The 50,002-nt window shown below is 60.9% G+C and carries 50 protein-coding genes; 31 read left to right on the top strand and 19 right to left on the bottom strand.

Annotated features, from left to right (window positions below):
* Nucleotides 1-654: 654 nt before the first annotated feature.
* Nucleotides 655-1,854 (bottom strand): tyrosine--tRNA ligase, encoded by a 1,200-nt coding sequence (gene tyrS, locus Q8O69_RS03375; protein ID WP_305589553.1) that lies wholly within the window; start codon nt 1,852-1,854, stop codon nt 655-657.
* Between the two features lie 213 nt (nt 1,855-2,067).
* Between tyrS and Q8O69_RS03370 the strand changes: the two genes are divergently transcribed.
* Together Q8O69_RS03370 and Q8O69_RS03365 are read left to right on the top strand one after the other, a co-directional pair.
* Nucleotides 2,068-3,474: a peptidoglycan DD-metalloendopeptidase family protein gene (locus tag Q8O69_RS03370; protein ID WP_305589551.1), complete on the top strand. Its 1,407-nt coding sequence runs from the start codon at nt 2,068-2,070 to the stop codon at nt 3,472-3,474.
* A gap of 3 nt (nt 3,475-3,477) precedes the next feature.
* Nucleotides 3,478-4,569, top strand: a complete 1,092-nt coding sequence (locus Q8O69_RS03365; protein WP_305589549.1) for an anhydro-N-acetylmuramic acid kinase — start codon at nt 3,478-3,480, stop codon at nt 4,567-4,569.
* Nucleotides 4,570-4,647: 78 nt separating this feature from the next.
* On the opposite strand, the gene erpA is transcribed toward Q8O69_RS03365, so the two are convergent.
* The 4 genes from erpA to argC all read right to left on the bottom strand — a co-directional run bounded on the left by erpA (nt 4,648) and on the right by argC (nt 7,260).
* On the bottom strand, nt 4,648-4,998 hold the full coding sequence (erpA, locus tag Q8O69_RS03360; protein ID WP_090256106.1) for an iron-sulfur cluster insertion protein ErpA: 351 nt from the start codon (nt 4,996-4,998) through the stop codon (nt 4,648-4,650).
* A 76-nt stretch (nt 4,999-5,074) separates the two neighbouring features.
* Nucleotides 5,075-5,485: a polymer-forming cytoskeletal protein gene (locus Q8O69_RS03355; protein WP_275962424.1), complete on the bottom strand. Its 411-nt coding sequence runs from the start codon at nt 5,483-5,485 to the stop codon at nt 5,075-5,077.
* Between the two features lie 9 nt (nt 5,486-5,494).
* Entirely contained in the window at nt 5,495-6,172 is a 678-nt protein-coding gene (locus Q8O69_RS03350) for a DUF6776 family protein (protein WP_305589546.1), read from the bottom strand.
* Between the two features lie 53 nt (nt 6,173-6,225).
* Nucleotides 6,226-7,260 (bottom strand): N-acetyl-gamma-glutamyl-phosphate reductase, encoded by a 1,035-nt coding sequence (gene argC, locus Q8O69_RS03345; RefSeq protein WP_305589544.1) that lies wholly within the window; start codon nt 7,258-7,260, stop codon nt 6,226-6,228.
* 147 nt (nt 7,261-7,407) lie between these two features.
* Between argC and hemJ the strand changes: the two genes are divergently transcribed.
* From hemJ to Q8O69_RS03320, 5 genes are all read left to right on the top strand, one after another.
* A complete protein-coding gene (gene hemJ, locus Q8O69_RS03340) occupies nt 7,408-7,836 on the top strand; it encodes a protoporphyrinogen oxidase HemJ (protein WP_305589542.1) in 429 nt (142 codons plus the stop codon).
* Nucleotides 7,837-7,857: 21 nt separating this feature from the next.
* Nucleotides 7,858-8,820, top strand: coding sequence for a nitronate monooxygenase family protein (locus Q8O69_RS03335; RefSeq protein ID WP_305589540.1), 963 nt, complete (start codon nt 7,858-7,860; stop codon nt 8,818-8,820).
* Nucleotides 8,817-10,079 carry an alanine racemase gene (locus Q8O69_RS03330; RefSeq protein ID WP_305589538.1) on the top strand — a complete coding sequence of 421 codons (1,263 nt, stop codon included), beginning with the start codon at nt 8,817-8,819 and terminating at the stop codon, nt 10,077-10,079. The genes Q8O69_RS03335 and Q8O69_RS03330 overlap by 4 nt, the downstream gene beginning before the upstream one ends.
* A 107-nt stretch (nt 10,080-10,186) precedes the next feature.
* The gene (locus Q8O69_RS03325; RefSeq protein WP_305589536.1) at nt 10,187-11,137 is read left to right on the top strand and encodes a DUF805 domain-containing protein; all 951 of its coding nucleotides are present in this window, start codon (nt 10,187-10,189) and stop codon (nt 11,135-11,137) included.
* A gap of 57 nt (nt 11,138-11,194) precedes the next feature.
* The gene (locus tag Q8O69_RS03320; RefSeq protein ID WP_305589534.1) at nt 11,195-11,989 is read left to right on the top strand and encodes an SDR family oxidoreductase; all 795 of its coding nucleotides are present in this window, start codon (nt 11,195-11,197) and stop codon (nt 11,987-11,989) included.
* Here Q8O69_RS03320 and Q8O69_RS03315 read toward each other — a convergent pair whose 3' ends face one another.
* On the bottom strand, nt 11,990-13,471 hold the full coding sequence (locus tag Q8O69_RS03315; protein ID WP_305589533.1) for an AAA family ATPase: 1,482 nt from the start codon (nt 13,469-13,471) through the stop codon (nt 11,990-11,992).
* Nucleotides 13,472-13,528: 57 nt separating this feature from the next.
* On the opposite strand from Q8O69_RS03315, the gene Q8O69_RS03310 reads away from it, so the two are divergent.
* From Q8O69_RS03310 to coq7, 3 genes are all read left to right on the top strand, one after another.
* The gene (locus Q8O69_RS03310; protein WP_275962413.1) at nt 13,529-13,867 is read left to right on the top strand and encodes a histidine triad nucleotide-binding protein; all 339 of its coding nucleotides are present in this window, start codon (nt 13,529-13,531) and stop codon (nt 13,865-13,867) included.
* Complete coding sequence (locus Q8O69_RS03305; protein WP_305589531.1) at nt 13,852-14,685, top strand: formylglycine-generating enzyme family protein; 834 nt, start codon at nt 13,852-13,854, stop codon at nt 14,683-14,685. The genes Q8O69_RS03310 and Q8O69_RS03305 overlap by 16 nt, the downstream gene beginning before the upstream one ends.
* 66 nt (nt 14,686-14,751) lie before the next feature.
* Nucleotides 14,752-15,399 (top strand): 2-polyprenyl-3-methyl-6-methoxy-1,4-benzoquinone monooxygenase, encoded by a 648-nt coding sequence (coq7, locus tag Q8O69_RS03300; RefSeq protein ID WP_305589529.1) that lies wholly within the window; start codon nt 14,752-14,754, stop codon nt 15,397-15,399.
* Between the two features lie 69 nt (nt 15,400-15,468).
* Here coq7 and Q8O69_RS03295 read toward each other — a convergent pair whose 3' ends face one another.
* The gene (locus tag Q8O69_RS03295) at nt 15,469-15,894 is read right to left on the bottom strand and encodes an OsmC family protein (protein WP_275962410.1); all 426 of its coding nucleotides are present in this window, start codon (nt 15,892-15,894) and stop codon (nt 15,469-15,471) included.
* A gap of 233 nt (nt 15,895-16,127) precedes the next feature.
* Between Q8O69_RS03295 and crp the strand changes: the two genes are divergently transcribed.
* A complete protein-coding gene (gene crp, locus Q8O69_RS03290) occupies nt 16,128-16,772 on the top strand; it encodes a cAMP-activated global transcriptional regulator CRP (RefSeq protein WP_136664372.1) in 645 nt (214 codons plus the stop codon).
* A 62-nt stretch (nt 16,773-16,834) separates the two neighbouring features.
* Here crp and trpC read toward each other — a convergent pair whose 3' ends face one another.
* From trpC to rpe, 6 genes are all read right to left on the bottom strand, one after another.
* Nucleotides 16,835-17,671, bottom strand: coding sequence for an indole-3-glycerol phosphate synthase TrpC (gene trpC, locus Q8O69_RS03285; RefSeq protein ID WP_305589526.1), 837 nt, complete (start codon nt 17,669-17,671; stop codon nt 16,835-16,837).
* Nucleotides 17,668-18,717 carry an anthranilate phosphoribosyltransferase gene (trpD, locus tag Q8O69_RS03280; RefSeq protein ID WP_275962408.1) on the bottom strand — a complete coding sequence of 350 codons (1,050 nt, stop codon included), beginning with the start codon at nt 18,715-18,717 and terminating at the stop codon, nt 17,668-17,670. The genes trpC and trpD overlap by 4 nt, the downstream gene beginning before the upstream one ends.
* Nucleotides 18,717-19,310, bottom strand: coding sequence for an aminodeoxychorismate/anthranilate synthase component II (locus tag Q8O69_RS03275; RefSeq protein ID WP_305589524.1), 594 nt, complete (start codon nt 19,308-19,310; stop codon nt 18,717-18,719). Before Q8O69_RS03275 ends, trpD begins: the two co-directional genes overlap by 1 nt.
* An 11-nt stretch (nt 19,311-19,321) precedes the next feature.
* A complete protein-coding gene (gene trpE / locus Q8O69_RS03270; protein WP_275962406.1) occupies nt 19,322-20,800 on the bottom strand; it encodes an anthranilate synthase component I in 1,479 nt (492 codons plus the stop codon).
* Nucleotides 20,801-21,031: 231 nt separating this feature from the next.
* Nucleotides 21,032-21,724, bottom strand: coding sequence for a phosphoglycolate phosphatase (locus Q8O69_RS03265; protein ID WP_305589521.1), 693 nt, complete (start codon nt 21,722-21,724; stop codon nt 21,032-21,034).
* Complete coding sequence (gene rpe, locus Q8O69_RS03260) at nt 21,721-22,395, bottom strand: ribulose-phosphate 3-epimerase (protein ID WP_305589519.1); 675 nt, start codon at nt 22,393-22,395, stop codon at nt 21,721-21,723. The genes Q8O69_RS03265 and rpe overlap by 4 nt, the downstream gene beginning before the upstream one ends.
* Nucleotides 22,396-22,531: 136 nt before the next feature.
* Between rpe and Q8O69_RS03255 the strand changes: the two genes are divergently transcribed.
* Nucleotides 22,532-23,554 carry an alpha/beta hydrolase family protein gene (locus Q8O69_RS03255; protein WP_305589518.1) on the top strand — a complete coding sequence of 341 codons (1,023 nt, stop codon included), beginning with the start codon at nt 22,532-22,534 and terminating at the stop codon, nt 23,552-23,554.
* Nucleotides 23,555-23,715: 161 nt separating this feature from the next.
* Here the strand turns inward: Q8O69_RS03255 and Q8O69_RS03250 are convergent, their stop codons facing one another.
* The 3 genes from Q8O69_RS03250 to Q8O69_RS03240 are packed head-to-tail and all read right to left on the bottom strand — an operon-like array spanning nt 23,716 to nt 26,163.
* A complete protein-coding gene (locus tag Q8O69_RS03250; RefSeq protein ID WP_305589516.1) occupies nt 23,716-24,477 on the bottom strand; it encodes a DnaJ domain-containing protein in 762 nt (253 codons plus the stop codon).
* 1 nt (nt 24,478) lies between these two features.
* A complete protein-coding gene (gene murU / locus Q8O69_RS03245) occupies nt 24,479-25,150 on the bottom strand; it encodes an N-acetylmuramate alpha-1-phosphate uridylyltransferase MurU (protein WP_305589514.1) in 672 nt (223 codons plus the stop codon).
* Nucleotides 25,147-26,163, bottom strand: coding sequence for an aminoglycoside phosphotransferase family protein (locus Q8O69_RS03240; RefSeq protein ID WP_305589512.1), 1,017 nt, complete (start codon nt 26,161-26,163; stop codon nt 25,147-25,149). The genes murU and Q8O69_RS03240 overlap by 4 nt, the downstream gene beginning before the upstream one ends.
* 125 nt (nt 26,164-26,288) lie before the next feature.
* On the opposite strand from Q8O69_RS03240, the gene Q8O69_RS03235 reads away from it, so the two are divergent.
* From Q8O69_RS03235 to Q8O69_RS03165, 15 genes are all read left to right on the top strand, one after another.
* Nucleotides 26,289-29,081, top strand: coding sequence for an LPS-assembly protein LptD (locus tag Q8O69_RS03235; protein WP_305589510.1), 2,793 nt, complete (start codon nt 26,289-26,291; stop codon nt 29,079-29,081).
* On the top strand, nt 29,062-30,354 hold the full coding sequence (locus tag Q8O69_RS03230; RefSeq protein WP_305589508.1) for a peptidylprolyl isomerase: 1,293 nt from the start codon (nt 29,062-29,064) through the stop codon (nt 30,352-30,354). Before Q8O69_RS03235 ends, Q8O69_RS03230 begins: the two co-directional genes overlap by 20 nt.
* A gap of 157 nt (nt 30,355-30,511) precedes the next feature.
* Nucleotides 30,512-31,513, top strand: coding sequence for a 4-hydroxythreonine-4-phosphate dehydrogenase PdxA (gene pdxA, locus Q8O69_RS03225; protein WP_305589506.1), 1,002 nt, complete (start codon nt 30,512-30,514; stop codon nt 31,511-31,513).
* A 108-nt stretch (nt 31,514-31,621) separates the two neighbouring features.
* Nucleotides 31,622-32,425: a 16S rRNA (adenine(1518)-N(6)/adenine(1519)-N(6))-dimethyltransferase RsmA gene (gene rsmA / locus Q8O69_RS03220; protein ID WP_305589504.1), complete on the top strand. Its 804-nt coding sequence runs from the start codon at nt 31,622-31,624 to the stop codon at nt 32,423-32,425.
* Between the two features lie 41 nt (nt 32,426-32,466).
* The gene (apaG, locus tag Q8O69_RS03215) at nt 32,467-32,847 is read left to right on the top strand and encodes a Co2+/Mg2+ efflux protein ApaG (RefSeq protein WP_305589502.1); all 381 of its coding nucleotides are present in this window, start codon (nt 32,467-32,469) and stop codon (nt 32,845-32,847) included.
* Nucleotides 32,847-33,668 carry a symmetrical bis(5'-nucleosyl)-tetraphosphatase gene (locus Q8O69_RS03210; protein WP_305589500.1) on the top strand — a complete coding sequence of 274 codons (822 nt, stop codon included), beginning with the start codon at nt 32,847-32,849 and terminating at the stop codon, nt 33,666-33,668. The genes apaG and Q8O69_RS03210 overlap by 1 nt, the downstream gene beginning before the upstream one ends.
* A complete protein-coding gene (gene glpE, locus Q8O69_RS03205) occupies nt 33,665-33,994 on the top strand; it encodes a thiosulfate sulfurtransferase GlpE (protein ID WP_305589499.1) in 330 nt (109 codons plus the stop codon). The genes Q8O69_RS03210 and glpE overlap by 4 nt, the downstream gene beginning before the upstream one ends.
* A gap of 274 nt (nt 33,995-34,268) precedes the next feature.
* Complete coding sequence (locus tag Q8O69_RS03200) at nt 34,269-36,191, top strand: PrkA family serine protein kinase (RefSeq protein WP_305589497.1); 1,923 nt, start codon at nt 34,269-34,271, stop codon at nt 36,189-36,191.
* Nucleotides 36,192-36,290: 99 nt separating this feature from the next.
* Complete coding sequence (locus Q8O69_RS03195; protein ID WP_305589495.1) at nt 36,291-37,562, top strand: YeaH/YhbH family protein; 1,272 nt, start codon at nt 36,291-36,293, stop codon at nt 37,560-37,562.
* Nucleotides 37,559-39,127: a SpoVR family protein gene (locus Q8O69_RS03190; protein WP_305589493.1), complete on the top strand. Its 1,569-nt coding sequence runs from the start codon at nt 37,559-37,561 to the stop codon at nt 39,125-39,127. The genes Q8O69_RS03195 and Q8O69_RS03190 overlap by 4 nt, the downstream gene beginning before the upstream one ends.
* 62 nt (nt 39,128-39,189) lie before the next feature.
* Nucleotides 39,190-39,702 (top strand): hypothetical protein, encoded by a 513-nt coding sequence (locus Q8O69_RS03185; RefSeq protein WP_305589491.1) that lies wholly within the window; start codon nt 39,190-39,192, stop codon nt 39,700-39,702.
* A 51-nt stretch (nt 39,703-39,753) separates the two neighbouring features.
* Nucleotides 39,754-40,986: a multifunctional CCA addition/repair protein gene (locus Q8O69_RS03180; RefSeq protein WP_305589489.1), complete on the top strand. Its 1,233-nt coding sequence runs from the start codon at nt 39,754-39,756 to the stop codon at nt 40,984-40,986.
* Nucleotides 40,987-41,188: 202 nt separating this feature from the next.
* Nucleotides 41,189-41,731 carry a YfiR family protein gene (locus tag Q8O69_RS03175; RefSeq protein ID WP_371136038.1) on the top strand — a complete coding sequence of 181 codons (543 nt, stop codon included), beginning with the start codon at nt 41,189-41,191 and terminating at the stop codon, nt 41,729-41,731.
* Nucleotides 41,728-42,987: a diguanylate cyclase domain-containing protein gene (locus Q8O69_RS03170; RefSeq protein WP_305589487.1), complete on the top strand. Its 1,260-nt coding sequence runs from the start codon at nt 41,728-41,730 to the stop codon at nt 42,985-42,987. The genes Q8O69_RS03175 and Q8O69_RS03170 overlap by 4 nt, the downstream gene beginning before the upstream one ends.
* A gap of 26 nt (nt 42,988-43,013) precedes the next feature.
* The gene (locus Q8O69_RS03165; RefSeq protein ID WP_371136037.1) at nt 43,014-43,490 is read left to right on the top strand and encodes an OmpA family protein; all 477 of its coding nucleotides are present in this window, start codon (nt 43,014-43,016) and stop codon (nt 43,488-43,490) included.
* On the opposite strand, the gene folK is transcribed toward Q8O69_RS03165, so the two are convergent.
* Together folK and folB are read right to left on the bottom strand one after the other, a co-directional pair.
* Nucleotides 43,491-44,030, bottom strand: a complete 540-nt coding sequence (gene folK / locus Q8O69_RS03160) for a 2-amino-4-hydroxy-6-hydroxymethyldihydropteridine diphosphokinase (RefSeq protein WP_275962384.1) — start codon at nt 44,028-44,030, stop codon at nt 43,491-43,493.
* A complete protein-coding gene (gene folB / locus Q8O69_RS03155) occupies nt 44,021-44,377 on the bottom strand; it encodes a dihydroneopterin aldolase (RefSeq protein WP_090256062.1) in 357 nt (118 codons plus the stop codon). Before folB ends, folK begins: the two co-directional genes overlap by 10 nt.
* A 74-nt stretch (nt 44,378-44,451) precedes the next feature.
* Between folB and plsY the strand changes: the two genes are divergently transcribed.
* Complete coding sequence (gene plsY, locus Q8O69_RS03150) at nt 44,452-45,021, top strand: glycerol-3-phosphate 1-O-acyltransferase PlsY (RefSeq protein ID WP_304867584.1); 570 nt, start codon at nt 44,452-44,454, stop codon at nt 45,019-45,021.
* A 35-nt stretch (nt 45,022-45,056) separates the two neighbouring features.
* Here the strand turns inward: plsY and tsaD are convergent, their stop codons facing one another.
* On the bottom strand, nt 45,057-46,082 hold the full coding sequence (tsaD, locus tag Q8O69_RS03145; protein WP_305589484.1) for a tRNA (adenosine(37)-N6)-threonylcarbamoyltransferase complex transferase subunit TsaD: 1,026 nt from the start codon (nt 46,080-46,082) through the stop codon (nt 45,057-45,059).
* A 204-nt stretch (nt 46,083-46,286) separates the two neighbouring features.
* Between tsaD and rpsU the strand changes: the two genes are divergently transcribed.
* From rpsU to Q8O69_RS03130, 3 genes are all read left to right on the top strand, one after another.
* Entirely contained in the window at nt 46,287-46,502 is a 216-nt protein-coding gene (gene rpsU, locus Q8O69_RS03140; RefSeq protein ID WP_003296736.1) for a 30S ribosomal protein S21, read from the top strand.
* Nucleotides 46,503-46,666: 164 nt separating this feature from the next.
* Complete coding sequence (gene dnaG, locus Q8O69_RS03135; protein WP_305589482.1) at nt 46,667-48,643, top strand: DNA primase; 1,977 nt, start codon at nt 46,667-46,669, stop codon at nt 48,641-48,643.
* Nucleotides 48,644-48,710: 67 nt separating this feature from the next.
* A partial coding sequence (locus Q8O69_RS03130) for a sigma-70 family RNA polymerase sigma factor (protein WP_305589480.1) occupies nt 48,711-50,002 on the top strand: 1,292 nt, incomplete at its 3' end.

Here is a 50,002-nt window from a genome sequence, read left to right as displayed (position 1 = left end):
AAACCCTAAACTTAGCTCAGCAATCGTTGGTTACATCTTTGATTTCTCGCGGAGTAACTTGTGATGCTGATAATCTTGCGACTAGCAGTCTTACCTCACAAGCACCCACACGAATTGCTTGATTCAGTTGTTAAAGAGCGGATGGTTAAGCCTTTCGTCTCAACCGAGGCGCGCATTCTACAGCAGCCTCATTCTCCGTCAAGTGATTTCGAAAATTTCTTTTCAATCTCAACCACTTGCGCCTCCGATCAACATCTAGCCTCTCGTCAGCGGGAGGCGAATTCTACAGCGTTTCAAACCGCTGTCAACCGCCTCTTTTACCGCCTCCGATCAACCTGACCGAACCCCTCCAGACTCAAACACCACCTCCTGAAGAGGAGGCGCATTCTACGCCACTTTCGCTGCTTTGCAACTCCTTTTTCAAATCTAACTTCTTGTTTTATAAGAAGTATAAGGAGCCGCACACGCCTGAAGAGCTGCGCATTATAGGGACTGCCGAACGAAGGTCAATCGATTGTTATGCTTTTGTTTCAATAGCCACGAAATCAAGGGCTGCAGCCCCCACTACCTGCGCGCCGCCTGCAGAAACGACAAAGCCGTTGAAGCTGACGCCTCAACGGCTTTGTCGCAACCATCACGCAAGCGTGCAACCGATTACTCGGCCTTAAGCGTGATACGCGCGAACGCTTTCTTGCCCGCCTGGCAGACGTGCACAGCACCTACCTTATATATATAGGAGCGATCTACCACCTCACCATCCACGCGCACACTGCCGGAGCCCAACAGATCACGCGCCATTGCAGCGTTCTTCACCAAGCCTGCCTTATTAAGCAGCGCGGCAATCGGCATATCCTCAGCCGACAGAACCTCGATCTCTGGCAGACCCTCAGGCAGCTCGCCTTCCTTCATACGATTGCCCGCCGAGCGATGAGCGCTAAGCGCCGCCTCTTCACCATGGAAGCGCGCGACGATCTCTTCGGCCAGCTTGATTTTAATATCGCGAGGATTGGCACCCTGCTCGACATCACGCTTGAACTGCTCGATCTCTTCCATAGAGCGGAAGCTGAGCAGCTCGAAATAGCGCCACATCAAAGCGTCCGGCATGGAGACCAGCTTGTTGTACATGACGCCAGGGGCTTCCTGGATACCTATATAGTTGCCCAGTGATTTGGACATCTTCTTCACGCCATCCAATCCTTCAAGCAACGGCATGGTGACGATGCACTGCGACGCCTGGCCATAGGAGCGCTGCAGCTCGCGCCCCATCAGCAGGTTGAACTTCTGATCAGTACCGCCCAGCTCAACATCCGCCTGCAAGGCGACCGAGTCATACCCCTGCACCAGTGGATAGAGGAACTCGTGGATAGCAATCGGTTGATTGGTCGAGTAGCGCTTGCTGAAGTCGTCACGCTCAAGCATGCGCGCCACGGTGTACTGCGAGGTCAGACGGATGAAGTCTGCCGGCCCCATCTTGTCCATCCAGGTGGAGTTGAAGGCGACTTCGGTTTTCGCCGGGTCGAGAATCTTGAACACCTGGGTCTTGTAGGTCTCCGCGTTGTCCAACACCTGCTCGCGGGTCAGCGGCGGACGCGTGGCGCTTTTACCGCTTGGATCACCAATCATTCCCGTGAAGTCGCCGATCAGGAAAATCACCTGATGGCCCAACTCCTGGAACTGACGCAGCTTATTAATAAGCACGGTGTGCCCGAGGTGCAGATCCGGCGCCGTAGGATCAAAACCGGCCTTGATACGCAGTGGCTGACCACGCTTGAGCTTCTCAACCAGTTCGGCCTCAACCAGAACCTCTTCCGCGCCACGCTTGATCAGCGCCAACTGCTCTTCAACCGACTTCATGACAGGACTCACGACCACTCAAAACAAAAGGGAACCAACCATACAAGATCGCAGACAAATCACAAGTTCTGCCGGCCACCCCGCCTACGCTAAGACCACCTTGCGACAACCGGGGTTGCCTAGCTAGCGATTTGGTTATATTTTATACAGTTACTGCATATTCATCATTTCGTTTATCTATTTCTTTTCATTTTTAAAGTCAAAAAGCAGCCTATGACCTCTACAACTAAAGCGCCGCCCCTGTATCCGAAAAGCCATATTCTGGCGGCCAGTGGCGTCGCCGCCCTACTGAGCCTAGCCCTACTGGTATTCCCCTCCCGCGAAGTTGAAGCAAAGAAAACCTACATAAACCTTGAGCTGGATAACGGCGCAGAATACGCCGAGCTGCAGGACGAGCCTGACTCTGCCGCCTCGCAGACGCTCCAATCGCCGTTCGCCAACACAGCCGCCGCCGATACACCGACAGATAATGAGCCGCAAGCCGCGCAGGTTGAAGAGCCGCCAGAAACCGACCCACTACAACGTATTGTTCGCGTAGAGAACGGTGACACGCTGTCTACGGTATTTGCCAAGGTCGGCTTGAGTGCGACCACTCTGCATGCCGTGCTTAACAGCAGCAAAGAAGCCAAGCAGCTGACACGCCTGAAAGTAGGCCAGGCACTTGAGTTCAAACTGAGCACTGACGGTGAGCTTGAAAGCCTGCACAGCAAGCTCAGCGACCTGGAAAGTATTGCTCTGGCCAAAAGCGAGAAAGGCTTCAGCTTCAAGCGTGAGCTGGTCAAGCCAGAAGTTCAAACCACCTACAGCCACGGCGTGATCAAGAGCTCGTTGTTTCTCTCGGCCAAACGCGCCGGCCTGTCGCACAGCCTGACCATGGATCTGGCCAACGTATTCGGCTACGACATCGACTTCGCCATGGATATTCGTGAAGGTGATGAGTTCGAGCTGATCTACGAAAAGAAAGTGGTCAACGGCAAGCAGGTTGGCACCGGCAATATTCTCTCCGCCCGTTTCACCAACCGCGGCAAGACCTACACCGCTGTGCGCTACACCAACAAGCAGGGCAACAGCAGCTATTACAACGCCAATGGCGAGAGCATGCGCAAAGCCTTTATCCGCACCCCGGTGGATTTCGCCCGCATCAGCTCGCGCTTTTCCACAGGACGCCGCCACCCAGTACTGAACAAGATTCGCGCGCACAAGGGCGTGGATTACGCCGCTCCACGCGGCACCCCCATCAAGGCAGCCGGCGATGGTCGAGTTACCCTGGCCGGTCGTCACGGCGGCTACGGCAATGCGGTGATCATTCAGCACGGTCAACGCTACCGCACCCTGTATGCCCATATGAACGGCTTTGCCAAGGGCATCCGCAGCGGCAGCAACGTCAAGCAGGGCCAGATCATCGGATACATCGGCACCACCGGCCTGTCCACCGGACCGCACCTGCACTATGAATTCCAGGTCAACGGCGTGCACGTCGACCCGCTGAGCCAGAAGCTGCCAATGGCCGACCCGATCGCCAGCAGCGAAAAAGCCCGCTTTATGCAGCTGAGCAAGCCGCTGATGGCGCAAATGGACAAAGAGAAGTCCACCATGCTTGCCCTTAACAATCAGCGCTAAGCCATGCCCCTCTACCTCGGCGTGATGTCCGGCACCAGCCTGGATGGCCTGGACATTGCGCTGATCGAGCAAGAACACAGCACCCGCCTGCTTGGCACCCGCTACCTACCCATGCCAGACGAACTGCGCAGCAGCTTACTCAGCCTGTGCGCTTCCGGCCCAGATGAGCTGGCCCGCGCGGCTATCGCCGAACAGCAGTGGGTTGCACTCGCAGCGCAAGGCATCAATGACTTACTGGCGCAGCACGGCATACCCGCACACAGTGTTCGCGCCATCGGCAGCCATGGCCAGACCGTGCGCCATGAGCCTGCGCGCGGCTTCACTGTACAGATCGGCAACCCCGCCCTGCTCGCTGAGCTGACTGGCATCAGCGTGGTCAGCGACTTTCGCCGCCGCGATGTTGCTGCAGGCGGCCAGGGCGCGCCGCTGGTTCCGGCGTTTCACCAGGCATTGTTTGCCAGCGAGAACAGCACCCGCGCGATCCTCAACATTGGCGGTTTCAGCAACCTCAGCCTGCTTGAGCCTGAACGCCCGGTGCATGGCTTCGACTGCGGCCCGGGCAACGTACTACTGGACGCCTGGATTCAGCGCCACCAAGGCCTGACATACGACCAGGATGGCCAGTGGGCTGCCAGCGGCCAGGTACAGGCGCAGCTTCTGCAAGCCTTGCTGAGTGATCCCTACTTCCAAACTCAGGGCCCAAAGAGCACTGGGCGCGAGTTGTTCAACCTTGCCTGGCTGGATCAGCAGCTACAGAGCCTGCCAGCGTTTGCGCCGGTTGACGTGCAAGCAACCCTGCTGGAACTGACCGCCACCAGCATTACCGAAGCCCTAAAGGCCGCTCAGCAGAACACCGAGATGTTGCTGGTATGCGGCGGCGGCGCACACAACCACACGTTGATGCAGCGCCTTGCGCAGTTGCTACCAAACAGTCAGGTGAGCAGTACCGATGCGCAGGGCGTGCCGGCCGATTGGGTTGAGGCCATGGCCTTTGCCTGGCTCGCGCACTGCTGCCTGGACGGCATTCCCGCCAACCGGCCTAGCGTCACCGGCGCACGCGGCCTGCGTGTACTTGGCGCGATCTACCCCGCCTAAGCGCACGCGCCAATCTGCTAGCCCCACAAACGACAACGCCGTGCGCAAGGCACGGCGTTAGCTTGAACAATCTGAAGATCAGATCGAGAACGAAGAACCGCAACCGCAGGTGGTGGTGGCGTTCGGGTTGTTGATGACAAATCGCGAACCTTCCAGACCTTCCTGATAATCGACTTCGGCACCTGCCAGGTACTGGAAGCTCATCGGGTCGACCACCAGGCTCACGCCTTCACGCTCGATGATGGTGTCATCCTCGGCCACTTCTTCATCAAAGGTGAAGCCGTACTGGAAACCGGAACAACCGCCTCCCGTTACAAACACGCGCAATTTCAGGCGCGGGTTGCCTTCTTCATCGACCAGGCTCTTCACCTTGTTCGCTGCGCCCTGCGTAAATTGCATAGCGCTGGGGGTGAAGGTTTCGACGCTCATGCTGATTAACTCCCGGCGCTACGCGCCATACTGCATTCTGATCGGCATTATCCGCTTACCCGAGAAAAGCGGTCAACTATTGTGCGGTATCCAACGTTTCTGGCAATTCCAACGGCCGCGCCTCGTCCTGCAAGCGACAGAGGCGCCCCTCGATCTGCGCGCCCATGGCCATTTCCATCAGGGCGTAATACAGATTGCCACGCACCCGCGCCCGCGCGCCCAGCTCAAGATGGCCACTGGCGTGCACATCGCCGACCACTTCACCATCAATCACTATATGGGGGGCGCGAATCTCACCTTCAACCCGGCCCTGCACACTGACGCGCACCATGCCCTCGCTGGCCACCAAGTTACCGATGACTTTGCCGTCGACCTGTACCGCGCCCTGAAAGCGCAAATCGCCATGCAGCTCGGCACCCACCGCAATCAGGCTGGTCTTGCCCGCGAAACGCTGCACGTCAGTACGCGCCTTGTCTTTATTCCACATAAGGAACAGTCACTCCTCTTTGTTCCATTTGAATGTGCGCAGCAAAGGCTTCTCGCCTTTTACCTCGGCACGCACCTTGATCTCGCGCGGGGTAAAACCCTCAGGCAACTTCAGCTCAGCAAAACGCCCGGCCTCGGGAATGGCCTGAAAGTGCTTGAAGGCGAAAGCAATCGACTGCCCAGGCAGGGCATCGGGTAAGTCTGCGCCCAGCGCCGCCAACTCAAGCGTGACATCCTGCTCGCCCTGCTTGCCGACGATCAACACCTGCAACTGGCCTTCCAGCGGCGTCTCACCTTTGCCCACGCGGCTAAGGAGTATCTTGTAGCGGAAATGCTCCGGCCTGTCCGTGGCCTGCAGCTCAAAGGTCTTGATGCGCAAACCTTCACGACGACTGGCCGGCGCTAACACGCCTTTATAGAAGGCCAGATCCTGCTGCTGCTTATAGATCTGTTCTTCCAACAGTTTGATGGTCAGACGGCTCTGCTCGTTGGCTTGCAGGCTGACCTTTTCCGCGCTGCTCAATACCGCCACGCGCTGACGCAACTCATCGACCTCACGCAGCAGTTGCTCATCGCGCACCGGCTCGGCCGCCTGCCCCTCAACCACTGCAGGCTGGCTGTACTGCTGCCACCAACCGCCGACGTAGAACGCCAGCGGAATGCACAGCAGCAGCAGCAAGACGAGCATGCGCCGCCGCCGCGCACGCCCCGGATCGCTTGGGCGAACCTCCCAGCCCGCCGTCAAGGCAGCATGGCCGCGTGGGACAAGCCCAGGCGCTCATCGAGGCCGAAGAGGATATTCATGTTCTGCACCGCCTGACCCGACGCGCCTTTGACCAGGTTGTCGATGACCGACAACACCACCACCAGATCACCATCCTGCGGCCGATGCACGGCGATCCGGCAGACGTTGGCACCGCGCACACTGCGGGTTTCCGGGTGACTGCCAGCCGGCATCACATCGACGAAAGGCTCGTTGGCATAACGCTTCTCGAACAGCGCCTGCAGGTCCACCGAGCGGTCGACCACGGTGGCGTAAAGCGTGGCGTGAATACCACGGATCATCGGCGTCAGGTGCGGCACAAAGGTCAGACCGACATCCCGGCCCGCAGCCCGGCGCAGGCCCTGGCGGATTTCCGGCAGATGCCGATGGCCTTTCACCCCGTAGGCTTTCATGCTCTCGCCGGCTTCGCTGAACAGCGAACCCACGCTGGCACCGCGACCCGCACCGCTGACCCCGGACTTGCAGTCGGCGATCACTTGCGTGGTATCAGCCAGGCCGGCCTCTAGCAGCGGAATCAGCGCCAGCTGCGCGGCAGTGGGATAGCAGCCTGGCACAGCAATCAAACGCGCCTGCTTGATCGCTTCACGGTTGACTTCCGGCAGGCCGTAAACCGCCTCCGGCAGCAGGTCCGGCGCGCCGTGGGGCTGGCCGTACCACTTGGCCCACTCATCGGCATCCTGCAGGCGGAAGTCGGCCGACAGGTCGATCACCTTGGTTCCAGCGGCCAACAGCTCACCGGCCAGGGCATGCGCAACACCATGCGGGGTGGCGAAGAACACCACATCGCACGCGCCCAGGGTAGCAACGTCCGGCACGCTGAACGCCAGGTTGTCGTAATGACCGCGCAGGTTCGGGTACATCTCGTCGACACGCATGCCGGCCTCGGAGCGCGAGGTAATCACCTCGACCTGCGCTTGCGGGTGTTGCGCCAACAAACGCAACAACTCGACACCGGTATACCCCGTGCCGCCGACGATTCCGACCTTGATCATCACTTGCCCCTTTGCAATACCAGCAGTGGAAAGCTGCCGATGATACGGCCGCTTCGGCCAGGGGCCAACACTTGAGCACCGCCAGTGATGACGGAGGCGGTCATGCCCACTACTATCGGGGGCACTTTCCTGCAACGAGTGCGCACAATGCTCTATCTGTGGCTCAAGGCTCTGCACATCATCGCCATGGTCTGCTGGTTCGCCGGCCTGTTCTACCTGCCGCGCCTGTTCGTCTACCACGCCATGAGCACCGACGCGGTCAGCCGCGAGCGCTTCTGCATCATGGAGCGCAAGCTCTATCGCGGGATCATGTGGCCGTCGCTGATTCTTACCGTCGGCCTGGGCCTGTGGCTGCTCAGCCTCAACCCGAGCTACTACTTCAGCCAGGGCTGGATGCACGCCAAGCTGAGCCTGGTGGCGCTGCTGGTGGTCTATCAGTTTATCTGCGGCGCCCAGCTCAAGGCCTTTGCCCGTGGCGAGAACCAGCGCAGCCATGTGTTCTACCGCTGGTTCAATGAAGCGCCCGTGCTGGCCTTGCTCGGCATTGTCATTCTGGTCGTGGTTCGCCCGTTCTAAATACCCCAAGAGGATTACTGCATGTCGCTGCCAGCCCTGCTCGAACAACGCCTGCGCCTGCCCGTCGTCGCGGCGCCGATGTTTCTGGTGTCCAACCCGCAACTGGTTCTGGCCTGCTGCAACAGCGGCATCGTCGGCAGCTTTCCGGCGCTGAACCAGCGTGAGAGCAGCGGTTTCAAGGACTGGCTGCAAGAGATCGAAGCCGGCCTGAACAGCGACGCGGCGCCTTATGCAGTCAACCTGATCGTGCATGGCAGCAACCCGCGCCTGCAGGCGGACCTGGCGATCTGCGTTGAGCAGCGCGTGCCCATCGTGATCACCAGCCTCGGCGCAGTAAAAGAAGTGGTCGATGCAGTGCACAGCTACGGTGGCCTGGTGTTCCACGACGTGACCACCCGCCGGCATGCCGAGAAAGCTGCCGAAGCGGGCGTCGACGGCCTGATCGCAGTAGCCGCCGGCGCCGGTGGCCATGCCGGCACCTGGAGCCCGTTTGCGCTGATCGCCGAAATCCGCCAGTTCTTCGACAAGACCCTGCTGTTGGCTGGCTGCCTTAACCAGGGCCACGAAGTGCTGGCCGCGCAGCTGCTTGGCGCCGACCTGGCCTACCTCGGCACCCGCCTGATCGCTACCCAGGAAAACGCCGCATCCGCCGCTTACAAGCAGATGATTCTTGACGCCAAAGCCGCCGACATCATCCACACCCCGGCGGTCTCCGGCGTACCGGCGAGTTTTATGCGCCAGAGTCTGGAGCTGGCCGGTTACGACCTCAAGCAGCTGCAGAACAAAGGCGAGGTCAACTACGGCGAGAAGCTCAAACCGATGGATGAAGAAGCCAAAGCCTGGAAAACCGTATGGTCGGCCGGCCAGGGCGTCGGCAATATCAGCGACCTGCCCAGCGTTGAGCAGCTGATCGCCCGTCTCGACAGCGAATACCGCGCCGCCCTCAAGCAGAGTCTGCAGCTGCAACAACGCTGGGCGCGATGAAGCGACGCAATCTACTCGGTCTCAGCGCGCTGGGGCTGTTAGGTGGCTGGGCGCTGCGCCCGAGTGATCTCGGCCAGCCCCACACGCCCTACTTTGCTGCACTCAACCAATTGCTGCGGCGTGCGGGGGCCGGGCTGCCGTTGCTGGTGGTGGATCTCGACCGCCTCGATCAGAACGCCGAGCGGCTGGCGAGTCAGCTCGGTAGCCAACTGCCGCTGCGCCTGGTGGCCAAGTCGCTGGCCTCCACCGGCTTGCTCGACTACCTGGCGAAGAAGCTCGGCACGCAACGCTTTATGGTGTTCCACCAGCCGCAGATCAACCAACTGGCGTTGAGCTTTCCTCAGTCCGACCTGCTGCTCGGCAAGCCCTTGCCCAGCGCAGCGGCCCTGAGTTTCTACCAGCAGTTGCCACAAGGCAGCAGCTTTGTCCCAGCCGAACAGCTGACCTGGCTGATCGATAGCCAGGCCCGTCTGCAGGAATACACCGCCCTGGCCAACGCCCTTAACCAGCCGCTGCAGATTGCCTTTGAAATCGACATCGGCCTGGCCCGTGGCGGCTTTGCCACGCCCGCCGAGCTCGGCACCGCCCTCACCTGGCTGCGTAATACGCCCAACCGGCTACGCGTGCGCGGCCTGATGGGTTATGACGCCCATCTCGCCCATACACCATTCTGGACCGGGCAAAGCAGTGCCTTTGCCCAGAGCGCTGCGCGTTACCGCGCGTTTATCGCCAGCGCTGCGGCATTCAACGAGCTGTGGCCGCAACAGCCGCTGCTCAATGGTGCAGGCAGCCTGACCTATGCCCTGCATGCCAAGCTCGATACGCCCTTGAATGAGGTCGCGGTCGGCTCCGCATTGCTTAAGCCCAGTGATTTCGACAGCGATCTGCTGGCCGCTCAACAAGCCGCCCTGTGGATCGCCAGCCCAGTGCTCAAGGCGCTACCGGGGCAGTTGCCGTTTCTCGACAGCTCCCATCAGCTGTTGCAACGCTGGAACCGCAATCGACAGCAGGCTTATTACCTGTATGGCGGACAATGGCCGGCAACCCCAGTGTCCCCGGCAGGGCTCAGCTATGACGCCCTGTATGGCCGCAGCGCCAACCAGGAACGCCTGATCGGCTCAGCCGGCACAGACTTACAGGTCGATGACTGGGTGTTTCTCCGCCCACAACGCTCGGAAGGTCTGTTCGAGCTGTTCAACCAGCTCTACTTGCTACGCAACGGACGCCTGGTCGGTAGCTGGTCCGCCAGCAGAGCGTGAACCGCCTCTAGGCCCCTGCACATTTGCGTGCAGGCAGCTTGTTTCCTGGCCTGCAGGCCGGCTAGTCTGTAGCGCAACTCCATCCTGGCACCGACAAGGACGCCGACATGACCCAAGCCCGCTTCAAGATTGTGTTCAACGGCGAGTTGATGCCCGACGTCAGCCTGGAAACCGCCAAAGAGAACCTCGCCCGCCTGTTCAAGAGCGACCACACTCGGATCAACTCGCTGTTTAGCGGCGGCAATGTCGATATCAAGCGCGACCTCAGCGAAAACGAAGCCGACCAGTACCTCAAGGCCTTGCAGAGCGCCGGCGCCAAAGTGCGCAAGGAGCAGGACCTGGCCGCCAGCCTGAGCCTGGTAGAGACCGATGACCATCGCGAACCAGATAGCGAGCCTACCAGCAACGTATCGATGACCTGCCCCAAGTGCGGTCACCAGCAACCCAAAGCCATTGAGTGCTCGGCCTGCGGCATCGTTATAGAGAAATTTATCGCCCGCCAGGCCATGCTCGCGGAAAACCCGCCTGAAATGGTCAGCGCAGCGGCCACACCCTATGCCACGCCGAAAGCGGCAGTGGCAGTGGCAGAAGCCTTGCCGGAATTCGGCGAACTAAAAGCCTTTACCACCGACGGGCGGATTGGCCGCTTGCGCTACCTGGCCTGGTCAATGGTGCTGATGCTGGCCTGCTTGCCGTTATTCGGCATCGCCGGCGGTTTCTTCGCCGCTTCGGAGATTCTCGGTGGGCTGCTGATGGTGGTAGTGGGTATCGCCGTGGCGGTGGTCGGCATCATGTTCGGCGTACAGCGTCTGCATGACATCGGCTGGTCTGGCTGGCTGTTGCTGATCAACCTGGTGCCGATTGTGGGCGGGGTGTTCTCCCTGCTGATGTTTATCATCCCTGGCAGCACCGCCGCCAACCGCTTTGGCCCGCCGCCGCCGCCCAACAGCGCGGCAGTGAAAATTCTCGCCCTGCTCTGGGTGGCGTTCATCGTTATCGGTATCGTTGCGGCCATCGCCCTGCCTGCCTATATGGGTTACTCCGACGCTGGTCTTTAATCCACTCGCAACCTTGCGCGGTACATGGGGTCGAAAGGCCCCATCACGGAGAACCCTATGACCCGTTACGCGCTTATCACCGGAGCCTCCAGCGGCATTGGCCTGGCCCTGGCGGAAGCCTTGGCCCGGCGTGGTCGCAATCTGATTCTGGTGGCGCGCCAGCGCGATGCGCTGGAAAGCATTGCCTGCGAGCTGACGCAACGTTTTTCCGTAGAGGTGCTGTTTCGCGTCTGCGACCTCAGCCAGCCGCTGCAGGTTAGCGGCCTGCTGCATGAGCTGGAGCAAGGTGAGCGCAGCATCGACCTGCTGGTAAACAATGCCGGCATCGGCACCTCAGGCGCTTACGTAGCTCAGGACTGGGCGCGCGAACAGCAACTGATCGAACTGAATATCCTGGCACTCGCCCGCCTCTGCCACGCCATCGGGACCATCATGGCCGGCCAAGGCAGCGGGCAGATTCTCAACGTCGCCTCGGTTGCCGGCTTTCAGCCCGGCCCGGGCATGAGCAACTATTACGCAAGCAAGGCCTATGTGCTGCACTTTTCCGAAGGCCTGCGTGAAGAACTTAAAGAATACGGCGTTAAAGTCTCCGTGCTCTGCCCGGGGCCAACCCGCAGCGCGTTTTTCCGCACCGCACGCATGAACAGTGAGGCACTACAGGGCAGCAAGCTGATGATGAGCGCCGAAGAAGTGGCACTCATCACCGTCAAGGCGCTGGAGAAAAACCGCGCGATCATCATCCCCGGCTGGCGTAACCGCCTGCTCGCCCTTAGCCCTAGGCTGGGACCGCGCTGGCTGGTACGGCGCATCAGCGCACGGCTGAATCGCCAGTTCGGCAAGCCGGCCGCGTAGCTAGCCGGCGTTGACCGTGCGCCCATCAGCCCAGGCGCGCAGCGCGGCAAGATCTTCAGCCATCACCACCGACAGCGGTGCGGTGCTCTGGATGCTCTGCAACAGCAATGTCTGATTGACCGCTTGCTGTTGGGCTTGCGCGGCATACAGAGCACTGACCACCGCCTGCTCGATCTCCGCGCCGGAAAACCCTTCGCAAGCCGCCGCCAGCTGCGTCAGATCGAAGCCCGTCACCTCCAGCTCACGCCGCGCCAGGTGAATACGGAAGATCTCGCCCCGCACCGCCGCATCCGGCAGGTCGACGAAGAACAGCTCATCGAAACGCCCCTTGCGCACCAGCTCTGGCGGTAGCCGTGAAATCACGTTGGCGGTGGCCACCATAAATACTGGCGCCTTGCGTTCGGCCATCCAGGTCAGCAGAGTGCCGAGTACCCGCTGACTGACGCCACCATCGTGATCACCACTGGCCAGGCCTTTCTCGATCTCGTCCATCCACAGCACACAGGGCGCCATCTGCTCGGCAAGCTTCAAGGCTTCGCGTAGGTTGCGCTCGGTCTCGCCGAAGAATTTGTTGTACAGGCAGGCAAAGTCCAGACGCAGCAAAGGTAAGCCCCACAAACCGGCGATAGCCTTGGCGGCCAGACTCTTGCCGCCGCCCTGTACGCCTACCAGCAGCACACCCTTGGGCAGATCAACGCCTTTGCCTTCGAGAAAGATACTCTGCCGATCACCCAGCCAGCGCTTGAGGTTGCTCAGCCCGCCGACCTCGGCAAACCGTGCGGTGTCGTATTCGAAACTCAACACACCATCGAGATCGAGCAGCTTGAATTTGGTCTTGTTCAGCTCCGGCAGGTCTTCCTGGGTAATGGCGCCGTCATCGCAGATCACATTGCGCGCCAGCGCACGGGCCTCGGCATGGCTGAGGCCGCGCAGATTCTTCACCACCTGCTGCAAGGTGCGGTTATCTGTGCGCACCCGGGCATTGCGGTTACGTGCACTCCAGGCAGTGGCCTCATCGCGCACAATCGCCAGCAGCTCTTCCTCGGAGGGCAGCGACAGGCTGAAGCGCGAGGCATAGCGCTGCACTTCCGGCGGCAATTTGCAGGCGTGGGAAACCAGCACCAGCGTCGGCTTGCTGGGCTGCTCGCTCATGGCGATTTCCTTGAGCAGACGCACCAGCTTGGGGTTGTCCTCAAGAAATGGATGCAGATCGCACATCACATACAGCGTCGGCTGAGTGTCAGCCTTGATCAGACGCAGGGCGGTTTCCGGCTCCAGGGTGGCGCTGTCGACGGGTTCCTGAATGGAAAATCCCACACGCTGCAAACCCTCGGTCACCGACCACAGCTGCAAGCCAAGACTGCGGCGCACCGCAAGGCTGGTCAGGGTTTCCAACACCCGCAGCTCATCCCAGGACTCGATCAGCACCAGCTTGGTCTTGGAATCCAGCACCAAGCCCAGATCATGAATATCGTTTTTCACCCACGCTCCTTGTCCACTAAACTCGGGCCTCGTTAAATACCGGCCAGGAGACTGTCCATGGACTGTCTATTTTGCAAGATCGTCGCTGGTGCAATACCGGCGCGCAAGCTTTATGAAGACGATCAGGTGATTGCCTTTCACGATATCGGCCCGCAGGCACCGGTGCACTTTCTGGTTATCCCGAAAAAACACATCAGCACCCTCAATGACCTGAGTGAGGCGGACAAGCCGCTGGCCGGGCATATTCTCTTCACCGCACAGCGTCTGGCCACGGAGCAAGGCTGCGAGGAAGGCTTTCGCGTGGTGATGAACTGCAATGACCTGGGCGGCCAGACGGTGCACCACATCCATATGCACGTACTGGGTCAGCGGCAGATGGCATGGCCACCGGGTTGAGTCGTGCATTACTCGGCGCGCTGACCGTGCTCGCCCTGCTGATTGGCAATCCCGCGCAAGCGCATACGCCTGGCAGCGTGTTCAGCGACGCCTTGCCCAAGGACCAGCAAGGACCGCAGCTGGTTGTGGTGCCAGCCGGGCGCTATCTGCTCGGTGACCACAGCGGCCGCGGCAATCACAACGAACGGCCACTGACACCCATCGAGATCAGCCATCCCTTTGCCATCGGCCGCTACGAAGTCAGCTTCGCTGACTGGCAGCAGTATGCCGACGCCACCGCCACAGCAATGCCGGACAACGAGGGCTGGGGGCTGTCGGCGCAGCGGCCGGTGATCCATGTGTCCTGGCACCAGGCTCAGGCCTACAGCCAATGGCTGTCGAAGGTCACCGGCCAGCGTTATCGGCTGCCCACCGAAGCCGAGTGGGAGTACGCCGCCCGTGCTGGCAGTGACAGCTACTACTGGTGGGGCGAGCAGCTCGACAGCCCGGAAACCCGGCCCCGCGCGCATTGCCGTGGCTGCGCCACCTCGAGGCTGATTCAGAGCAAGACCGAGCGCGTTGGCCAGTTCGCTGCCAATGCCTTCGGTCTGCATGACACCGCCGGTAATGTCTGGGAATGGACCGCCTCGCGCTTTGCCAGCCCCTTTGACGGCAGCGAGCAACAGGCGGCCAGCCTGCTCGACAAAAGCCCGCGGGTGGTGCGCGGCGGCGCCTGGAACAGCGGCCCGAGCTACCTGCGCAGCAGCCAGCGCGATATGAAACAGCCGCAGCACAAAGACTATGCTCTGGGTTTTCGTGTGCTGCGCGAGCTGCCCTGATCTCGATCAAGCCGACGGCCCGTGTTTGCAGTAAACTGGCCGCCGTAGTCATCGCCGGAGGTCCCTATGGCCAGCGAACGTCACTTTTCCCCCGTTGATCGCCTGTTACTGCAAGCCGATGCCGCGCTGCGCACTCTGCTGCCCTTTAGCGGCCAGCCAAGCCGGCCATCACCGGCCATCGTGCAACCAGAAGCCGAGCTGGATGAACAGCAGGCACAGCATGTCGCCGGCTTGATGCGCATCAACCACACAGGCGAGGTCTGCGCCCAGGCGCTGTACCAGGGCCAGGCCCTGACTGCCAAACTGCCGCAAGTGCGCAAAGCCATGGAACATGCGGCCGATGAGGAAATCGACCATCTGGCCTGGTGTGAGCAGCGTATCCGCCAGCTGGGCAGCCAACCGAGCATCCTCAACCCGCTGTTCTACGGTTTGTCCTTTGGTGTCGGCGCGGCCGCCGGGTTGATCAGCGACAAGATCAGTCTGGGCTTTGTTGCCGCCACCGAAGACCAGGTGGTCAAACACCTCGATGAACACCTGCAGCAGATTCCGCTGGAAGACCAGAAATCCCGCGCGATTCTCGAACAGATGCGCATCGATGAAGAACAGCATGCCTGCAACGCCCTGGATGCCGGCGGCCTGCGCTTCCCGGCACCGGTAAAGTTCGGCATGAGCTTGCTGGCCAAGGTGATGACCAGCACTACCTACCGGGTCTAGGGCTAATTCACAGGCACAGAAAAGGGCACCGCGGTGCCCTTTTTCATATCGTGGGATATCTGCTGCGGTTTACGCGCCCAGCTCGATAATCTCGTAGTCATGGGTGATCTCGACGCCACCACGACCCAGCATGATTGAGGCCGAGCAGTATTTCTCGGCCGACAGTTCAACCGCACGCTTGACCTGAGCCTCCTTCAAACCACGGCCCTTGACCACGAAGTGCAGGTGAATCTTGGTGAATACCTTGGGCTCTTCGGTGGCGCGTTCAGCTTCCAGAAAGGCTTCACAGCTCTCTACCGCCTGGCGGGATTTTTTCAGGATGCTGACCACATCGAAATTGCTGCAACCGCCCAAACCGATCAACACCATCTCCATCGGGCGCACACCCAGGTTGCGTCCACCGCTCTCTGGCGGGCCGTCCATTACCACCGCATGGCCGCTGCCCGACTCACCGATAAACAGGGCTTCGCCAGCCCACTGAATACGCGCTTTCATTACTCGGGCTCCGCTGTTAAAAAGGAAAGCAGCTTAGCACAGCACCGTTACAAGCTCTTTGGGTGCCAAGAGAGCCAAAAGCTCGCCGCTGAGTGTTAGCCAAGTCGCAAAACAACACCTAGTCTTGGACTGGTGGTTAAGCTGATAGCTAATTACTGGCACACTTGTACAGATAACTATTATTAGAACTTCAGCCGCACAACGGCTTACCTTTATAAATTCGGGATTCAGGCATGGTAGCTATTACCCTCACACCTAAAATAAAAAATCTCGACAAGCTTCTCGCGCATTGCCACCGCCGTCGCTACACCGCCAAGAGCACCATCATCTATGCGGGCGATCGCTGCGAAACGCTGTTCTTCATCGTCAAAGGGTCGGTCACTATCCTGATCGAAGACGATGATGGTCGTGAAATGATCATCGCTTACCTCAACTCCGGCGATTTCTTCGGGGAAATGGGTCTGTTCGAAAAGGACGGTACCGAGAAAGAACGCAGCGCCTGGGTGCGCGCCAAGACCGAGTGCGAAGTGGCGGAGCTGAGCTACGCCAAATTCCGCGAGCTGACCCAACAGGACCCGGACATCCTCTACGCCCTGGGCAGCCAGATGGCCGAGCGTCTGCGCAACACCACGCGCAAAGTCGGCGACCTGGCCTTCCTCGATGTCACTGGCCGTGTTGCCCGCACTCTCCTCGATCTGTGCAAGCAACCCGACGCCATGACCCATCCTGATGGCATGCAAATCAAGATCACCCGCCAGGAAATCGGCCGCATCGTTGGCTGTTCCCGCGAGATGGTTGGCCGCGTACTCAAGGCCCTGGAAGAACAGGGCCTGGTCAACGTCAAAGGCAAAACCATGGTGGTGTTCGGCACGCGCTAAACCGCATGCTGTAAACGTAAAAAAGCCGACGCATGCGTCGGCTTTTTTATGGCTTGGTGGTATCAGTCCACATCAGGCGCAGCAATCACCCGCTTGCGCTCGGGGAAGAACAAACGCTCCAGCTCAGCCCCCGGATTATCGGCGCGCATAAACGCCTCGCCGACCAGAAAGGCATACACCTCGCTGATTTCCATCAACTCGACATCGGCACGGTTGAGGATGCCGCTCTCGGTCACCACCAGACGATCGCGGGGAATGCGCGGCAACAGGTCGAGGGTGGTTTCCAGGCTGAGTTCGAAGGTGTGCAAGTTGCGGTTGTTGATGCCCACCAGCGGCGTATCCAGGGTTTTCAGTGCGCGCTCCAGCTCATCGCCGTCGTGCACCTCCACCAGCACATCGAGATCGAATGCCTTGGCAGTCGCCGCCAACTCGACCATTTGCGCGTCTTCCAGGGCCGAGACGATCAGTAGCACGCAGTCGGCACCCAGGGCACGGGCTTCAACGATCTGATAGGGATCGATCATAAAGTCCTTGCGAATCACCGGTAGCGAGCAGGCCGCACGGGCTTCCTGCAGGTAGCGATCCGCGCCCTGAAAGAAGTCGACATCGGTCAGCACTGACAGACAGGTAGCGCCGCCGGCCTGATAACTCTGGGCAATCTCGGCCGCGACGAAGTTTTCGCGCAGCACGCCCTTGCTCGGCGAGGCCTTCTTGATCTCGGCGATCACCGCCGGCTGTTTGCGCTTGGCCTGGCTGATCAGCGCTTCGGCAAAACCGCGCACCGGATCAGCACTGCGGGCGTGCTGCTCGATTTCAGCCAGGCTGACGATACTGCGGCGAGCCGCCACTTCCTCTGCCTTGCGCGCGAGAATCTTCTCCAGAACGGTTGGAATACTCACCCGGCATTCTCCTCTTTGAATACGGCGGTAAAGGACACCAACTCCTGCAATTTCTCCCAGGCCAGCCCGGTGTGCAAGGCGTCATGGGCCAGTTGCACGCCTTCTTTGAGGCTAGCAGCCAGGTCAGCCGCATACAGCGCTGCGCCGGCATTCAGCACGATCATATCGGCGGCCTTCTGCCCGGCGTCGGTCTTGCGTTTGCTCAGGGCATCGCGGATCAGCGCCAGCGAGGCCTCCGGGCTTTCCACTGCCAGACCAATCAGACTCTGGCTCTTCAGCCCGAGGTCTTCCGGCAGCACTTCGTACTCAGTGATCTGGCCATCCTTCAGTTCCGCCACATGGGTCGCGGCGGCGAGGCTGAACTCATCCAGGCCATCGCGCGAATGCACCACCAGGATATGTTGGCTGCCCAGGCGCTTGAGCACCTCGGCCAGCGGTCGGCAGAGCGCTTGGCTGAACACGCCGACCACCTGATGCTTGACCCCGGCCGGGTTGGTCAGCGGGCCGAGCATATTGAAGATGGTGCGCAGGCCCAGTTCACGGCGCGGCACCGCTGCGTACTTCATCGCCGAATGATGCACCTGGGCAAACATAAAACCGACGCCGACATTCTCGATGCAGCGCGCCACTTGCTCCGGCGTCAGGCTCAGGTAGATACCGGCAGCCTCAAGCAGATCGGCACTGCCGCTCTTGCCGGATACTGCGCGGTTACCGTGCTTGGCCACCTTGCCGCCAGCGGCGGCGACGACAAAGCTCGCAGCGGTCGACACATTGAAGATATTCGCGCCATCGCCACCGGTGCCAACCACGTCGACCACGTGGTCGAGGGTCTGCAGGTGGACATGGCTGGCCAGCTCACGCATCACCGAGACCGCACCGACGATTTCGTCGATGGTCTCGCTCTTCATGCGCATGCCCATCAGGAAGGCGCCGATCTGCGCATCCGTGCACTGGCCGGTCATGATCTCGCGCATCACGCTCTGCATTTCTTCGGTCGACAGATCGAGCTGGCTGACCACCCGGTTAAGGGCTTCCTTGATATTCATCAGCGCAGGCCTCCTTGTTGTTTGAGGAAGTTGGCAAACAGCTCATGGCCCTGTTCGGTAAGAATCGACTCAGGGTGGAACTGCACGCCCTCGATATGCAGGGTCTTGTGGCGCAGGCCCATAATTTCGTCCACCGAGCCATCCTCGTGCTGAGTCCAGGCGGTGATTTCCAGGCAGTCCGGCAGGGTTTCGCGCTTGACCACCAGGGAATGGTAGCGGGTTACGGTCAACGGGTTGTTCAGGCCGGCAAATACGCCCAGGTCCTTATGGAATACCGGACTGGTCTTGCCGTGCATCACCTGACGTGCACGCACTACATCGCCGCCGAAGGCCTGGCCGATACTCTGGTGGCCGAGGCACACACCGAGAATAGGCAGCTTGCCGGCGAAATGCAGAATGGCCTCGATAGACACCCCGGCTTCGGTCGGCGTGCAAGGGCCGGGCGAGACCACGATGCGCTCGGGCTTGAGCGCTTCGATCTCGGCAATCGACAGTTCATCATTGCGGATCACGTGCACATCGGCGCCCAGCTCACCCAGGTACTGCACCACGTTGTAGGTGAAGGAGTCGTAGTTATCGATCATCAAAAGCATGGCGCAACCCCTTATTCGGCAGTCTGTTCGGCGAGGGCGACGGCGCGGAACATGGCGCGACGCTTGTTCAGGGTTTCTTCCCATTCCAGGGCCGGCACCGAGTCGGCAACAATGCCGGCACCGGCCTGCACGTGCAGCTCGCCGTCCTTGATTACCGCAGTGCGGATGGCGATGGCGGTGTCCATATTGCCGTTCCAGGCCAGGTAGCCCACCGCGCCGCCGTAGACGCCGCGCTTGACCGGTTCCAGCTCATCGATAATTTCCATCGCGCGAATCTTCGGCGCACCGGACAGAGTGCCTGCCGGCAGAATGGCGCGTAGCGCGTCCATCGCGGTCAGACCCTGCTTGAGCTGGCCGGTGACGTTGGAGACGATATGCATGACGTTGGAGTAGCGCTCGATCACCATCTTCTCGGTGAGCTTGACGCTGCCGGTGCTGGCAACCCGACCGACATCGTTGCGGCCCAGGTCGATCAGCATCAGATGCTCGGCGACTTCCTTGGCATCGGACAGCAGATCCTCTTCCAGGGCCAGGTCAGCTTCTTCGCTGGCACCACGCGGGCGGGTGCCGGCAATCGGCCGCACCGTGACCAGGCCGTCCTCCAGACGCACCAGCACTTCTGGCGAACTGCCGACCACATGGAAGTCGCCGAAGTTGAAGAAGTACATATAGGGCGTTGGGTTGATGCAGCGCAGCGCGCGGTACAGATCAATCGGCGCGGCCTTGAACGGGATCGACATGCGCTGGGAGATCACCACCTGCATACAGTCGCCGGCGAGGATGTACTCCTTGATCGCCTTGACCGCATTTTCATAGTCATCGCGTTTAAAGCTGGAAATGAAATCCGGCTCGGCACCCGCCGGAGCGGCCAGGTCCACGCCCAGACGCGGGGTGATGGGCTGACGCAGCTTGTGCAGGATCTCCTGCAGGCGCGCCTGGCCCTGTTCCAGCGCATCGGCCTGGGCCGGATCGGCAAGGACGATGGCGTGCATCTTACCGGCCAGGTTGTCGAACACCACCACCGCATCGGAGACCATCAATAGGATGTCGGGCGTGCCCAATGCATCGGGATTTACGCCTTTGGCCAGCTTGGGCTCGACATAACGCACGCTGTCATAACCGAAGTAGCCCACCAGGCCGCCGTTAAAACGCGGCAGACCCGGCAGGGTTGGCACCTTGTAGCGCGCCTGGAACTGTTCGACAAAGGCCAGAGGGTCTTCGCACTGGTGGCGCTCGACCTCGACGCCGTCGACACTGATCAGTACTTCATGGCCATAAGCCCGCAGCACAGTGCGGGCCGGCAGGCCGATGATGGAGTAACGCCCCCACTTCTCGCCGCCTTGGACGGATTCGAGCAGGTAGGTATTGGCCTCATCGGCCAACTTCAGGTAGATCGACAGCGGGGTGTCGAAATCCACCAGGGTTTCGCAGGCAACAGGAATGCGGTTATAGCCGGCAGCGGCTAAACGCAGAAATTCTTCGCGGGTCATGAGCAGCCTCGTGGCTTGAGGTAATACGGTCGTGTGCAAACGCGCCGCCTAGGCGGCCAAGATCAGGTCAGGGGCGCCAGCGCCAACGGGCCAGGGCCTTGATGATTTTCATGTCGGTGCTTGCCGACCAGCGCGTGCAGGTAACCACCACGAAGCTCTCTTAATTCAGGCGGGATTGAAGTTCGGCCACACTAGCGCAGGGCCGAAGGCGAATCAACCCGCAAGCCCCGGCTACGCGGTAACCGGCAATAGCTCACACAGATTATCCAGCACTCGCGCCGGATTCTCCTCGGCAATCGGCCGACCATGGTTATAGCCGTAGTTCAGGGCCGCGCAGATGATGCCAGCTGCCTTGGCCGCCAGCACGTCATTGCGCGAGTCACCGACAAACAGTGCCTGCGCCGCCTCCACCCGCGCCAGCTGCAGCACATGCAGCAAGGCCGCCGGGTCGGGTTTCTGCTGCGGCAGGGTGTCGCCGCCGATAATCCAGCGGAAATAGCCACCCAGACCCTTTTCATCCAGCAGTGGCGCGACGAAACGCTCGGGCTTGTTGGTGACAATCGCCAGCTCGACCCGTTGCTCGCGCAGCCAATCCAGGGTGGGCCGCACGCCAGGATAGACCTGGGTCAGGGCGTGGCTTTCGGCGTAGTGCTGCATAAACAGCTCCAGCGCCTGCTCGGTGCGGGCCTCATCTATATGCTCATGCTGCAGGCCGCCGGCCAGGGCGCGGCGCACCAGCACCCGCGCGCCATTGCCGACCCAATCGCGCACCTGTTCGATGCCCGCTACCGGCAGACCGAGCAACAGCAAGGTCTTGTCGATGGCAGCGGCCAGATCCGGCACCGAATCCACCAGGGTGCCGTCCAGATCAAACATCACCAGGCGCGGCAACTCGCCCTGGAACAGCTCGCGCAGCATGCTCACCCGCGCGCCTGGGCAAGTTCGGCGCGCATGGCATCAATCACGGCTTTGTAGTCCGGCTGATTGAAGATCGCCGAGCCGGCGACAAAGGTATCGGCGCCTGCCGCAGCGATTTCGCGAATGTTCTGCACATTGACCCCACCGTCGATTTCCAGGCGGATTTCACGCCCGGATGCGTCGATCAGTGCGCGCGCCTCTTTAAGCTTCTCCAGGGTATGGGGGATAAACTTCTGCCCGCCAAAGCCCGGGTTGACGCTCATCAGCAGGATCATGTCGACCTTGTCCATCACGTGCTTAAGCACGTCCAGCGGGGTGGCTGGATTGAACACCAGGCCGGCCTTGCAGCCGCCATCGCGGATCAGTTGCAGCGAGCGGTCGATATGCTCGCTGGCCTCGGGATGGAAGGTGATATAGCTGGCGCCCGCCTCGACAAAGTCGCCGATGATGCGGTCCACCGGCTTGACCATCAGGTGCGCGTCGATGGGCGCGGTGATGCCGTACTTGCGCAGCGCCGCGCAAACCATCGGGCCGATGGTCAGGTTGGGCACGTAGTGATTGTCCATCACATCGAAGTGCACGATGTCAGCGCCGGCGGCGAGCACCTTATCCACTTCCTCACCCAGGCGAGCGAAGTCAGCGGAAAGAATCGACGGAGCAATGGCGAAGGGTTGCATAGCGCACCTCGGTGGCATTCACGGAAGGCGCGCATTGTACCAGCCCGATCCAAGGCCTGGCGCGCGTGAGCGACACCTGACAAAGCCGAGCGGAAAAGGCTAGGCTGCTGAGACACGATGTTCGCTGGAGAACCCCATGTTTTCGCGCCCCGCCGCCCTTGCCCTGAGCCTGTTGCTAGCAATCAGCCCACTACAGGCGGAAGAAGAAACACCCGCAGAAGAAGCGCCCGCCGCTACGGACGCCTCAACCGAGCCAGCGGAAAAAGTACGCGCGCCCTTAGCCGAGCGCAGCGAGGTGGAAGCCACGGCGCTGGAACAGCGGCTGGAGCAAAAGGAACAGCAGCAACTGCAGGCGGGCGATGAAAGCTTTCTGGCGCTCTGGCTGCCGGCCAATGTCGCCGAGCCCAGCGGCGCGGTGATCATTCTGCCGGGCGACGATGAAACTGCCGATTGGCCGCAAAGCGTCGGCCCCTTGCGCAGCAAGCTGCCCAATGGCGGCTGGCACAGCCTCAGCCTGACCCTGCCAGACCCCAATAGCGATGCACCGCCACTGCGCAGCGCCGAGCCAGCGCCAGAAGACACTACGGCCAACACCACGGAGGCACCGGCAGAGGAAAGCGCCGAGGACAGCCCTGCCACCGATGAAGCCAGCGCGCAAACCAGCAGTAGCCAACTCGACAGCGCCGAAACTGCGGCAAGCAAAGTGAAAAACATCGAAGCGCAACAGAAAGCCCATGCCCAACGCGTATTGGCACGCATCGAATCGGCCATTGGCTTTGCCGAGCAACAGCAAGCCAAGACCATCGTGCTACTCGGCCACGGCAGTGGCGCCTACTGGGCCGCGCGCTACCTGGCCGAGCGCAAGCCAGCCAATATTCAGAATCTGCTACTGGTCGCCGCGCAATTGCCCGCCGGCTATACCCCGCCACTGGATGAACTGATTCCGCAACTGCAGCTGGCCACCGGTGACTTCTACTACAAGGACCTGCCCGCCGACCGCCAGGCCGCACTGAAACGCTCGCAGGCCAGCAAACGGCAGAAGCATCCCGCGTATATACAGATCGCCATGAAGGCCCTGCCGGGCAACCGCGAAGCAGAGCAGGAACAGCTCTACCGCCGTATTCGTGGCTGGCTAACGCTGAAGTTGCAGGCGAAATAGCCCTAGCAGTCCGTTGAAAACGTTAGCGAGACAGTCAGCGCAAGGCAAAGACAAGCGAGGAAGCGGACTGGGCTCGCAAGCGAGTGTACGAGTTGTAGATGAGCATTCCGAGCTTGTTTTTAACACCGCGATGGCAACGCAGGTAGTTTTTCAACAGCCGGCTAACGAAAGCCGTGACGCTGGCGAATCAGATCATAGGCCTGGTGCAGTTCACGGGTGCGTTCAGTCGCCTCGCGCACCCTCTCTGGCGTGGCGCCGCTACCCGCCAGCTTGTCCGGATGATGGCGACTCAATAAGCGCCGATATGCCTGTTTGATCTGCGCGGGCTCGGCATCGGCGTTTACATTCAATAGGCTCAGGGCGCGTTGATAGGCGTTGCTGGCCGTCGAGACCAGCGGCCCCTGCTGCGGCGCGTAGGCGTCACTCAACTGCGCCTGAGTAGCCGATGAAACCTGCAGCCACTTACCCCAGAGCATGATCAGTTCGCGCTCGGCCTGACCGACCTGACCATCCACCCAGGCCATCCGCCAACAGGCGCGCAGCAGTATTTCGCTGCGCTGACGCTGTCGGTGCAACGGCGCACGCAAACTGTCGCGCCCGGTCTTACCCCGAGCAAAAGCCGCTATCGCCTGACGCTGCCCCTCAACATCCAGCCCCTGGCGCTGCATTTCCGCCTTCGCCTGCTGGATATGCGCCGGCAGCACACGACCACCGCTCTTGGCCAAACGCCCCAGAAGCACGAACAGCAGCCACTCATCACGCACCTCGGCGCGACCACCCAGGCGCTCACGCAAGGCCGCCCAGGACTGCAGGCGCAAGCGCCGATCGAGCACTTGACCCAGCAGCCCGCCAAGCATGGCCCCCGGAATACTCGCTACCGCCAGCCCGGTAACAGCACCCAGCAGGGTCGCCGGCCAGAGCATATTAGCCGCGCGCCTCAAGTAGCCGTTCGACCTGAGCCAGGCGCTCGTGAGTACCTACATCCACCCAGCAACCGTCAAACCGCTCACCACTCACCTGCCCAGTCGCCATCGCCGCGCGCAACAAGGGTGCAAGCGAGAACACGCCTGGCTGACAACCGGCGAACAGCGCAGGCGATAACAGCGCCATGCCGCTGTAGGTCAGGCTGTCCTGCCCCTCTTGCGCATCCGTGACCTGTCCTTTCTGCAAACAGAAGTCGCCCTTGACGTGATGGCCAGGGTTCTCGATCAGCACCAGATGGGCTAGGCCGCTTAACGGCCGGCGCAGCTCGGCAAAGGGGTAGTCGGTAAAGATATCGCCATTGATCAGCACAAAGGGCTGGTCGCCTAGCAAAGGCAGCGCCTGAAAGATTCCGCCACCGGTTTCCAATGGCTCGCCTTCAGCGGAATAGGCAATGCTGACGCCGAAGCGCGATCCATCACCCAGGTAATCCTCGATCTGCTGCCCCAACCAGGCATGATTGATCACCAGCTCGGTAAACCCGGCCGCCGCCAGAGCACGCACGTGGTACTCGATCAAGGGCACGCCGGCCGCACGCACCAATGGTTTGGGGGTATGCAGGGTCAGCGGGCGCAGCCGCTCACCTTTGCCGGCGGCCAGGATCATCGCCTTCATACAGACTCCCGCGGCAGACTGCCGAGCAATTCAGCCAACTCGGCAAGCTCCGGCCGCCGCGCCAGTACTGCCTCTATATAGGAGAAGAACCGCGGCACATCCCCCAAGTACTTGGGCTTGCCATCACGATGACAAATGCGCGCGAAGATACCGATTACCTTGAGATGGCGTTGCACGCCCATCAGATCGCTGGCACGCAAGAAGTCATCCAATATCGGTTGAACCGGCACACCCACCTCACGCGCCTGCTGCCAGTACTGTTCCAGCCAGCCGCGCACGCGCGCCTCGGGCCAGCTGAGGAAGGCATCCTTGAACAGGCAGGTGACGTCATAAGTCACCGGGCCGTAGACCGCATCCTGAAAATCCAGCACACCCGGATTCGGCTCGCTGAGCATCAGGTTGCGCGGCATATAGTCGCGATGCACCAGCACCTTGGGCTGGGCCAGGGCGCTGTCGATCAACAGCTGACTCGCGCGCCGCCACATGGCCTGCTGCTGCTCGCTGAACTCGACGCCCAGATGACGCTGCACATACCACTCGGGGAATAACTGCAGCTCACGGCGCAGCAGTGCATCGTCATAACTGGGCAATGGCGCGGTCATCGGCAGTTGCTGAAATGCCAGCAGGGCCTGCAAAGCATCTGCAAAAAGCTGATCGGCATTGCTTTCGTTAATCACGTCCAGATAGGTCTGCCGGCCCAAATCGTTGAGCAATAGAAAGCCTCGCTCAAGGTCAGCGGCAAGAATTTGCGGCACGTTGAGCCGCGCCTCAGCCAGCAAATGCGCCACTTTGACGAAGGGCGCGCAGTCTTCCTGCGGCGGTGGCGCATCCATCACGATCAGGCTGCGCCCGGCCCCCTGCCAGCGAAAATAACGACGAAAACTGGCGTCACTGCTCGCAGAAGTAAGCGTGGCGGCAGGTACAGCGCCCCAACCCTGCTTGGCGAACAGCCCAGGCAGCTGCTGATCCAGCCAGTTTTCGAGGAGTTTTAAGCGTACATCTTCATCAGGCATTACAAGGTCTCCGACGGCGCTAGCCGTTGCGCGGGTCATGCTTTATTATCCAGCATCTTTTCAAGCCCATCGAGAGGCGTGCGGCCTCAGGGCCAATGGCGCGCAGGAAGCCCGGAAAAAATAAGATGGCAGTAAAATACCCCGCGTTTCGTAAAAAATTCCCTCTACTGGTCACTGGCAGCCTTCTGGCGCTACAACCTTTAGCCGTTCCTTTTGCTATCGCTGCCGAGCAGTACGATTGCCAGGTTTCCGCCACCGGCGGCTGGGCATGCGCCCCGAAGACCAGCAATGCTGCACTGCCAGCACGGCCAGTACAACGTGATTCGGTCGCCAGTAACAAAGCTGGCGAAAGTGGCACCGAAGCACCTCAGGGGAAAGCCGCGCAAGCGACCCTGGTGACTGAAAGCCGTGGCAAAGGCCTCGCCTCGCGCAGCGCCGATTTCAGCCACCTGGACTGGGTGCCGCGAGAAAATCTCAGCGCCGCTCAGCTGGCAGAAGCCGGCCCCTACTGCGCAGGCGCTTATATAGAGCCAATGCGCCCGGGCATGGACGACAAGACGCCGATGGATGAAGCGCCGATGTTCGTATCGGCCAAAGCCTCGCGCTATGAGCAGGAAGAGCAAGTAGCCACCCTCGCCGGTGATGTCGTCCTGCGCCAGGCTGGCATGCAGGTCGAGGCGGATGAAGCCAACCTGCGTCAGGCGGAAAACCGCGGTGAGTTGATCGGTAATGTGCGCCTGCGTGACCAGGGCATGCTGGTCGTGGGTGACCGCGCCGAGCTGCAGCTGGACAACGGTGAAGCCAAAGTCGACAACGCCGAATACGTGCTGCACAAGAGCCATATTCGCGGCAACGCGCTGTACGCCAAGCGTGAAGAAAGCGCGATTATCCGCCTGAAAGACGGCACCTATACCAGCTGCGAACCAGGCAGCAACGCCTGGCACCTGAAGGGCAACAACATCACCCTGAACCCGGCCACCGGTTTCGGCACCGCGACCAACGTCACCTTGCGGGTGAAGAATATTCCGGTGTTCTACACACCTTATATCTACTTCCCGATTGATGACCGTCGCCAGTCCGGCTTTCTGCCGCCGAGCATTGGCAGCTCAAGTGATAACGGCCTGACCCTGCAAACGCCGTACTACTTCAACTTGGCGCCGAACTACGACGCCACGCTGTACCCGACCTATATGAGCGATCGCGGCTTGATGATGGAAGGCGAATTCCGCTACCTCACCAAGAACAGCGAAGGCCAGGTTGGCGGCGCGTATCTCGACGACAGCAACGATGACCGCAAACTGCAGTCGGACTATGAAGATCAGCGCTGGATGTACAGCTGGCAGCACAAGACAGGCCTGACCTCGCGCCTGCTAGCGGAAGTTGACTACACCGACATCAGCGACCCGTACTACTTCCAGGATCTAAACACAGACCTGGGCGTAGGCTCCACCAGCTACGTCAATCAGCGCGGCACCTTGACCTATCGTGGTGACGGCTATACCGCGCGCTTGAATGCGCATGCTTATGAGCTGGCCAACATTACTGACGTCACCCCGTACAACCGCTTACCACAGCTGACTCTGGATGGCGTACTGCCATTTAAGCCAGCTGGGGTGAACTTCAGTTACGGCACAGAATATGTACGTTTTGACCGCAGTCTGCGCAAAGGCAACTTTATTGATGAAGACGGCGGCCCGCTCAACGCCGATGGAAGCATCGGCACCCCATGGTATGACACAGTCGTCCAAGGCTTGGCTCGCGCCAACGGCGAGCGTCTGCACGTCGAGCCGGCGGTTAGCCTGCCACTAAATTGGAGCTGGGGCTATATCAAACCGCAGGTCAAGTACCTGCAGACCAATTACGACCTGACTCTGGATCAGCAAGGCAAAAATACACTGCTAGCCGAACAGGAATACAAGAGCAGCCAAAGCCGTGGCGTAGGCATGTTTAGCCTGGACAGCGGCCTGTACTTTGATCGTAATACCCAATGGTTCGGCAAGCCCTATCGACAAACTCTTGAGCCTCGCCTGTTCTACCTCTATGTACCTGAGGAAGACCAGACTGATATCCCGGTCTTCGACACTGGCGAGAGCACATTCAGCTACTCCTCGCTGTGGCGTGAAAACCGCTTCTCTGGCAAGGATCGTATTGGTGACGAGAACAAGCTCTCGCTGGGGGTGACCAATCGCTGGATTGAGCCTAATGGCTTTGAGCGTCAGCGCTTTAGCATTGGCCAAGCGTTCTACTTCGAAGATCGCCAAGTACAGCTACCAGGCATTGATTACCGCACCCGCGGCGACGCAACGGCATCGGTATCACCGTATGCGCTTGAGTACCTGTATCGCTTTAACCGCGACTGGCGCTTCTCCTCGGACTTCAACTGGGACCCAGACAGTGGCAGCACCCGCTCGGGCAGCGCGATGTTCCATTACCAGCCAGAAGACAACCCAAACAAGGTGGTCAACGCCGGGTACCGCTACCGTAATGACACTGTCCGCTACGACCAAGACAGTGGTAACTGGGTAGTGGGTGGCGGTGACTACGGCACACCTGGCAGCGCGAACTACATCAAGGACTACTACAAAATCAGCCAGCACGATTTCTCGGTTATCTGGCCGATCGTGCCGCAGTGGAGCGTGATTTCCCGCTGGCAGTATGACTATGGTCGCGACCGTACGTTGGAAGCCTTCGCCGGCTTCGAGTACGACAGCTGCTGCTGGAAACTGCGCCTGATCAACCGTTACTGGATCGACTACGACGAAGTCAGCCTGAACCCGTCACTGAACGACCAGGCTGATCGCGGTATCTTCTTGCAGATCGTACTCAAAGGTCTGGGCGGTGTAGTCGGCAATAAAGTTGAGACTTTCCTCGACCAAGGCATTCAAGGTTATCGTGAACGTGAAGATAAAGCTTTCTGATTGCGTGCGCCCGCTGCTGCTGGGCGCGCTGTTCCTGGGCACTGCGGCACAGGCTGAGGTCCGACCACTCAACCGCGTTGTAGCAATTGTCGACAATGACGTGGTGATGCAAAGCCAGCTCGATTCACGCCTGCGTGAAGTGCAGCAGACCATCACCCAGCGCGGCGCGGCCTTGCCGCCTGAGCACGTGCTCAGCCAGCAGGTGCTTGAGCGCCTGATTATCGAGAACATCCAGCTGCAGATCGGCGAACGCTCAGGTATTCGGATTACCGACGAAGAACTGAATCAGGCCATCGGCACCATTGCCCAGCGCAATGGCATGAGCATCGAGCAGTTCCGCGCCGCCCTGGCGGCGGACGGCCTGTCGTACACCGATGCGCGTGACCAGGTACGCCGCGAGATGATCATCAGCCGTGTGCGCCAACGCCGCGTAGCAGAACGCATTCAGGTAACCGACCAGGAAGTGCAAAACTTCCTCGCCTCGGACATGGGCAAGATGCAGCTTTCGGAAGAGTTCCGCCTAGCCAACATACTGATCCCAGTACCCGAAGGTGCCTCCCCTCAAGACATTCAGGCTGCTGACCGTCAGGCCCGCGATCTGTACCAGCAGCTGCAGCAGGGCGCAGATTTTGCCCAGCTGGCGATTGCCCGCTCGGCCAGTGAAACCGCGCTGGAAGGCGGCGAAATGGGCTGGCGTAAAGCTGGGCAACTACCACCGCCTTTCGACAGCATGCTTAGCGCTCTGCCGGTTGGCCAGGTGACTGAACCGATGCGTACGCCCGGCGGCTTTATCATGCTCAAGCTGCTGGAAAAACGCGGCGGCGACAGCCAGGTACGTGACGAAGTAAACGTTCGCCACATCCTGATCAAGCCCAGCGAAATCCGCAGCGAAGCCGAAACCAAGCGCCTGGTTGAACGCCTGTACCAGCGCATCCTGGCCGGGGAAGACTTCGCCGAATTGGCGAAGAACTTCTCTGAAGACCCAGGCTCGGCGTTGAACGGTGGCACCCTGAGCTGGATCGACCCGAACGTATTGGTGCCCGAGTTCCGCGAGGTGATGAACAACACGCCGGCAGGCGAGCTGTCCAAGCCTTTCAAAAGCCCTTACGGCTGGCACGTACTGGAAGTCATGGGCCGCCGCGCCACCGACAGCAGCGCGCAGTACCGCGAGCAGCAGGCGATGACTGTACTGCGTAACCGCAAGTACGATGAGGAACTGCAAGCTTGGCTACGGCAGATCCGCGACGAAGCCTACGTCGAGAGCAAACTCTGATCGGCCTAGCAGGCGAACGCAGCTAGCGTACGCAACAGATCAAGCCCGGCTTTATGCACACGCAGAGCCGGGCTTTTTTTCGCCCGCGAACAACGCGCCTCTTTACTATCCGCCGCCGCACTAACAGAGTTGGCGCAAAGCCACGGAGAGCCCATCAATGACCACGCCACGCCTTTTCGCACTGACTCCCGGCGAGCCTGCAGGCATAGGCCCTGACCTGTGCCTGCTGCTGGCGCGCGAAGTACAGCCACACCCGATCATCGCGATAGCCAGTCAGCAGCTGCTGGCCGACCGCGCGAAACTGCTAGGCCTGAACATCCAGCTGATCAGCGTCAGCCCCGCAGCCTGGCCACAGCAGGCCGCACCGGCCGGCAGCCTGTATGTCTGGGATACCCCACTGCCCGCCCCCGTAACACCCGGTCAGCTGAACCCAAGCAACGCACCCTATGTGCTAGAAACCCTGACCCGCGCCGGCCAGGGCTGCCTCGACGGCCACTTCGCGGGGATGATTACCGCCCCCGTGCACAAGGGCGTGATCAACGAAAGCGGGATTGCCTTCTCCGGGCATACGGAGTTTCTCGCCGAGCTGACGCATACCGCGCAGGTGGTGATGATGCTCGCCACCCACGGCCTACGCGTGGCGCTGGTGACCACCCACCTGCCACTCAAGGATGTAGCCGAAGCCATCACCACTGAGCGACTCAGCCGTGTCACGCGTATTCTCGACCATGACCTGCGCACGAAATTCGGCATCGCCCGGCCGCGCATTCTGGTCTGCGGCCTCAACCCGCATGCCGGCGAAGGCGGCCACCTGGGCCGGGAAGAAATCGAAGTAATCGAGCCCACCCTGCAGCAGCTGCGCAGCGAAGGTATCGAGCTGATCGGCCCGCTACCAGCCGACACCCTGTTCACCCCCAAGCACCTTGAGCATTGCGATGCGGTGCTGGCCATGTACCACGACCAGGGCTTGCCGGTACTCAAATACAAAGGCTTTGGCGCAGCGGTGAACATCACCCTGGGCCTGCCCATCATCCGCACCTCGGTCGACCACGGCACCGCACTGGACCTGGCCGGTAGCGGCAAGATCGACAGCGGCAGCCTGCAGGTGGCTTTGCAAACGGCGTATGAAATGGCTGCCAGCCAGGTGAAAAGCGCCTGACTGCCACGCCCGGCACGGGGCGTACGTCGTCAATGCTGTTAAACTGCCGGGCTTTCTACTCGCGTTACATTCGCTTCAAGCCGATGCCTTGAAGCCTGGAGCTGCTGCATGTCCGACTACCAACACCGCGCGCGCAAGCGTTTCGGCCAGAACTTCCTGCATGACGCTGGGGTGATCCATCGTATCCTGCGCGCCATCCACGCCCGCGAAGGCGAGCACATGCTGGAAATCGGCCCAGGCCAGGGAGCGCTGACCGAAGGCCTGCTGAACAGCGGCGCACAGCTCGATGTGATTGAACTCGACCGCGATCTGGTGCCGATCCTGCAACACCAGTTCGGCAACAACCCGCGCTTTCGCCTGAACCAGGGCGATGCCCTCAAGTTCGATTTCAACCAACTGCAGGCCGCGCCGCACAGCCTGCGTGTGGTCGGCAACCTGCCGTACAACATCTCAACCCCGTTGATCTTCCACCTGCTGAGCAATGCCGCGTTGATTCGCGACATGCACTTTATGCTGCAGAAAGAAGTGGTCGAGCGGCTGGCAGCCGAGCCTGGCGGTGGCGACTGGGGCCGCCTGTCGATCATGGTGCAGTACCACTGCCGCGTGGAGCATCTATTCAACGTCGGCCCTGGCGCATTCAACCCGCCGCCGAAAGTCGACTCGGCCATCGTCCGCCTGGTGCCGCACGAGGTGCTGCCGCACCCGGCCAAGGACCACCACCTGCTCGAACGCGTGGTGCGCGAAGCCTTCAACCAACGGCGCAAGACCTTGCGCAATACCTTGAAGAACTTACTGCCCGCAGCGGCAATTGAAGCCGCCGGCGTCGACGGCAGCCTGCGCCCTGAACAACTGGACCTGGCTGCGTTTGTACGCCTGGCGGACAAACTGGCCGAGCAACCCAACGCCGACTGACAGCGGCTAGACTGGGTATCTGCCCACTGAGTTAATTACGCATGAGCGATTCGCGCTACAACATCGACGTCAGCGTCGTCACCCGCTACCTGCCGGAGCAATCGCAGCCGGAGCAGAACCGCTTTGCCTTCGCCTATACCGTCACGGTGAGCAACAACGGCGAGTTGCCGGCCAAACTGCTCTCGCGGCATTGGGTGATTACCGATGGCGATGGTCGCGTGCAGGAAGTGCGCGGTGCCGGTGTGATCGGCCAGCAGCCGCTGATCGAGGCCGGCGCCAGCCACACCTACAGCAGCGGCACGGTGATGACCACCCGCGTCGGCATCATGCAAGGCAGCTATCAGATGCTCGCCGACGACGGTAAACGCTTTGACGCGGTGATCGCACCCTTCCGTCTCGCGGTGCCGGGCTCGTTACACTAATGGCCACCTACGCAGTCGGCGACCTGCAAGGTTGCCTGAAACCCCTGCAATGCCTGCTTGAGCGCGTGGCCTTTGATCCGGCGCAGGACAAACTGTGGCTGGTGGGTGACCTGGTCAACCGCGGCCCCGAATCCCTGGCGACGCTGCGCTTTCTCTACAACATCCGTGATGCACTGACCTGCGTGCTGGGCAATCACGACCTTCACCTGCTGGCCGTGGCGCACAATATCGAGCGACTGAAAAAAGGCGACACCCTGCGCGAGATTATCGACGCACCGGATGCTGCGGACCTGCTCGACTGGCTGCGCCGGCAAAAGCTCCTGCATTACGACGAAGCCCGCGATACCGCCCTGGTGCACGCCGGCATCCCGCCGCAGTGGAACATGGACAAAGCGCTCAGACGCGCCGCCGAAGTGGAAGCAGCCCTGCGTGACGACGCACTCATGCCACTGTTTCTCGACGGCATGTATGGCAACGAGCCGGCCAAGTGGCACGGCGACCTGCACGGCGTCACCCGCTTGCGGGTGATCACCAACTACTTCACCCGCATGCGCTTCTGCAAAGCCGATGGCACCCTCGACCTGAAAAGCAAGGAAGGCGTCGGCAGTGCACCACCGGGCTACGCCCCCTGGTTCAGTTACAAACAGCGCAAGACCCGTGGCCAACGGATCATTTTCGGCCACTGGGCAGCGCTCGAAGGACAATCCCAGGAACCCGACGTGGTGGCTCTGGATACCGGCTGCGTATGGGGCGCAAGCATGACCCTGATGAATATCGATAGCGGCGAGAAATACAGCTGCGACTGTAAGGAGCAAGCATGAGCGAATTCAAACGTATCCCCCCTGAGCAGGCTCAGGCCCTACGCCAGCAAGGCGCCGTGGTGGTCGATATCCGCGACCCGCAGAGCTTCGCCGCCGGCCATATCAGCGGCTCGCAGCACCTCGACAACCACTCGCTGCACGCCTTTATCACCCAAGCCGATCTCGATGCACCGCTGATTGTCGCCTGCTATCACGGCAACTCCAGCCAGAGCGCGGCGGCTTATCTGGTCGGCCAGGGCTTCAGCGATGTCTACAGCCTCGATGGCGGTTTTGAGCTGTGGCGTGCGACCTTCCCCGACGACACCGCACAAGCCACCGAAGAATAATTTTTTCACCGCCCAGGCCGCACCAGCAGCGGCCTGCCGGGCCCTCCCGACCAACGGTAATATCCTGTTATCGTTCCGCGCCCCTTGACCCCGCCGATTCCGAACTATCCTTTAGCTCAGGCCATCCAAAACAAGGTAGAGCCGGCCAAACGGCATCGGGCCATCGGTATGACTTTTAGGTGTTCGGGGGTTTTATCCCGGCTGCATCCGCACCGGAGCTGCCAAGCACCTGACCGACCCCGCACCGGCTCTGCGCATCGAGCGAGGTGAAGTCATGAGCATTTTCAGCCACTTCCAACAACGTTTCGAAGCGACTCGCCAGGAGGAATTCTCCCTCCAGGAGTACCTCGAACTGTGCAAACAGGATCGCAGCGCCTACGCCTCGGCAGCCGAGCGCCTGTTGCTGGCGATTGGCGAGCCGGAACTGCTCGACACCTCGACCGACCCACGGCTGTCGCGGATTTTTTCCAACAAAGTGATACGCCGCTACCCGGCCTTTGCCGACTTCCATGGCATGGAAGAGTGCATCGACCAGATTGTTTCCTACTTCCGCCATGCGGCGCAGGGCCTGGAAGAGAAGAAACAGATTCTCTACCTCCTCGGCCCGGTGGGCGGCGGTAAATCGTCGCTGGCGGAAAAGCTCAAGCACCTGATCGAGAAAGTGCCGTTCTACGCGATCAAGGGCTCACCCGTATTCGAGTCACCGCTAGGGCTGTTCAGCGACGCCGAAGACGGCGCCATCCTCGAAGAGGATTACGGCATTCCGCGGCGCTACCTCAACAGCATCATGTCGCCCTGGGCCACCAAGCGACTGCAGGAGTTCGGTGGCGATATCAGCCAGTTCCGCGTGGTCAAACTCTATCCTTCGATCCTTAACCAGATTGCCGTGGCCAAGACCGAGCCGGGCGATGAGAACAATCAGGACATCTCCGCCCTCGTCGGCAAGGTAGACATCCGCAAGCTCGAGGAGTACCCGCAAAACGACGCCGACGCCTACAGCTACTCGGGCGCACTGTGCCGGGCCAACCAGGGCCTGATGGAATTCGTCGAGATGTTCAAGGCGCCGATCAAGGTGCTACATCCACTACTGACCGCCACCCAGGAAGGTAACTACAACAGCACCGAAGGCCTCGGCGCGATCCCCTACAGCGGCATCCTGCTGGCCCACTCCAACGAGTCGGAATGGCATAGCTTCCGCAACAACAAGAACAACGAGGCCTTCATCGACCGTATCTATATCGTCAAGGTGCCGTACTGCCTGCGCGTGACCGACGAGATCAAGATCTACGACAAACTGCTGTTCAACAGCTCCCTGGCCAAAGCTCATTGCGCGCCGGACACGCTGAAGATGCTCGCGCAGTTCTCCACGCTCAGCCGCCTGAAAGAACCGGAAAACTCCAACGTGTACTCGAAGATGCGCGTGTACGACGGCGAAAACCTCAAGGACACCGACCCCAAGGCCAAGTCGATTCAGGAGTACCGCGACACCGCCGGCGTGGATGAAGGCATGAACGGCCTGTCGACCCGCTTCGCCTTCAAGATCCTCTCCAAAGTGTTCAACTTCGACCCCCACGAGATCGCCGCCAACCCGGTGCACCTGCTGTATGTGCTGGAGCAGCAGATCGAGCAGGAACAGTTCCCCGCCGAGGTGCGCGAGCGCTATCTGCGCTTTATCAAGGAATACCTGGCGCCGCGCTATATCGAGTTTATCGGCAAGGAAATCCAGACCGCCTACCTGGAGTCCTACAGCGAGTACGGGCAGAACATCTTCGACCGCTACGTGCTGTACGCCGATTTCTGGATTCAGGATCAGGAAGACCGCGACCCGGAAACCGGCGAGATCCTCAATCGCGTAGCCCTCAACGAGGAGCTGGAGAAGATCGAAAAACCGGCCGGCATCAGCAACCCGAAGGATTTCCGCAACGAGATCGTCAACTTCGTGCTGCGCGCCCGCGCCAACAACAATGGCAAGAATCCGACCTGGCTCAGCTACGAAAAACTGCGCGTGGTGATCGAGAAGAAGATGTTCTCCAACACCGAAGACCTGCTGCCGGTCATCAGCTTCAACGCCAAAGCGAGCAAGGAGGATCAACAGAAACACAACGACTTCGTCACTCGCATGGTCGAGCGCGGCTACACCGACAAGCAGGTGCGCCTGCTGTCCGAGTGGTATCTGCGGGTTCGTAAATCGCAATAACGCGGCCTGACGCAACAGGCTGCCAGCGGCAACAGGGCGCGCGACCAACGCCGCCCTGTGCTGGCTGCGCCTGATGTCTGCAGCGCACGGAGGGCAGTTATGAGCCATGTGATCGACCGACGCCTGAACGGCAAGAACAAGAGCACGGTAAACCGCCAGCGCTTTCTGCGGCGCTACCGCGACCACATCAAGAAGGCCGTAGAAGAGGCGGTCAGCCGCCGCTCCATCACCGACATGGAGCACGGCGAACAGATCAGCATCCCTGGCCGCGACATCGACGAGCCGGTGCTGCACCACGGCCGTGGCGGCCGCCAGACCACCGTCCATCCCGGCAACCGTGAATTCACCAGCGGCGAGAAGATTGCCCGCCCGCAAGGCGGTGGCAGCGGCCAAGGTGCCGGCAAGGCGAGCAACTCCGGCGAAGGCATGGACGAGTTCGTCTTCCAGATCACCCAGGAAGAATTCCTCGACTTTATGTTCGAGGACCTCGAACTGCCCAATTTGATCAAACGCCACCTGACCGGCAGCGACACCTTCAAAAGCGTGCGCGCCGGTATCAGCAATGAAGGCAACCCGTCGCGCATCAATATCGTCCGCACCCTGCGCTCGGCCCATGCCCGGCGTATTGCGCTCTCAGGCAGCAGCCGCAACAAACTCAAGAGCGCCCAGGCCGAACTGGAACGCCTGAAGCTGGAGCAACCGGACAACCTCGGCGATATCCAGACGCTTGAAGAGGAAGTCAGCAAGCTGCGCGCGCGGATCAAGCGCATTCCCTTCCTCGACACCTTCGACCTCAAGTACAACCTGCTGGTCAAACAGCCCAACCCCAGCTCCAAGGCGGTGATGTTCTGCCTGATGGACGTCTCCGGCTCCATGACCCAGTCGACCAAGGACATCGCCAAGCGCTTCTTTATCCTCTTGTACCTGTTCCTCAAACGGAACTACGACAAGATCGAGGTGGTGTTTATCCGCCACCACACCAGCGCCCGCGAGGTCGACGAAGAAGAGTTCTTCTACTCGCGAGAGACCGGCGGCACCATCGTTTCCAGCGCGCTCAAGCTGATGCAGGAGATCATGGCCGAGCGTTACCCGATCAATGAATGGAATATCTACGCCGCCCAGGCGTCGGATGGCGACAACTGGAATGATGACTCGCCGATCTGCAGGGATATATTGATCAAGCAGATCATGCCGTTCGTGCAGTACTTCACCTACGTCGAGATCACCCCGCGCGAACACCAAGCGCTGTGGTTCGAATACGAGCAGGTCAGCGATGCCTTCGCCGACACCTTCGCCCAGCAGCAGCTGGTATCGGCCGGCGACATCTACCCGGTATTCCGCGACCTGTTCCAGCGGAGGCTAGCCACATGAGCAACAGCAAAGACAAGCGCCGCCAGCCGATCTCCACCGGCTCGGAATGGACCTTCGAGCTGATCCGTCAGTACGACCGCGAAATCGGCCGCCTCGCCGAACGTTATGCGCTGGACACCTACCCCAACCAGATCGAGGTGATCACCGCCGAACAGATGATGGACGCCTACGCCTCCGTCGGTATGCCGCTGGGTTACCACCACTGGTCCTACGGCAAGCACTTTCTCAGCACCGAGAAGGGCTACAAGCGCGGGCAGATGGGCCTGGCCTACGAAATCGTGATCAACTCCGACCCCTGCATCGCCTACCTGATGGAAGAAAACACCATCTGCATGCAGGCCCTGGTGATCGCCCATGCCTGCTACGGCCATAACAGCTTCTTCAAGGGCAACTACCTGTTCCGCACCTGGACCGACGCCAGCTCGATCATCGATTACCTGGTGTTTGCCAAGCAGTACATCATGCAGTGCGAAGAGCGCCACGGCATCGACGCGGTGGAGGACCTGCTCGACTCCTGCCACGCCCTGATGAACTACGGCGTCGACCGCTACAAGCGCCCTTACCCGATTTCCGCCGAGGAAGAACGGCGACGCATGAAAGACCGCGAAGAGCACCTGCAAAAGCAGATCAACGACCTCTGGCGCACCATCCCGAAAAACACCAGCAAGGGCGGCGACAAGGACAACAAGCGCTTCCCCGCCGAGCCGCAGGAAAACATCCTGTATTTCCTGGAAAAACACGCCCCGCTGCTCGAGCCCTGGCAGCGCGAGATCATTCGCATCGTGCGCAAGATTGCCCAGTACTTCTACCCACAACGTCAAACGCAGGTGATGAACGAAGGCTGGGCCACCTTCTGGCACTACACCCTGATGAACGATCTGTACGACGAAGGCCTGGTGACCGAAGGTTTTATGATGGAGTTCCTGCAGTCGCACACCAGCGTGGTCTATCAGCCGCCATTCGACAGCCCCTATTACAGCGGCATCAACCCCTATGCGCTGGGCTTTGCCATGTATCGCGATATTCGCCGCATCTGCGAAGCGCCTACTGAGGAAGATCGCCGCTGGTTCCCCGACATTGCCGGCAGCGACTGGCTCACGACCCTAAAATTCGCCATGAACAGCTTCAAGGACGAGAGCTTTATCCTGCAGTACCTGTCACCCAAAGTGATCCGCGACCTCAAGCTGTTCAGCATTCTCGATGACGACCAGAAAGACGAACTCTACGTCCCGGCGATCCACGACGAACCCGGCTACCAGCAGATTAGGGAAACCCTGGCCGCGCAATACAACCTGGGCAACCGCGAACCTAATGTGCAGATTTGGAGCATCGACCGCCGTGGCGACCGCTCGCTGACCCTGCGCCACCAGCAGCACGACCGCAAACCGCTGGGCAGCTCCACCGAGGAGGTGCTGAAACACCTGCACCGCCTGTGGGGGTTCAATATCCACCTGGAGCTGTACCAGGGCGAACAGCTGATCGGCACCCAGCACGTGCCGCCCAAGCATGAAGCCGAACATGACAGCGACTACCCGCGCCTCGACCTGATGATCCCGCCCATTTGATCGGTTGCGCGCCCACGATGCCAAGCACCAGCATGCGCAGCAGACCAACCGGGAATCTGCCGATGCGCCTGTTTATCGTATTACTGCTGTGCCTGGCACTGGCCACCTGCAGCAACCAGCTGCCGCGCGCCCAGGTGCTAACCCCCGCCAGCGCCGAACTGACGGGCAAGCGCAACTTCAGCCTGATTGCTGCCGAACAGGCCGTAGCAGGCGACGTGCCATTTGCCGAGCGCTATACACAGCTTGAACAATTGCTGCGCGAAGGCCTGAGCACACGCGGTTACCAGGCCAACCCGCAGGCAGAGATTCAGGTGTATTACTGGCTGGCGGTGCAGGACAGCCCGCTGGACTTCAAGGTCGACGCCGCCCCACCAGCCCCGCTCGGCCCTTACCAGGCGATCCACCGCCTGCGCGATGAAACCGGCACCCTGCGCATCCGCCTGACCACACCGGAACAGCAAATCCTCTGGGAAGGCCTGATCAGCACCGGCCTAAGCCCCGCCAAAGACAGCGCCGAACTACTGGAGCGCGCCACGCAAGCGCTATTGCAGCAGATCCCCAAAGCCACCCCTTAACAGACAGCCTGACTATCCAGCCGTTATGCTCTGCACAACGGAGGATTAGTCATGCAGATTTACAAAGTAGGCGGCGCAGTGCGTGATCGCCTGTTAGGCCGCGAGGTTAGCGAGATCGACTGGGTAGTGGTCGGCGCCAGCGCCGAGCAGATGCTTGAGCTGGGCTACCGCCCGGTGGGTGCCGACTTTCCGGTATTTCTGCACCCGCGAAGCGGTGAGGAATACGCCCTGGCCCGCACCGAGCGCAAGAGCGGACGCGGCTACGGCGGCTTTACCTTCTTCGCCAGCCCGGAAGTCACCCTGGAAGAGGACCTGATCCGCCGCGACCTGACCGTCAACGCGATGGCCGAGGACGATCAGGGCAAGCTGATCGATCCCTATGGCGGTCAGCGTGACCTCGATGCCAAGCTGCTGCGCCACGTTTCCCCCGCCTTCGCCGAAGACCCGCTGCGCGTATTGCGCGTGGCGCGCTTTGCCGCCCGTTACGCGCCACTGGGCTTCAGCGTAGCGCCTGAAACCATGGCACTGATGCGCGAACTGAGCGAATCCGGCGAGCTAAGCGCGCTGACGCCGGAGCGCAGCTGGAAGGAAATTTCCCGCGCCTTGATGGAGCCGCGCCCGGATGTATTTATCCAGGTGCTGCGCGACTGCGGCGCGCTGCGCGAGCTGCTGCCCGAGGTCGATACACTGTTCGGCGTACCGCAACCCGCCGCCCATCACCCAGAAATCGACACCGGCGAGCATGTACTCAGCGTGCTGCGCCAGTGCGCCGAACACCAGCAACCACTGACCGTACGCTGGGCCTGCCTGCTGCACGATGTCGGCAAAGGCCTGACGCCCGAAGCCGAGTGGCCAAGGCATATCGCCCACGAGCACACCGGGCTGAAGCTGATCCGCGCGATCAACCAGCGCTGCAAGGCGCCCAAGGATTGTCAGGAACTGGCCCTGCAGGTCGGCGAATTCCACACCCACGGCCATCGCGCCCTAGAGCTGAAAGCCTCAACCCTGCTCAAGCTGCTGCAAAGCTTCGACGTGTTTCGCCGTCCGCAGCGCTTTGAAGAGTTTATCGCCGCCTGTGAAATGGACGCCCGCGGCCGCCTCGGCCTGGAGCAACGCGAATACCCGCAAGCCGACTACCTGCGCGCGGCCATGCACGCCGCCCGAGCAGTGGCTGTGCAACCACTGCTCGCACGCGGCCTGCAAGGGGCCGAACTGGGCAGCGCATTGCAGGAAGAACGCCTGCAGGCGCTCCAGAAATTTCGCCAGAACCACCCTCGAGCGTAGCGTTACGCGCAGCACACTGATAGGCTGCAGGCCTTGCAGCACTAGGCCTCCAGCCATCTACCGCATAAATTTTGACGCCAAAATCTAAGCGCATGAGCTTTACTTAAAAGAGCCTGCCTCGCCACGCGCCAACGCGCGTGGCCTCAGCGCCGAACAGGCCACGCCGGAGACCTCTACCTTGCACCTGAATCGTCCAGTGTTTATGCGCGCCAATCGAAAAGTCCTCTGCTGCACCCTACTGGCATTGTTGCCGGCATTGGCCCATGCCGAACCAGCCGACGCCGACAGCGCCGCCCTGCGCGCCACTCAGGTCGCCCATGTGGTACACGGCATCCTCAGCTATGCGCGCTGGCCGCAGCAGCCCGAAACCCTGCGCCTGTGCGTGATTGCGCCAACCGAGTACGCCGACTTGCTGTGGCAGAACCACGAGCTGGAATCCCGTCAGCCAGTACAGGCCAAGCGCCTGCTGGTTGATAGCCCATTGCTGGAAACCGACTGCGAAGCCGTCTATCTCGGGGTTATCGAGGACAGCCAGCGGATTGCCCTGTTCAGCCGCCTGGTCGGCAAACCCATCCTGACCATCAGCGAAACCAACCAGGCCTGCAGCGAAGGCAGCCTGTTCTGCCTGGGCATCAGCGATGAGCATGTGGGGTTCAAGGTCAACCTCGATGCCGTTGCGCGCAGTGGCATCCGCATTCACCCGAACGTGCTGCAGCTGGGCAAGCGCGCAGGACCGCAACCATGAACCGCAGAAAGCCCGAAGTCAGCCAGCGGCGCCCGAGCCTGCGCCGCCTGCTGCATAACGCCCACCTGCGGGTCGCGCTGCTGGCCATGGGCCTGACCAGCCTGTCGCTAACCCTGGTCAGCCTGCTCGCGCTTAGCACCTACGCCAGCCACAACCTGCAACTGATCGCCCGCTCCCTGGCCTATACCCTGGAAGCCGCCGTGGTGTTCAACGACCGCGCAGCGGTACGCGACGCCCTGGAGCAGATCTGCAAGACCGAAGAAATCGCCCAGGTGGCCGTCTTCGATAAAGACGGCGCGCTGCTCGCCAGCCTGGACGCAGCCAATAACACCGTACTCAACAGCGCCGAGCAATCAATCGCCCGCCTGCTGCTGCCGGACGTGGTGATTCAACCCATCACCTATCAGGGCCAACAGATCGGCGCCCTGCACCTCAGCGGCCAAGGCACCACCCTGCTGCGTTTCCTGATCGGCGGCCTGCTTGGCCTGCTGGCCAGCCTGGCGCTCAGCGCACTGGGCGCCACCTATGGCTCCAAGCGCATACAGCGGGCAATCACCCAGCCGCTGCGTAACCTGTCGCAGGTGGCGCACAACATTTCCGTGGAGCGCACCTTCAACCAGCGCGTGCCAGCCACACATATCGCCGACCTCAACGAGCTGGCCGAAGACTTCAACGCCCTGCTCGATCAACTGGAGGCCTGGCAGCATCAGCTGGAACGCGAGAACGCCTCGCTGGCGCACCAGGCCAGCCACGATGCCCTGACCGGGCTGCCCAACCGCGCCTTCTTCGAATCGCGCTTGCTCGGCAGCATGCGCGAGGCCCGCGACAGCCAGACGCAAATGGCCGTGCTGTTTCTCGACAGTAACCGCTTCAAGGAAATCAACGATCAGCTCGGCCACGCCGCCGGCGATGCGGTGCTGATCGCCATTGCCCAGCGCCTGCGCACCCAATTGCGTGAAGGCGACACCGTGGCGCGCCTGGGCGGCGACGAGTTTGCCGTGCTGCTCAAACCCATCCACCACGAAGACGATGCAGTGCTGATCGCCGACAAGATCATCGACAGCATGCACGAACCCATCGCCCTGCCCGAAGGCGGCAGCATCACCACCTCCCTGAGTATCGGCATCGCCCTCTACCCGGAGCACGCCGACAACCCCGAAGCCCTGGTGCACGAGGCGGACGTTGCCATGTACCACGCCAAACGCAGCCAGGGCGGGCGAACCATGGCCAAAGGCCAGGATTCACTTACCAACTGAAAAGGAGCTTCATTGTGCGCAGCTTAATGCGATTGATCTTTATCGGCGTGCTCGGCGCGGCACTGTTCATCAGCGGCTGCCAGAGCACACCCAAAGGCCTCAGTGCCGAGCAGGTGGCCTTGCTCAAGAGCCATGGTTTCCAGTGGACCGAAGACGGCTGGGAACTCGGCCTCTCTGGCAAAGTGCTGTTCGACACCGACTCGGAAGTCGTCTCCAGCGCCAGCACCGTGCAACTGACGCAAATCACCCAGGCACTGCTGGGCGTCGGTATTCAGCAGGTGCGTCTGGAAGGCCACACCGACAATGTCGGCCAGCCGGCTTATAACCAACAACTGTCGCTGCGCCGCGCCCAGACGGTGGCGGCTGTGATGCAAGGTGCGGGGATGGATGCGCAGCTGATTGCGACGCAGGGCATGGGCCAGAGCAAACCGATTGCCGACAACAACACCGCCGAAGGGCGCAGCGAGAACCGCCGCGTGGCGATTATCGTCAGCACGCCCTGATCAGGGTTTGGCGGGATACTCGGCGCACAGCGCAGCCGGCGTCAGCTGCTGCTCGCGCCAGCTGAATGCCACCGGCCACAGTTGCTGATCAATCTGCGCCGCCTGCCACAGCTCGGCAAAACTACGCTGCTGCGCCGGATGCAGAACATCCGGCGCCAGCAAGGCCAGCGGCCAGAGCACAAAGGCGTTCTTGAGAATTTCCGCCCGCGGCAGAATCAGACCGTCGAAGTTGCCGACCAGATCGCCGTACAGCAGCACGTCGATATCCAGCGGCAGGCCTTTGCGTTCAGGCGCGTAGCGGCCGTTATCGGCTTCGATAAATTTCAGCCGACGGTCCAGTTCACCCAGCGGCAGCTCGCTGTAGCCGGCCACCACCAGATTGAAGAACGGCCCGCTCTTGATACCCACTGCCTGGCTTTCAAACACCGGCGAGCAGCGCATCTCACTGAGCAGACCAGCGAGCGCATCAAGGCCGGCGCACAGGTGCGCTTCGCGGCCGATATTGCTGCCCAGGCCAAGTAGAACGGGAGTTAGCGACATCCGCGCTCGATCTCCACGCCCACTCCACCACTGGCCGCCGGCACCGCACCGGGCTTGGTCAGCTTGAGCCGTACCCAGGGAATCTGAAACTCAGCCATGAGCAACTCGACCAGCCGCTCGGCGAAGGTTTCCACCAGGATAAACTGCGACTCGCTGGCAAACGCCTGAATCCGCTGCGAGACCTTGGCGTAATCCAGCGCCTTGTCCAGCTCATCACCGGCGGCAGCGGGACGGTTATCCCAGCCCAGGTACAGGTCCAGACGCAAACACTGGCGAATGGTACGCTCCCAGTCGTAGGCGCCGATCACCGTATCGACTTCCAGACCCTCGATAAAAACTGTGTCCAAGCACGCTCTCCGTGGCACGACAAGGCTGCCGCACCTAGTTAGAATCAGGGCTCCCTTGCCCCGGAATGGATACCATGTTTTGGCTGTTGGCGACCCTCGCCTACCTGCTCGGCTCGTTGTCCTTCGCCATTCTGCTCAGCCGCCTAAGCGGCGGACCGGACCCGCGCGCCAGTGGCTCGGGCAATCCCGGTGCCACCAACATGTTCCGCGTCGCCGGCAAACGCCTGGCCATCCTCACGCTGATCGGCGACCTGCTCAAAGGCCTGCTGCCGGTACTGATCGCCAGCCTGCTCGACTTCAGCCTGCAGCAACAAGCCTGGGTCGGCCTGGCAGCCGTTGTCGGCCACCTGTATCCGCTGTACTTCAACTTCCGTGGCGGCAAGGGTGTCGCCACGGCCGCTGGCATGCTTCTGGGCCTGTACCCGCCCGCCGCCTTGCTGGCCGTTGCCGCCTGGCTGCTGACCTTTGTCCTGACCCGTACCAGCTCGCTGGCCGCACTGATTGCCACGCCGCTGACCCTGCCACTGCTGGCCTGGCAACAGCCCGACGCGCTGCTTCCCGTTTGCGTACTGACCGGGCTGATCGTCTGGCGCCATCGCGGCAATTTACGCGATCTGTTCGCCGGCCGTGAGCGGCATTTCTAAATCCACCCAGTGAATCCGGCCCATCACGCACACGCTTACAGCGCCGGCAGTTGCTCCATCGGCCAGCGCGCCTGCACCTTGATGCTCAAATCCTCATGCTGGCCTGCCAGCAAGCGCTGGCAGCCGGCATAGGCGATCATCGCGCCGTTGTCGGTGCAAAACGCCGGACGGGCGTAGAACACCTCGCCCTTCAGCTCGCCGAGCATTTTCTCCAGCGACTGCCGCAGCGCCTGGTTAGCACTCACCCCACCGGCGATAACCAGATTGTTCAACCCGGTCTGCTTGAGTGCACGCTTGCATTTGATGGTCAGGGTATCGACCACCGCCTGCTGGAACGCCAGGGCGATGTCACAACGGGTCTGCTCAGATTTGTCGCCAGCCGCCTGACACTGCTGCCAAGTGTTCAAGGTAAAGGTCTTCAGGCCGCTGAAGCTGAACTCCAGCCCCGGGCGATCAGTCATTGGCCGAGGGAACTTGAAGCGCCCAAGCGTGCCGCTCAGCGCCAGACGAGCAATCTCGGGGCCACCGGGGTATTGCAGGCCCATCAGCTTGGCAGTCTTGTCGAACGCCTCGCCCGCTGCATCGTCCAGGGACTCGCCGAGCAGCTGGTACTGACCGATGCCATCGACACGAACCAGCTGGGTATGCCCGCCCGACACCAACAAAGCGACGAACGGAAAAGCCGGTGGTTGTTCTTCCAACATCGGCGCCAGCAAGTGGCCTTCCATATGGTGAACACCCAGCGCCGGAATGTCCCAGGCAAACGCCAGCGCCTGCGCGCAGGACGCCCCCACCAGCAGCGCGCCGACCAGGCCAGGGCCGGCCGTATAGGCGATGGCGTCGATGTCAGTCGCCACGCAGTCGGCCTCACTCAACACCTGGCGGATCAGCGGCAGCATGCGTTTGACGTGATCGCGCGAGGCCAGCTCCGGCACCACACCGCCATACACACGGTGCAGATCGATCTGGCTAAACAGCGCGTCGGCCAGCAGGCCGCGCTCGCTGTCGTAGAGCGCGACACCGGTTTCGTCGCAGGAGGTTTCCAATCCCAGAACCAGCATGGGCAGTGCCTTGTAGTAGTGTGTGCAACTTCGAAGGCGCGCATGATAATGGCCGCTGGCGCGAGCCGGCCAGCGCTTTTCGATCAGAGGCTTTGCATTCCTCGCGATGAGGCGGTAACATCCGCAACCCTTAAAAACCTACGTTCTCCAGCGCCATCTGCCAGGAGTAACGTTACCCCCGGTAATAAAGAAGGTAAGCCCTGGATGCCAGCCGTCAAAGTTAAAGAGAACGAACCCTTCGACGTAGCTCTGCGTCGTTTCAAGCGCTCCTGCGAAAAAGCCGGTGTTCTGGCTGAAGTTCGCAGCCGTGAATTCTACGAAAAGCCAACTTCCGAGCGTAAGCGCAAAGCAGCAGCCGCTGTTAAGCGTCACGCCAAGAAAGTGCAGCGCGAGCAGCGCCGCAGCGTTCGCCTGTACTAATCACCGCAGCTTCGCCTGCACGATTAGCTACAAGCAACGCCTGACACCCGGCCTCGGCCGGGTTTCGCTTTTAGACTCCGCGCCACCTTCGGGTGACGATCGGAGTCTTTTAGTTTTTGCCCCACCCTGTTCTGCCCCAGCGCATGACAGTATTCTGAGCGCCTATGGCCGGCCTGATCCCACAGTCTTTTATCGATGACCTGCTCAACCGCACCGATATCGTCGACGTGGTCGCCTCGCGCATCCAACTGAAAAAGGCCGGCAAGAACTACACCGCCTGCTGCCCCTTCCACAAAGAAAAAACCCCCTCGTTCAGCGTCAGCCCGGACAAACAGTTCTACTACTGCTTTGGCTGCGGCGCCGGCGGCAACGCCCTGGGTTTTGTCATGGACCACGACCAACTGGATTTTCCCCAGGCAATCGAGGACCTGGCCAAGCGCGCCGGCATGGAAGTGCCGCGCGAGGAAGGTGGACGCAGCAACAAGCCGCGCCAGCCTACGGATTCGCCGCTTTATCCACTACTGACCGCTGCCGCCGAGTTCTACAAACAGGCGCTGAAAAGCCACCCGCAACGCAAAGCCGCGATTGACTACCTCAAGGGTCGCGGCCTGTCCGGCGAGATCGCCCGCGACTTCGGCATGGGCTTCGCCCCGCCCGGTTGGGACAACCTGCTCAAGCACCTGGCCAGCGACAGCCTGCAACAAAAGGCGATGATCGACGCAGGCCTGCTGGTGGAGAACGCCGAAAGCGGCAAGCGTTACGACCGCTTCCGCGACCGCATCATGTTCCCCATCCGCGACAGCCGCGGCCGGGTGATCGCCTTCGGCGGCCGAGTACTGGGAGACGAAAAGCCGAAGTACCTGAACTCCCCGGAAACCCCGGTATTCCACAAAGGCCAGGAGCTTTACGGGCTGTTCGAAGCGCGCAAGCACAACCGCGACCTCGACGAGATCATGGTGGTTGAAGGCTATATGGACGTGATTGCCCTGGCCCAGCAAGGCCTGCGCAACGCCGTCGCCACACTCGGCACCGCCACCAGCGAAGAACATCTCAAACGCCTGTTCCGCGTCGTGCCCAGCGTACTGTTCTGCTTCGATGGCGACGCCGCCGGGCGTAACGCCGCCTGGCGCGCACTCGAAGCGACTCTATCGAGCCTGCAGGACGGCCGCCGCGCACGCTTTCTATTTCTGCCCGATGGCGAAGATCCGGACACCCTGGTACGCAGCGAGGGCACCGACGCCTTCCGCGCGCGCATCAACCAGCACGCCCAACCGCTGGCCGACTACTTCTTCCAGCAACTGAGTGAAGAAGCCGACCCGCGCTCCCTGGAAGGCAAAGCGCACCTGATGACCCTGGCCGCGCCGCTGATCGACAAGATCCCTGGCAACAACCTGCGCGCCCTGATGCGTCAACGCCTGAGCGAAATCACCGGCCTTTCCGGCGAAGCCCTGCAGCAGATGGCTCCCGCATCGCGCAGCAGCCAACCGAGCCAGAGCAGCGCACCGCCCAGCGACTACCCGGATTACCCCGAGATTCCCGACAGCGCCTATTACGATGTCGAGCCGAGCCGCAACGAATACGAAAATCCCAGCCCCGCGCCAGAGTTTGAACGCAACAAAGGCAAGGGCAACTGGAAGAAAGACGGCGGCAAGTGGAGCAAGAAGGGCCAGGGCGAGTTCGCCCCGCGCGCACCACGCACCGCAGTCAGCGTCGAATCGCCGCACCTGAGCGCGCTGCGCACCTTGCTGCACCACCCACAATTGGCGCAGAAGGTCGAAGATGTCAGCCATTTCGCCGCCGAAGACGATACCTACGCCCAGCTGCTGGTCGCCCTGCTTGGCGCCCTGCAAAAAAGCCCCAACCTGCGCTCACTGCAACTGATCGCACGCTGGCATGGCACCGAACAGGGCCGCCTATTGCGCGCCCTGGCCGAAAAGGAATGGCTGATTTCAGCCGACAACCTTGAACAACAGTTTTTCGACACTATAACTAGTCTAGTAGCCCGCCAACGCGAGCGCAGCCTGGAACATTTGCTGCGCAAAGCCCGTCAAAGTGAGTTGAGCGCAGAAGAGAAAGATCAGCTGCGCAGCTTGCTGAGCCGTAATGCATCACCGGTAATCCCGAGTCCAACTGGCGCTTAGGGGTGTTACTCGGGTATAATCCGCGGCTTGTTTTTTGCCCGCCAAGACCTTCAGTGGATAGGGTGTTATGTCCGGAAAAGCGCAACAGCAGTCTCGTATCAAAGAGTTGATCACCCTGGGTCGTGAGCAGAAGTATCTGACTTACGCAGAGGTCAACGACCACCTACCGGAAGATATTTCTGATCCGGAGCAGGTGGAAGACATCATCCGCATGATCAACGACATGGGGATCCCCGTACACGAGAGTGCTCCGGATGCGGACGCCCTTATGTTGGCCGACGCCGATACCGACGAGGCAGCCGCTGAAGAAGCCGCTGCAGCGCTGGCAGCGGTGGAGACCGATATCGGCCGCACGACGGACCCAGTGCGCATGTATATGCGTGAAATGGGCACCGTGGAATTGCTGACCCGCGAAGGCGAGATCGAAATCGCCAAACGCATCGAGGAAGGTATCCGTGAAGTGATGGGCGCTATCGCTCATTTCCCCGGCACTGTCGACAGCATTCTGGCCGAGTACACCCGTGTTACCACCGATGGTGGTCGCCTGGTTGAAGTCCTCAGCGGTTATATCGATCCGGATGACGGCATCGTTCCCGCTGAAGCAGCTGCGCCTGTCCCAGTTAAAGACGGCGATGCTGCCGAAGAAACTGACGACGACGAAGCTGAATCCAGCGATGACGAGGAAGAAGAAGGCGACGGCGGTCCGGACCCAGAAGAGGCCTTGCGCCGCTTCACCGCGATTGGCGACGCCCTGGAACTCGCCAAGAAAGCCCTGAAAAAGCACGGCCGCAACAGTAAGCAAGGCATTGCCGCGCTGAAAGAAATGGCCGAGCTGTTTATGCCGATCAAGCTCGTGCCTAAACAGTACGATGCACTGGTTGTGCGTGTGCGCAGCTCCCTGGAGCGCCTGCGCGCCCAGGAACGCGCCATCATGCAACTCTGCGTACGTGATGCCCGCATGCCGCGCGCCGACTTCCTGCGCCTGTTCCCAGGCAATGAAATCGACGTCGAGTGGTCCGCTGGCCTGGCCAAAGGCAAAGCCAAGTACGCCGAAGCCATCGGCAACCTGCAAGGCGACATCCAACGCTGCCAGCAAAAGCTGTCTGCCCTGGAAGCCGAATGCGAGCTGACTCTGGCTGAAATCAAGGACATCAACCGTCGCATGTCGATCGGCGAGGCCAAGGCCCGTCGCGCGAAGAAAGAGATGGTTGAAGCGAACTTGCGTCTGGTGATCTCGATTGCCAAGAAGTACACCAACCGCGGCCTGCAGTTCCTCGACCTGATCCAGGAAGGCAACATCGGCCTGATGAAGGCAGTGGACAAGTTCGAATACCGTCGCGGTTACAAGTTCTCGACCTA

It is taken from the genome of Pseudomonas sp., from assembly GCF_030690725.1.
In the GTDB taxonomy this organism is placed as follows: domain Bacteria; phylum Pseudomonadota; class Gammaproteobacteria; order Pseudomonadales; family Pseudomonadaceae; genus Aquipseudomonas.
Note: the sequence above shows the minus strand (reverse complement) of the source record. Positions and strands in the feature narration are given on the sequence as shown.

Coding starts and splice junctions, on each gene's coding strand:
- Q8O69_RS03255 (WP_305589518.1), top strand. CDS start 22,532: ATGTTTTCGCGCCCCGCCGCCCTTGCCCTGAGCCTGTTGCTAGCAATC.
- trpE (WP_275962406.1), bottom strand. CDS start 20,800: ATGACCCGCGAAGAATTTCTGCGTTTAGCCGCTGCCGGCTATAACCGC.
- Q8O69_RS03370 (WP_305589551.1), top strand. CDS start 2,068: ATGACCTCTACAACTAAAGCGCCGCCCCTGTATCCGAAAAGCCATATT.
- Q8O69_RS03365 (WP_305589549.1), top strand. CDS start 3,478: ATGCCCCTCTACCTCGGCGTGATGTCCGGCACCAGCCTGGATGGCCTG.
- rpsU (WP_003296736.1), top strand. CDS start 46,287: ATGCCAGCCGTCAAAGTTAAAGAGAACGAACCCTTCGACGTAGCTCTG.
- Q8O69_RS03235 (WP_305589510.1), top strand. CDS start 26,289: ATGGCAGTAAAATACCCCGCGTTTCGTAAAAAATTCCCTCTACTGGTC.
- trpD (WP_275962408.1), bottom strand. CDS start 18,717: ATGAATATCAAGGAAGCCCTTAACCGGGTGGTCAGCCAGCTCGATCTG.
- Q8O69_RS03275 (WP_305589524.1), bottom strand. CDS start 19,310: ATGCTTTTGATGATCGATAACTACGACTCCTTCACCTACAACGTGGTG.
- pdxA (WP_305589506.1), top strand. CDS start 30,512: ATGACCACGCCACGCCTTTTCGCACTGACTCCCGGCGAGCCTGCAGGC.
- Q8O69_RS03250 (WP_305589516.1), bottom strand. CDS start 24,477: ATGCTCTGGCCGGCGACCCTGCTGGGTGCTGTTACCGGGCTGGCGGTA.
- plsY (WP_304867584.1), top strand. CDS start 44,452: ATGTTTTGGCTGTTGGCGACCCTCGCCTACCTGCTCGGCTCGTTGTCC.
- Q8O69_RS03240 (WP_305589512.1), bottom strand. CDS start 26,163: ATGCCTGATGAAGATGTACGCTTAAAACTCCTCGAAAACTGGCTGGAT.
- folK (WP_275962384.1), bottom strand. CDS start 44,030: ATGTCGCTAACTCCCGTTCTACTTGGCCTGGGCAGCAATATCGGCCGC.
- Q8O69_RS03350 (WP_305589546.1), bottom strand. CDS start 6,172: ATGCTCGTCTTGCTGCTGCTGCTGTGCATTCCGCTGGCGTTCTACGTC.
- rpe (WP_305589519.1), bottom strand. CDS start 22,395: ATGCAACCCTTCGCCATTGCTCCGTCGATTCTTTCCGCTGACTTCGCT.
- Q8O69_RS03305 (WP_305589531.1), top strand. CDS start 13,852: ATGGCCACCGGGTTGAGTCGTGCATTACTCGGCGCGCTGACCGTGCTC.
- Q8O69_RS03210 (WP_305589500.1), top strand. CDS start 32,847: ATGGCCACCTACGCAGTCGGCGACCTGCAAGGTTGCCTGAAACCCCTG.
- coq7 (WP_305589529.1), top strand. CDS start 14,752: ATGGCCAGCGAACGTCACTTTTCCCCCGTTGATCGCCTGTTACTGCAA.
- murU (WP_305589514.1), bottom strand. CDS start 25,150: ATGAAGGCGATGATCCTGGCCGCCGGCAAAGGTGAGCGGCTGCGCCCG.
- Q8O69_RS03180 (WP_305589489.1), top strand. CDS start 39,754: ATGCAGATTTACAAAGTAGGCGGCGCAGTGCGTGATCGCCTGTTAGGC.
- crp (WP_136664372.1), top strand. CDS start 16,128: ATGGTAGCTATTACCCTCACACCTAAAATAAAAAATCTCGACAAGCTT.
- dnaG (WP_305589482.1), top strand. CDS start 46,667: ATGGCCGGCCTGATCCCACAGTCTTTTATCGATGACCTGCTCAACCGC.
- Q8O69_RS03355 (WP_275962424.1), bottom strand. CDS start 5,485: ATGTGGAATAAAGACAAGGCGCGTACTGACGTGCAGCGTTTCGCGGGC.
- Q8O69_RS03165 (WP_371136037.1), top strand. CDS start 43,014: ATGCGATTGATCTTTATCGGCGTGCTCGGCGCGGCACTGTTCATCAGC.
- tsaD (WP_305589484.1), bottom strand. CDS start 46,082: ATGCTGGTTCTGGGATTGGAAACCTCCTGCGACGAAACCGGTGTCGCG.
- Q8O69_RS03170 (WP_305589487.1), top strand. CDS start 41,728: ATGAACCGCAGAAAGCCCGAAGTCAGCCAGCGGCGCCCGAGCCTGCGC.
- apaG (WP_305589502.1), top strand. CDS start 32,467: ATGAGCGATTCGCGCTACAACATCGACGTCAGCGTCGTCACCCGCTAC.
- tyrS (WP_305589553.1), bottom strand. CDS start 1,854: ATGAAGTCGGTTGAAGAGCAGTTGGCGCTGATCAAGCGTGGCGCGGAA.
- argC (WP_305589544.1), bottom strand. CDS start 7,260: ATGATCAAGGTCGGAATCGTCGGCGGCACGGGGTATACCGGTGTCGAG.
- Q8O69_RS03325 (WP_305589536.1), top strand. CDS start 10,187: ATGACCCAAGCCCGCTTCAAGATTGTGTTCAACGGCGAGTTGATGCCC.
- Q8O69_RS03185 (WP_305589491.1), top strand. CDS start 39,190: ATGCGCCTGTTTATCGTATTACTGCTGTGCCTGGCACTGGCCACCTGC.
- Q8O69_RS03175 (WP_371136038.1), top strand. CDS start 41,189: ATGCGCGCCAATCGAAAAGTCCTCTGCTGCACCCTACTGGCATTGTTG.
- Q8O69_RS03320 (WP_305589534.1), top strand. CDS start 11,195: ATGACCCGTTACGCGCTTATCACCGGAGCCTCCAGCGGCATTGGCCTG.
- erpA (WP_090256106.1), bottom strand. CDS start 4,998: ATGAGCGTCGAAACCTTCACCCCCAGCGCTATGCAATTTACGCAGGGC.
- rsmA (WP_305589504.1), top strand. CDS start 31,622: ATGTCCGACTACCAACACCGCGCGCGCAAGCGTTTCGGCCAGAACTTC.
- Q8O69_RS03335 (WP_305589540.1), top strand. CDS start 7,858: ATGTCGCTGCCAGCCCTGCTCGAACAACGCCTGCGCCTGCCCGTCGTC.
- Q8O69_RS03330 (WP_305589538.1), top strand. CDS start 8,817: ATGAAGCGACGCAATCTACTCGGTCTCAGCGCGCTGGGGCTGTTAGGT.
- Q8O69_RS03195 (WP_305589495.1), top strand. CDS start 36,291: ATGAGCCATGTGATCGACCGACGCCTGAACGGCAAGAACAAGAGCACG.
- glpE (WP_305589499.1), top strand. CDS start 33,665: ATGAGCGAATTCAAACGTATCCCCCCTGAGCAGGCTCAGGCCCTACGC.
- hemJ (WP_305589542.1), top strand. CDS start 7,408: ATGCTCTATCTGTGGCTCAAGGCTCTGCACATCATCGCCATGGTCTGC.
- Q8O69_RS03190 (WP_305589493.1), top strand. CDS start 37,559: ATGAGCAACAGCAAAGACAAGCGCCGCCAGCCGATCTCCACCGGCTCG.
- Q8O69_RS03295 (WP_275962410.1), bottom strand. CDS start 15,894: ATGAAAGCGCGTATTCAGTGGGCTGGCGAAGCCCTGTTTATCGGTGAG.
- Q8O69_RS03310 (WP_275962413.1), top strand. CDS start 13,529: ATGGACTGTCTATTTTGCAAGATCGTCGCTGGTGCAATACCGGCGCGC.
- Q8O69_RS03200 (WP_305589497.1), top strand. CDS start 34,269: ATGAGCATTTTCAGCCACTTCCAACAACGTTTCGAAGCGACTCGCCAG.